Origin of the sequence: Leptothrix ochracea, assembly GCF_041083635.1 — a bacterium.
Taxonomy (GTDB): domain Bacteria; phylum Pseudomonadota; class Gammaproteobacteria; order Burkholderiales; family Burkholderiaceae_C; genus Sphaerotilus; species Sphaerotilus ochraceus.
This window is the reverse complement of sequence record NZ_JBFPHB010000003.1, coordinates 112,460-153,892: the sequence shown is the minus strand read 5'-3', so window position 1 is coordinate 153,892 and position 41,433 is coordinate 112,460. Positions and strand designations below refer to the sequence as shown.

Here is a 41,433-nt window from a genome sequence, read left to right as displayed (position 1 = left end):
CAAGCTTATGCAGTCGCGCTAGCAGCGCTACGCAAGCTAGCAGGTTTTCGGCATTTCATAAACCCATCCTCCGCAACTTAAGATGTCCGGCTGTTTGTGTAGCGCTAATGTCAGCTGAACTACATTTAGACATCACCGGCGGGCCTGTGGGATGAGGCCTATCACGCTGGTGATGCTCCCTGAGGCGGCATCGTAAGCCATTGAAAGACCTCTGAAAAGCCCCGAGGGGGCCAACTTTTTGGGGATGGTGTGAGCGTGATAGGTGGCGATTAAAAACCCGTGCGTTTGCTTGACCGGGTGCATCAGGAGATTCGTTTCAAACACGACAGCATTCGGACCGAGGATGCCTATTGTGTGCAATGGATACGGCATCTCATCTTGCCCCATGGAAAACGAGTTACTGTCAGAAATAAATCGATCAACGTCGATATTCATTTCATGTTCCTCCTGATCCACTGCGATTGACTATTAATAACTATCAAAGATAGTAATAACCAACATTCCCAAAGCCACGCACAGAAATAGAAAGGCGAAAGAAACCAGCACAAACCAAAAACGGCTTGCCCTTTAGTGATGAATGAAACTCTTGTTTGTGACTTTTGTCACAGACTACGCCTGAGTGGCGGAGTTGTCGCCCCAGAGAAAACCCTTAGTCGAAATTTACAGTTTGCCGAGCTGCTTCGTAAAAACAAATCGCGGCAGCCGCAGCGACGTTGAGGGATTCTTCGCCGCCGGGTTGGGGGATGGTGACGGTGTGGGCGCAGCGGGCCATGAGGGCGGGGCTGACGCCTTGGCCTTCGTGGCCGAAGACCCAGGCGCAGGGTTGGGGCAGGCGCAGGCGGTGGAGGGGATCGCTGGTGGCGTGCGAGCTGGTGGCCAAGAGGGGCACGGGCAAGGTGGCGAGGTCGTCGGCGCTCAGGCCTTCGTGCAGGCTCAGGGCAAAGTGCGCCCCCATGCCGGCGCGCAAGACTTTGGGCGACCAAAGTGCGGCGGTGCCTTTGAGGGCCAACACCTGGCGCACGCCCAAGGCGGCGGCGCTGCGCAAAATAGTGCCAACGTTGCCGGCGTCTTGCAGGCGATCAAGCACCACCGTGGCGACGGTTTGGAACGTCATCATGGAGCGGGGTGCATGCCCAGGCTCTTGGCCGGGCACGTCGATCAAGAAACCCAGCGGCGGCGGCGATTCAAGGGTGCTGCATTGGGCCATCAACACGTCGCTCAAGACCACGACGTCGGGCACATTCAGGGCCAAGGCGCGCAGGTTCGGGTCATCCCAAGCGCTGCGGCTGAAAACGGCGGTGCGTGGCGCCCCACCCCGGGCCAGAAAAGCGCGCGCCAAGTGATCGCCCTCCAGCCAGATGCGCCCCTGACGCCGATAGCCGGTGGGGTCTTGCACCAAGCGGCGCAGTTCCTTGACCCAAGCGTTGGCGGCGGAGTCGATCAAACGGGGGGCAAGCAAGGTCATGACGAAGAGGTCAGCGTGACGGACGAAGAAGACAGGGCAAGGGCCAGCGTGGCGCGGCGCACCGGGGCAAAGGATTGGCGGTGCTGCGGACAAGGGCCGTGCAGCCGCAAGGCTTCTTGGTGAGCGGGCGTGGGGTAGCCCTTGTGGATGGCGAAACCGTACTGCGGCCAGCGCGCGTCCATCTCTAGGCAAAGCCGGTCACGTGTCACTTTGGCAAGGATCGACGCCGCTGAAATGGCTTGCACCTTGGCGTCACCCTTGACGATGGCTTCGGCGGGCATTTTCAGCAGCGGCAGACGGTTGCCATCGACCAGCACCTTGGCGGGCTTGAGGCGCAAGCCTTCGACGGCGCGCTTCATGGCCAGCAAGGTGGCTTGGAGGATGTTGAGCTGATCAATCTCAGCGGCGCTGGCTTCGGCGATGCAAAAGGCCAAGGCCTTGGCGCGAATCTCGTCAAAGAGCAGCTCGCGCCGCCGCTCGGTCAGCACTTTGGAGTCGGCCAAACCAAGGATGGGTTGCAGCTCGTCAAGAATCACTGCGGCGGCCACCACCGGGCCGGCCAGCGGACCGCGCCCCGCTTCGTCCACACCCGCCACCAAACCCATGGTGTCAAAGCTGAACGTGAGTTGAGAGGGCGCTTCAGCGCTGGAGGATTTGCGCGATCGCATCGGTGGCTCGGCGCGCCGTATCTTGGCGCAACAGACGGTGAAGGTCGTCGAAACGGGCCGAAACGCGGGCGCAGGCCGCCGGATCATCCAGCCAGCGCAGCGCCTCACGGGCCAGCGCCTCGGGCGTGGCGGCGTCTTGGATCAGTTCAGGCACCGCAAAGTCGCGCAGCAAGATGTTGGGCAACCCCACCCACGGCTGCAAACGCATGCGCTTCATGAGCTGCCAGCTTAAAAAATGCATGTGATAGGCGATCACCATCGGCCGCTTGAACAAGGCCGCTTCGAGCGTGGCGGTACCGCTGGCGATCAAGGTCAGGTCGCAAGCGGCCAAGGCCTCGTGCGAGCGGCCGTCGAGCACGTCGATGCTCACCCCGGGCGCATGCTCGGTCAGCAGCGCGTCGAACATCGAACGCAAGCCCGGCACCACCGGCAACACAAAGCGCAAGCCGGGGCGCTGCTTGACCAACAAGGCCGCCGCAGCCAACAGGCGCGGTGCTATGTGCCGCATCTCGCCCCGGCGACTGCCGGGCAGCAGCGCGATCACCCGCTCGGACGGGGTGTAGCCCAGCCGCGCCCGGGCCGCGACGCGCGGTGTTTCAAGCGGAATCGCGTCCGCCAGCGGATGGCCAACGTAGGTCGCGGGGATGCCGGCCTTGGCGTAGATCTCGGGCTCGAACGGGAACAGACACAGCACGTGATCGGTCGAGCGGCGCATCTTGTCAATGCGACCGGCGCGCCACGCCCAAAGCGAGGGGCCAACGAAATGGATCGCCGGGATGCCAGCGGCCTTGAGGCGCTCTTCCAGACCGAGGTTGAAATCAGGCGCATCAACACCGATGAACAGATCGGGTTTGTGCACCAACAAACGCTCAGCCAGTTGTCGGCGGATGCCCGCGATCTCGCGGTAATGGCGCAGTGCTTCGGCGTAGCCATGCACCGCCAGCTTGTCGTGCGGCCACCAAGCCTGGAAACCTTGGGCCGCCATCTTCGGCCCGCCGATGCCGACCGCTTCCAGGCCCGCCCAGCGCTGGCGCAAGCCGCCCAGAAGAAGCCCGGCGAGCAAGTCGCCCGAGGTTTCGCCCGCCACCATGGCTAAACGTGGCGCATCTTGCGTCATGGTCATGGTGGCGGGGGGGCGCGGCGGCAGCCGTGACTCAGCCACTCAGCGCACCAAGCCACGCTTGGCTTGGGCGATGAAGTCGAGCATCAAGGTGATATCGGCGTCGATTTGGGCGTCGATCTCAGCTTGCTGCGCAGCAGCATCCCTGCCCGGCCCGCGCAGCGCGCTGATCGCTTCCACCGCTTGCTCCAGCGGCATGCCGGAGCGGAACAACAGCTTGTGCATCTCGCGGATCGGGTGGAGCCGCTCGTTGCTGAAGCCGCGCCGGCGCAAGCCGGTGAGATTGACCGCCCGCACGCTCAAAGGGTTGCCGTCCACCGTCATGTAGGGCGCAACGTCTTGGGCCACATGGCCTTGGAAGCCGATCATGGCGTGCGCACCGATATGCACAAACTGATGCACCCCGGAGAGCCCACCGATGGTCGCCCAGTCGCCCACATGCACATGGCCCGCCAGCGTGGCGTTGTTGGCCAAGACGCAGTGGTCGCCGAGGCGCACGTCGTGCGCCAGATGGACGTACGCCATGATCCAGTTGTCTGAGCCAACCCGGGTGACGCCTTCTTCTTTGAAGGTGCCGGTGTTGAAGGTGCAGAACTCGCGGATCGTGTTGCGGTCGCCGATCACCAGTTCGGTGATCTCGCTGCCGTGGCTCATGTCCTGCGGCAACGCGCCGATGGAGCTGAACTGAAAGATGCGATTGTCGCGGCCGATGGTGGTGCGGCCTTCGATGACGCAGTGCGGTCCGATGGTGGTCCCCGCCCCGATCTTGACCTGCGGCCCGACGATGCTGTACGGGCCCACCGTGACCGACTCGTGCAGCTCAGCCGCCGGGTCCACAAGGGCGGTGGGATGGATCTGCGCCATGACCGACTCCTTCGCTTTTAGGCAATCTTGCGCATGGTGCACATCAGCTCGGCCTCGGTCACCACCTCGCCATCCACCAAGCCCCGAGCGTGATACTTGAAGATGCCTGCCTTGGCGCGCAACAGGGTTGATTCGAGCACCAGCTGATCACCCGGCTCGACCGGACGCTTGAAGCGCGCGCCGTCGATGCCGGCGAAATACACCACCGTGTCGTCGCCCGGATCTTCGCCCATCGAAGCAAAGCTCAGCAGCGCCGAGGCCTGCGCCAGCGCTTCGAGGATCAACACCCCCGGCATCACTGGACGGTGCGGAAAGTGGCCCATGAAGAACGGCTCGTTGATCGTGACGTTCTTGATCGCGCGGATGCTCTTGTTCAGCTCGATCTCCAACACGCGGTCCACCAGCAGAATCGGGTAACGATGCGGCAGCTTCTTCAGGATCTGGTGGATGTTCATGGTCGTCATAGGTCGCTCTTTTTGTCCAAGTTCTTGTCGAAGTTCTTATCGATGTTTTGTTCGAAGTTTTTTTCCAGGGCGCGCAAACGCTCGCGCAAGGTATGCAAGTGGCGCAGGGTGGCGGCGTTCTTTTCCCACGCGCTGTTGTCGTCGATGGGGAAGATCCCGCTGTACTGGCCCGGCTGCTTGATGGAGCGCATCACGGTGCTGGCGGCCGAAATGTGCACACCGTCAGCCAACTCCAAGTGGCCCAAGACCACCGCCCCACCGCCCACGGTGCACCCCTTGCCAATGCGCGCACTGCCCGCCACGCCGGCACAACCGGCCATGGCGCTGTGGTCGCCGATCTGCACGTTGTGACCGATCTGAATCAAGTTATCGAGCTTGACGCCGAGCCCGATCACGGTGTCTTCCAGCGCACCTCGGTCGATGCAGGTGTTGGCACCGATTTCCACGTCGTCACCGATGCGCACGCCGCCGAGCTGCTCGATCTTTTCCCAGCGGCCTTGGGTGGGCGCAAAGCCAAAACCGTCGGCCCCGATCACCACACCGCTGTGCAACAAGCAGCGCGCACCCAACACCGTGCCCGGCATCAAGGTGACACGCGGCGCCAGCCGCGTTTGGGCACCGATGACCACCCCCGCACCAATAAAAGCGTGCGCACCGATCTGTACGCCCTCGGCCAACACCGCGCCGGCTTCAACCACCGCTTGCGGGCCAATCACCACGCCCGCACCCAACTGAGCCTCGGGCGCGACCACCGCGCTGGGGTGCACACCAGGCTCAGCTTGCGGGCGCGTGCGCGCTGCCCACCACTGGGTGAGCCGGGCAAAGTACAGGTACGGGTCCGGCGTGATCAGCGCAGCCCCCCGAGCCACGGCCTCATCGCGCAGCGCCGGGCTGACGATCAGGCAGGCGGCCGAGGTGGTGCGCAGTTGTGCGACGTAGCGCGGGTGCGAGACAAAGCTGATGGCGCAAGCATCGGCCGCCGCAAGGCCAGCGATGCGTGCAATCACCAAGCGGCCATCACCGATCAGCTCACCGCCCAAGGCTTGGTGCAGCTCAGCCAGCGTGGTTGACAACACCCCCGCCATCACTTGACCGTCACAGAAGCCGCGTTGAGCGCCTTGATCACCTTCTCGGTGATGTCCACCCGCGCAGAAGCAAACACCGCCTCTTGGACGATCAGGTCGTATTTGTCCTGCTCGTAGATCTGGCGAATCACGCGATTGGCGCGCTCGACCACCGCCGACAACTCTTCATTGCGCCGCTGGCTCAGATCTTCTTGGAATTCACGGCGCTTGCGTTGCAAGTCGCGATCTTGCTCAAGCAAATCGCGCTGGCGCTTGGTGCGCTCAGCCTCCGACAGGGTTGGCGCGTCTTTGTCGAGCTTTTCTTCAGCAGTCTTGCGGCGTTGCTCTGCATCACGCAGATCACGATCGCGCTTGCCAAACTCGGTTTCAAGCTTGGTTTGGGCCGCCTTGGCGGGGACGGCTTCGCGCAAAACCCGCTCGCTGTTGACGTAACCCAACTTGAGTTCTTGGGCCGAGGCCGAGGTGCCCATCAGCACAAAAGCGGCGCACAAACTTGTAAGCGTGGACTTCATCAAAATGCGGTCCCCATCTGGAATTGGAAGTTTTGGATTTTATCCTGCGGGAAATACCGCACGGGTTTGCCGTAACTGAACTTCAAAGGCCCCACCGGAGACATCCAAGACAGGCCCACGCCCACCGAGGCCCGCAGCGAAGACAACTGAAGGTTCTCAGTTTCGTTCCAGACATTGCCCGCATCGGCATAACCAAAGATGCGCAACGAGCGGTCATGCCCCACCCCAGGGAAGGGCACATACAGCTCAGAGTTCAGGTTCAGACGACGGCTGCCCCCGATGTAGGCCCCGGTCACATCCACCGGCCCGAGGGAGTTCTGATCGAAAGAGCGCACCGTTCCCAACCCACCGGCGTAGAAGTTTTTAAAGACGGGGTAAGGCCGGTTCATCAAACCCACCCCGTAGCCCATTTCTGCGTTCACCCCAAGGGTGACGGTCTTGGTGAACGGCCAGAACTGTTGAATCTGTGCATTGGAGCGGAAATACCGCGTGTCTCCGAAAGCCCCAAGTTCGAGATTGACGCGTTGATAGGTTCCAGAATTCGGCGCCATCGCGTTATCGCGCCCGTCGCGCTGCCAACCCAGGGTCAACGGCACCGTGACGCTGGAGGTACCGTAATCCGCCCGATAGCGGAAGTAATACTCCGGCAGGGCTGACGAGGCCAAGATATCGGTACGCTCAAGGCCCCCACCCAGAAACACCTTGTCCAACTCGGTCACCGGCACCCCAAAACGCACGGAACCCCCAACCGTGACGAGCTTGTATTGCTCCCCCTGACTGTTGATCGGCTTGTTGGTGCGGTAGTACATGTCGAAGGAACGAGAGACGCCGTCTTCGGTGAAGTAAGGATCGACCGAGGAGAAGTTCAACATCCGCGTCGCCGTGGTGGTGTTGAAATCGATGCCGAAGTAATTGCCCGAACCGAAGATATTGTCCTGCCGCACCGAGGCATTGAAGCCCAAATGATCCGCCGTCGAATAGGTGGCCCCGATCATCATGCTGCCGTTGGGCTTTTCTTTGACGGTGAACGTGAGATCGACTTCATCCGGACTGCCCGGAACTTCTTGCTGTTCCACGTCCACTTGGCTGAAATAACCCAAGCGGTCAATACGATCCCGCGAAAGCCGGATGCGGCGACCGTCGTACCACGCCGATTCAAATTGCCGGACTTCACGCCGAATCACTTCATCGCGCGTTCGGGTATTGCCCGAAATCTGAATACGCCGCACATAGGCCCGACGCCCTGGATCGGCGTGCAAAGTCATCACCACCTGCCCTGTCTTGCGATCCACCTGAGGTAAGGCCTCGATGCGTGCAAAGGCATAGCCAAACAAACCAAAGCGTTCATTGAAAGCCCGAATCGTCGCCGCCACATCATCCAATCGATAGGCTTGACCTGGGCGAATCGACACCAGCGCGCCAAACGCCTCGTCTTGCCCCAGATAGTCGCCTGTGAGCTTGACGCCGGTGACCGTGTAGTGCTGGCCTTCCTTGACATTGATCGTGATGCCAATGTCTTGCTTGTCGGGCGAAATAGCCACCTGACTGGAGGCAATATCGAACTCAAGATAGCCGCGGTTCAAATAGAACGAGCGCAGGGTTTCACGATCTGCGTTGAGCTTGGTCTGGGAGTAGCGATCCGACTTGGTGTACCAAGTCATCAAGCCGCCCGGCGTCAGATCCAGCTGATCGATCAGCTCAACTTCACTGAAAGCTTGGTTACCCGTGATGTGGATATCGCGAATACGCGCGACACCCCCTTCGGTGACCGAGAAAGACACATTGACCTGATTTTTCTCGATCGGTGTGATGGTCGTGACCACCTCTGCCCCATACAAACTGCGGGTCAGGTACTGGCGCTTGATTTCTTGTTCAGCGCGGTCCGCTTGAGCGCGATCAAACGGCATCCCATCAGCAACACCAACGTCCTTCAAGGACCGGATCAAGGTGTCGCGGTCAAACTCTTTGGCGCCGACAAAATCGACGTGCGCAATGATCGGCCGCTCTTGCACCACCACCACCACCACGGGGCCTTCGACGTCGATGCGCACATCCTTGAAGTGCCCTGAGGCAAACAGCGCTCTCAAGGCCACCACCGCCTTTTCATCGGTGTAGTTGTCACCGGTGCGAAAAGGCAACGCCGAAAAGACGGAACCCGCATCCGTACGTGCGAGCCCCTCAATGCGGATATCGGCAATTTGAAAGGGAGTGACCGCCTGCGCAACCTGAGGTGCGGCACAGCCCAAAGCCAGAGCAAGTGCGACGGGATGGAATCGGCTCAGAAAATTGGAAAGACGCATGCAATCATCATCAGCCCATCAGGCGGGCCACATCGTTGTAGAGCGCGATCGACATCATCGCCAGAATCAGCATCACCCCGCCACGCTGCAAGCGCTCCACCCAATCGGGTGACATGGGCCGACCCATGACAGCTTCGACGACGTAATACACCAGATGACCACCATCCAACACCGGCAAGGGCAAGAGGTTGAGAACGCCCAAGCTGATACTGACAATGGCCAAAAAGTTGAGATAGTAGGCCAAACCGAGCTGGGCCGATTGGCCGGCGTAGTCAGCGATGGTCAGCGGGCCACTCAAGTTACGCACCGATGCCTGCCCAATCAGCATGCGCCCGAGCATGCGCAAGGACATGAAGGCGTTTTCCCACGTGTGCGCAAAAGCCTGCGTCACGCCATCGATCAAGCCATAACGCACCCGCACCAACTCGGGAGGCGCACCCACCACAGCCTCAATGCGCCCGATGCGCTGACCATGGTCATCCACCGTTTTGGGGGTGACGCGGAGCATCAACTGCTGCGAAGTCCGTTGAACCTGCCAGATCTGTGGCTGGACATCCCCTTGGCTCGACACCGAGGCCCGAATCAAGGCCCGCAAGGCCCCGGCATCGGCCACCGCTTGACCTTGCACTTGAAGCACCCGATCCCCTTGCCGCAGTCCCGCATGGTCCGCCGGGCCATCCGGGGTGACCCGGCCAATCAGCGGCTCGCTGTACGGGGCGCCCAAACCCACCTGACGCATGACGTTGGCTTCGGCATCGTGGAGCGTCAAGCCGGATAAGGCCAGACGCAAGGTTCGGTGATCGGTGGTTTGTACCCAAAGATCTCGCCCATCCATCACCGCTTGCATCATTTGCCAACGCACTTGGGTCATCGACTCGACATCGTCCCATCGCTGCTGATCGGTCGATACCGCCAACAGACGATCTCCGGCTCGCAACCCGGCACGTTCAGCCAAACTCCCGACCATGGGTGAGCCGACTTGGGCCACAGGCTCATCGGTGCCAATCCATCCGGCCAGCATATAGAGCGCCACCGCCAAGATCAGATTGGCCAGCGGTCCTGCCGCAACGATGGCGGCACGCTGCTTCAAGCTTTTACGGTTGAAAGCGCGATGCAACTCATCGGGAGCAACCTCGCCTTCACGCTCGTCCAGCATGCGGACATATCCACCCAGAGGCAGCGCGGATAACACCCACTCGGTCTCGCCACGCTGCTTGGACCAAATCACCCGGCCAAAGCCGAGCGAAAAGCGCAGCACCTTGACCCCGCAAGCCGTGGCCACCCGGTAGTGACCCCACTCATGCACGAGCACCAAAATGCTCAGCGTCAACAAAAAAGCCAAAAAAGCGGTCATGGCAGGCACTCCATCAAGGGCCGCAAGAACCCTGGGTCAGGTCGGCAACGCGGCGATGTACTGATCAGCATAGCGACGCGCCAGTTCATCCAAGGCCAACAAACCTGCCATCGATTCAGTCGAGGCTGTCGGCACCGACAAGCCCTCAAGCGTAGCGGCATTGACCGCGTGGATTTGGTCAAAGCGCAAGCGGCCCTCCAAGAATGCGGCCACCGCGACTTCGTTGGCAGCATTGAGCACCGCCGTGCTACCCGCTGGGCCTTCCAAGGCTTGCCATGCCAACTGCAACCCGGGGAATCGCCGTGCATCGGCCTCTTCAAAGGTCAGCGCCGACAACGACAGGAAGTCGAGCCTTGAAGCCCCCGATTCGATACGTCCAGGCCACGACAACCCGTAAGCGATGGGTACTTTCATGTCGGGCGTGCCCAACTGCGCCAGCACCGAGGCATCGCGGCACACCACCATCGAATGGATGATGCTTTGTGGATGGATCACCACCCGCACCTGTGAGGGTGTGAGGTTGAACAGCCAGCGTGCCTCAATGACTTCGAGCGCCTTGTTCATCATGGTGGCCGAATCGACCGAGATCTTGCGGCCCATGACCCAATTCGGGTGCGCGCAGGCTTGATCGGGGGTGACCGAGCTCAAGGTGGCCGGGTCACGCTGACGAAACGGCCCACCCGAGGCGGTCAGGATGATGTGGTCGATCAGTCCGGGCCACAGGGCGCGGTCGGTCGGCAGACACTGGAAGATCGCTGAATGCTCGCTGTCGATCGGCAGCAACGTGGCCCCGCCCTCCTCGACCGTGCGCATGAACAGCTCGCCCCCCACCACCAAGGCTTCTTTGTTGGCCAGCAAGAGGCGTTTGCCGGCCCGGGCCGCCGCCAAACAGGGCCGCAGGCCCGCTGCGCCGACGATGGCCGCCATCACGGCGTCCACCTCGGGGTGCGAGGCCACCCAATCCAGCGCATCCGCCCCCACCAGCACCTCGGTGGGGATCTGATGCACCGCCAAACTGCGGCGCAACTCTTGGGCCGCCTCGGGCGTGGGCAGCACGGCAAAACGCGGCTGCCAGCGCAAGCACTGTTGCAGCAGCTCCTCAATGCGGCGATGGCCCGTGAGCGCAAACACCTCGAACCGCTCGGGATGGCGCGCCACCACGTCGAGCGTGCTGGTACCGATGGAGCCGGTCGAGCCGAGGATGCAAAGAGCAGACTTCATACGCTTACCACCCACATGGCGATCGGAAAAACCGGCAGCAAAGCATCGACCCGGTCGAGCACCCCACCGTGACCCGGCAACAACTGGCTGCTGTCTTTGGCCCCAGCACTGCGCTTGACCAACGATTCAAACAAATCGCCCACCACGCTGAACACCGTCAAAAACACACTGCACGCCACCAGTCCCAACCAGCCATAACGCTGCATCAGGAGGCCAAAGAGGCTCGGATGGGCAGCGCCGAGCGGCCCTTCCACCGCCTGCCAGACGCCGGCCATGACCAACACCGCCAAGGCGCCGGTATAAGCCCCCGCCCAGCTTTTGCCCGGACTGATCGTCGGGGCCAACTTGCGCCGACCCCAAGCGCGCCCGCCAAAATAGGCCGCACTGTCGGCCATCCAAACGAGGCAAAAAATCGAAAACAGGAAGTTCAGTCCCTTGGCCCGCGCCGCCATGATCGCCAGCCACGCCAAGACCAGCAACACCATGCCAAGCAACCAGCGCAGCACACGCGGCACCAAAGGCCAAGCGCCCACGCCGCCATAAAGCGCCGCCGAGCCACCGATCACCCACAACAAGGTGCCAACCCACCACAGACGCAACAAGTTCTCAGCCGGGGAGCCTTGAGAAAACACCGCTTGCAGGGCGGCCACACACAGGGCCATCACCGCAGCACCCATCAGGTGGGCACCGAAACCCGGCAGGCCATTCAGACGCGCCCACTCCCAACCCGCCGCGCCGATCATCAGCAGACTCAGCAAAGCGAAAGGGGCTGGTGCATCGACCCAGAGCGCGGGGATCAGCACGGCAAGCAAGACGATGGCGGTGAGGATGCGCTGTTTGAGCATGCTGAAAAAGCGTCAAAACGCTTTAAAAGGAGGGAAGAAACAGACCAGCCCGCAAATCACGGGGCTTTGACCTGACCAAAACGCCGGTCGCGGCGTGCATAGGCGGCCAGCGCCTCATCAAGCGCTTTGGCATCGAAATCCGGCCAGAGACAATCGGAGAAAACCAGCTCAGCGTAAGCGATTTGCCAGAGCAGGAAATTGGAAATCCGCACCTCACCCCCGGTGCGGATAAAAAGATCAGGATCCGGTGCGTAGGCCTGCGACATGAAGCCCGACAACATCGCCTCATCCAAGGCCTCGGGCTGAACACCCGCCGCAAGAGCTTGGCGACACGCCTGAACCACATCCCAGCGCCCGCCGTAGTTGAAGGCCACCGAAACAGTGATGCGGGTGTTGTGCGCCGTGCGCGCCTCGGCGTCATCCCAAGCGGCCAAGATGCGCTCGGGCACACCCTTGCGGTCCCCAATGATGCGGATGCGCACGCCGTCGTTGACCATCTTGAGCAGGTACTTCGACACCGCCACGACGATCAGACTCATCAAACCAGAAACTTCGTCCTCGGGACGTTTCCAGTTCTCCGACGAAAACGCGAAAACGGTGAGAAATTCGATGCCCCGCTCAGCGCAGGCATCGATGACTTTGACCAAGGTATCGACACCAAACTTATGCCCCACCACCCGGGGCATCAAGCGCCGCTTGGCCCAGCGACCATTGCCATCCATCACGATGGCCACGTGACACGGAACCGGCACAGCACCCGCCAGTGAAGAAGAAGTCTTGGTTGCCACAGCCAAAGCCCGAAAAAGACGCGTCGAGGCCCAGCGGCCTCAAACGGCCATGATGTCGGCTTCTTTGGCTTGGATCAGCTTGTCCAATTCAGTGATGGTGCGATCGGTCAGCTTTTGAACTTCATCGATCGAACGACGTTCTTCGTCTTCCGTGATGAGCTTGTCCTTGAGCAGCTTTTTGGCGTGATCGTTGGCATCACGGCGCACATTGCGCACCGCCACTTTGGCGTCTTCGCCGGCGTGACGCACCACCTTGGTCAGATCGCGACGACGCTCTTCGGTCAAAGCCGGCATCGGTACGCGGATCAAATCACCCATGGCGGACGGATTCAACCCGAGATCAGACTCACGAATGGCCTTTTCGATCGGCTTGGCCATGGTTTTTTCCCACGGCTGCACGCTGATGGTGCGCGCATCCACCAACGTCACATTGGCCACTTGGCTGATCGGCAACATCGAGCCGTAGTAATCAACCTGCACCTGATCCAAGATGCCCGGGTGAGCCCGGCCGGTACGGATTTTTTGCAATTCGTTCTTGAAGGCTTCGATGGACTTGGCCATCTTGGCTTCAGCGTTTTTCTTGATTTCGGCAATGCTCATGAAAGACTCCAGCAACGGCTCACAACAAGCTCAAACATGCACCAAGGTGCCTTCATCGGCACCTTCAACCACGCGCCGCAGGGCTCCCGGCTTGAAGATCGAGAACACCCGGATCGGCAAATTCTGGTCCCGACACACCGCAAAAGCTGCCGCGTCAAGCACGCGCAAATTGCGCTGAATGGCTTCATCAAAAGTCAACGAAGGGTAACGGGTCGCCGAAGGATCTGTCTTCGGATCGGCGGTGTAGACCCCATCGACCTTGGTGGCCTTCAACACAATCTGGGCGCCAATTTCCGCACCCCGCAAAGCCGCAGCCGTGTCGGTGGTGAAGAACGGGTTGCCCGTGCCCGCAGCAAAAACCACGACCTTACCCTCTTCGAGGTACTGCAACGCCTTGGGCCGGACATACGACTCCACCACTTGCTCAATCGCAATGGCAGACATCACCCGGGCCACCAAGCCTTCTTGACGCATCGTGTCGGCCAAGGCCAGCGCGTTCATCACCGTGGCCAGCATGCCCATGTAATCGGCGGTGGCGCGATCCATACCGACCGCGCCGCCAGCCACCCCTCGAAAAATGTTGCCCCCGCCGATCACCACCGCAACCTCGCACCCCATGCGGGTGACCTCTTGAATCTCACGCACGATGCGCACGATGGTGGCGCGATTGATGCCATAAGCATCGTCCCCCATGAGTGCCTCACCGGAGAGCTTCAAGAGAATGCGTTTGTAGGCCGACATGGAAAAGGTCCTTCGAAAAAAGACGGGGGCAGCAAGTTTAAGGGGTTAAACGCAGATCAAAGGCCCTTGGCAGCCGCCACTTGGGCAGCCACTTCAGCAGCGAAGTCGTCTTGCTTTTTCTCGATGCCTTCGCCAACGATGAACATCGTGAACGACGTGACCGTGGTGCCCACGCTCTTCAGATATTGGCCCACGGTTTGCTTGCCGTCCGCCGCCTTCACGAAGACTTGGTCCAGCAAGGAGACTTCCTTCAGGTACTTCTGCACCGAGCCTTCAACCATCTTGGCGACGATCTCAGCCGGCTTGCCGGACTCAGCGGCCTTCTCGGCAGCCACGCGGCGCTCTTTTTCGATCAGGTCAGCGGGAACATCGGCCGACGACACCGACACCGGCTTCATGGCGGCGATGTGCATCGCCGCATCCTTGGCTGCCGTGGCGTCGCCGGTGTATTCCACCATCACACCAATACGCACACCGTGCAGGTAATGCGCCAAGGAGCCGCCATCGGCGTAACGCTTGAAGCGGCGGATGGTCATGTTTTCGCCGATCTTGCCGATCAAGCCCTTGCGCACGTCTTCCACGGTCGGACCGAAATCAGCCAGAGTCAACGGCAAAGCGGACAAGGCAGCCACGTCGGCCGGATTTTGCTCAGCAGCCAACTTGGCGCAGGCTTGCACGAAGGCGACAAAGTGATCGTTCTTCGAGACGAAGTCGGTTTCGCAGTTCACTTCCACCAGCGCGCCGATCGAACCGGAGACAGCTGCGGCGATCACGCCTTCAGCGGTCACGCGGGTCGCGGCCTTGCTGGCTTTGCTGCCGAGCTTGACACGCAGGATTTCTTCGGCACGGACCATGTCGCCTTCAGCTTCGGTCAGTGCTTTCTTGCACTCCATCATCGGCGCGTCGGTCTTAGCGCGCAGTTCAGCCACCATGCTTGCGGTGATCGCAGCCATGTTTTCTCTCCTAGTGAACTTGGAAAATCTTGGAAAAAAGGGGCTTTTCAGCCCCCGAAGTCATGCGCCCTTGCGAGCACCTTGGGAAACGGTTTAAGCCGCTTCGTTGACTTCCACGAATTCGTCCGACGAGGTCGTCGAAACAGCTTCCACCACGTCAGCCACCGCATTGGCACGGCCTTCGAGCACGGCGTCAGCAAAAGCGCGGGCATACAGCGCCACAGCCTTGGCCGAGTCGTCGTTACCCGGAATCACGTAGTTGATGCCTTCCGGGCTGTGGTTGGTATCAACCACGCCGATGATGGGAATGCCCAGCTTTTGAGCTTCAGCAATCGCAATCTTGTGGAAGCCCACGTCGATCACGAACAGCGCATCCGGCAAGCCACCCATGTCTTGGATACCGCCGATGTCTTTTTCCAGCTTGGCCAGTTCGCGCTGGAACAACAAGCCTTCTTTCTTGCTCATCGACTCCAAGCCCGCTTCAGTCTGAGCTTGCATGTCCTTGAGCTTCTTCAACGAACCCTTGACGGTCTTGAAGTTGGTCAGCATGCCGCCGAGCCAACGCTGATCGACGTAAGGCATACCAGCGCGTGCAGCTTCTTCAGCCACCACTTCGCGTGCTTGACGCTTGGTGCCGACGAACAAGATGGTGCCGCGACGTGCTGCCAGTTGACGAGCAAACTTGGTCGCCTCTTCGAAAAGCGGAACCGTCTTTTCGAGGTTGATGATGTGGATCTTGTTGCGATGGCCGAAGATATACGGGGCCATCTTGGGGTTCCAGAAGCGGGTTTGGTGTCCGAAGTGGACGCCGGCTTCCAGCATTTCGCGCATAGAGTAGGGCATATTTGCTCCAAAGGTTGGGTCTAGAATCCGGCACGAATCGCGTCAAGCGACACCTTTAGGTGACCGGGTTCGGGCTTATTGATCTGTTCCCTGCCTTATCTGCTCGTTCCACCTTGACCCACACCGAACTGGCAGCACGGAGCTTGCAAGGACGGATGGGCGGCACTTGGTGGCGTTTTGCCGCTTTTAAGGCGGGTTCACACGGCTTTGGGTTCAGGGCCCGGATAAACCCGCAGATTGTACATGGGTTCAGCAGGATGCATATTGCCATCATGGGTGCCGGCATCACCGGCATCACCACCGCTTACGAGCTGGCCATCGACGGCCACCGGGTCACCGTCTTTGATCGCAACGACATGGTGGCCTCCGAGGGCAGCTTCGCCAACGCCGGCTTGGTTTCCCCTGGATGCGTCTCCCCGGCCGCTGCGCCCGGGTTACGACGCTGGCTGTTGCGCGGCCTGTTTACCCATGAGTCAGCTTTGCGCTGGCGGCCCAACCTCAATCGCAGCCAATGGAGCTGGCTGAGGCAGTGGTGGCAAGCATGCGAAGCCCCCCAAGCTGAAGACGTTCGCGCCATGGTGGAGCTCGCCCGACTCAGCCGCGAACGCTTGGCAGGCATCACCGAACGCTATCGACTTGACTACGAACGCAGCGATGGCGTGCTGCTGCTGCTGCGCAGTGGGCGTGAATTTGCAGCCACCCATCGACATATGACGATGCTGGGTGAGCTTGGCGTTGATGCACAAGAACTCACGCCTGAACGCTGCCGCGAAATCGAACCCAGTTTGCGCGAGAAGGTTCGGTTGGCGGGGGGCCTTCTTTTGGCCGATGACGGCGTGGGCAACTGCCGCCAATTCGCCCAAATGCTGCGTGACATCGCCACTGAAAAATACGGCGTGCTCTTTCGCTTCGGTACGGAGGTCCTGGCGTTGGATTGCACACAAGGTCGCCCCTTGGTGCATTTTGAGCAACGGGCCTTGCGCTCACCCGGCACTCAAGACCGCTTGCCTGAGTTGCGTATTGAGCCCTACGACGCCGTCGTGATCTGCGGTGGCGCCAGTGCCAAACCAGTGCTGCGCAGTGCCGGCCTAGAACTGCCCATCCTCCCGGTGTACGGCTACTCCGTCACCTTGCGCCTGCGCACCGATGGTCATGCCCCACGCTCGGCGATCGTCGATGCGCGAACAGGCATTGCCATCACCCGCATGGGGGATCGTGTCCGCGTCACCGGTGGATTTGAAATCTTCCAAGATCGCCAACCGCTGCAACAAAGTGGCGCGCTCATGCCGCTCTACAAAGCTCTGCACCGCTGGTACCCCTTCGCGGCGGACATGTCTCAACCCCAAATCTGGAAAGGCGCTCGCCCCATGCTGCCGCACGGCCCACCCGTGGTCGGTCCGGCCCCATCCAGCGGGGTGTGGCTCAACGTCGGCCACGGTGCGCACGGTTGGTCACTGGCTTGTGGCAGTGCCCGCTTGCTGGCCGACCAGATTGCCGGACGCGAGCCCAGCCTCAATCCCCAACCATTCAGCGTGCGCCCATGGCTGAGATAAGCCGTGAATTGATTCTCGATACCAACGTCGCTTTGGCTTGGCTGCTGTTCGATGATCCGGAAATGCGCCCGATTCATCACGCGCTGCAAGCCCAGCGCTGGCATTGGTCTGCGACACCCATCATGCGCGAGGAATTCATGCACGTTTTGGGCTACCCCACGCTGAGCCAGCACTTTGATGCAACGCACAACGCCGAAACCCTGATTACCGCTTGGGATCGCTGGGTACGCCTTCTGCCTCACACCCCAGAAAACCCACCCCATCCACGCTTACGCTGCACCGATCCCGATGATCAGTGCTTCATTGATCTGGCCATCACGCGTCAAGCCACGCTCATCACCCGCGACAAGGCCTTGCTGGCCTTGGCCCGACGAGCCCACCGAGATCATCACACCCAAGTCATGACCCCTGCGGCTTGGCCCCAAACATGCGCCGACGCGCTCGCAGCATCATGAATCGCCATCCTCTTGGGCTTTGCCGGGTCTTGGGCCCAAACAGTCAACGCGCAACCCACTGGCCGCTCTACGATACAGCCGGCAATCGGGCCCTCGAATCACTGGGGAGCGCCTCTTGGCCGGAAGAATCCTCCTTGATGCAACGCGCTGGCATGGCCGTGGCACGACTGGCCCGCGCCGTGGCGCCGCATGCTCAGCAGGTGTGGGTCCTTGCTGGACCCGGCAACAATGGCGGCGATGGCTTTGAAGCCGCGCGACAGCTTCGACTGCACGCCGGGCTGAACGTGCACGTCAGTTGGCTGGGCACCGAAGATCCGCTCCCCCCCGATGCCCGTGCAGCCTTGCACCGCGCCCAAGCAAGTGGCGTCTCCATCGACAACCGATGCATGCCCCCCAACGGTTTTTCGCAACGAGATCTCAGCATCGACGCTTTGCTGGGTCGCGGCCTGAATCGAACACCTGACGGCATGCTCGCGCATGGCATCACCGCCTTCAATGCGGCGCCCGCACCGATCTTGGCCGTGGACTTGCCCTCTGGATTGAGAGCAGACTCCGGCACGCTCACCGAATCGGGCCTGGGTATTCAAGCCCGCTGGACACTGGCCCTTTTAGGATTGGCCCCAGGCCTCTTCACGGCTCATGGACGCGATTTGTGCGGCGAGATATGGTGGGACAGCTTGGGCATGGATGTCGAACAGATTGCACCCACCGCTTGGCTGGCCAGCACAGCCCAATTGCGTCAGCGCTGGCCCGTGCGCTGCCATGCCCAGCACAAAGGCAGCTTTGGCGATGTCTGGGTGGTAGGCGGTGCCCCCGGTATGTCGGGGGCGGCACACCTCGCCGGCTTGGCGGCCCTGCAAGGTGGCGCAGGTCGGGTTCATCTCACATCGCTGGCCGAAACTGCGGTGAAGGAACTCATGACCCGGCCGCTTGAACACTTGCTCAAAAATCCGCGCCTGCTCCACCATGCCACCGTGGTCGCCGGCTGCGGTGGCGGCGACGACATCGAGCACGTGCTCCCGGTCCTGCTTGAAACCGCGCCCAGACTGGTCTTGGATGCCGATGCTCTGAACGCCGTTGCACGCGATGCGAGCCTGCGTCACGCGCTCAAGGAGCGCCATCAGCACGATATGGCCACCATCCTGACACCCCATCCGCTCGAAGCAGCACGCTTGCTCGGCGGCTGGGAAACCCATGAAGTCCAAGCCGATCGCATCAATGCCGCCACACACCTTGCCCACGCCCTGAACTGCGTCGTGGTGCTCAAGGGCTCAGGCAGCATCGTCACCACGCCAGGCCACTTGGCCATGCTGCATCCCGTGGGTAACGTTTCACTGGCCACGCCGGGCAGTGGCGATGTCTTGGCCGGTTTTCTCGGCGGGCTCTGGAGCCAACTGGCCCACCTTGAGCCCCAAGCCGCACACATTGACTCAGCCCGGCAAGCTGCACATACGGCGGTGCACTGGCATGGTCTGAGCGCCGAACGGCTCAGCCCACGAGGCGAAGTGCTGCGCGCCGAAACACTGGCGCGTCAGCTCATCGTGCCCCCTTTCGACCTGGACGAGCCTTTTCCCGTCCAGCGCCATCGGTACGGGCATGTCGAGCTGTAGGCTTTTTCTTGTCCCTCGCCGCTTGACGCAACACCCGATCTGCATCTTTGACCGCCGCCAAAGTGGCTTCTGAAGCCGTCAAACGCTCACGACCAAGACCCGCGCCGGACGCTGGGTTCGATCCAGCACTGGGGCTGTCCGTCATCAAGCGGAAATCAATCCGGCGACCATCGAGATCCACGCGACTGACCTGAACCCGCACACGCGCCCCGATGCCGTAACGGACCCCCGTGCGCTCCCCCCGCAGTTCTTGTCGTGCGTCATCCAAGCGGAAGTATTCGCCGCCCAATTCGGTGATGTGAATCAAGCCTTCGACAAACAAGGCATCGAGTTGCACGAATAAACCGAAACTCGTGACCGCGCTCACCGTGCCGGCATAGACCTCGCCCAAGCGATCGCGCATGAACTTGCATTTGAGCCAAGCTTCCACATCGCGCGACGCCTCATCGGCGCGACGCTCGTTGGCACTGCAATGCGCCCCGGCCACGTCCCAGGCATCCGCTGCCGTCGCCATCGCGGTGTCGCCAAGCTGCGGCAAGGGAATCTCTAACTTGTAGCGTTTGGCTTGCAACAGCGCCTTGATGACCCGATGCACCAGCAAATCTGGGTAGCGCCGAATCGGGCTGGTGAAATGGGTATAGGCCGTGTACGCCAGCCCAAAATGCCCGCTGTTGTGCGGCGTGTAGATCGCCTGCTGCATGGAGCGCAGCAGCATGGTGTGGATCTGCACCGCATCGGGCCGATCGCGGGTTTGCAGCGCAATGGCTTGCAACTCAGCCGGCTTCGGGTCTTCGCTCAACTCAGCCGTCACCCCCATGCTGCGCAGGTAATTGATCAAGGTCTGGCGCTTCTCGGGGGTCGGCCCTTCGTGGACACGGAACAGGGCCGGATGTTTGGCCCGCTCAATGAAGTCGGCCGCACAGACGTTGGCCGCCAGCATGGCTTCTTCGATCAAACGATGCGCTTCGGTCCGAACACGGGGCACGATCTTCTCGATCCGGCCGTTGTCATCGCAAACGATCTGGGTTTCAGTGGTCTCAAAATCGACCGCGCCCCGCACGCTGCGCGCCTTCAGCAGCGCCCGATAAACCTCGTGCAGATGGATCAATTGCGGCACAAGATCGGCATGCATCTGCGCCTCCGGCCCCCGGGTGTTGGCCAACAAAGCCGCCACCGTGGTGTAGGTCAACCGAGCATGTGAGCAAATCACCGCCGGGTAAAACTGATAGGCCTGCACGTCCCCCTGCGCTGTGACCAGCATGTCACAGACCATGCTGAGTCGATCCTCATCGGGGTTGAGGGAGCACAGCCCGTTGGAGAGCTTCTCCGGCAACATCGGGATGACTCGGCGCGGGAAATAGACCGAGGTCGAACGCTCGAAAGCATCGTCATCCAGCGGCTGTCCTGGTTTGACGTAGTGACTCACGTCCGCAATCGCCACCAACAAACGCCAACCTTTGCCCCGATCGACCCGACACGGCTCGCAATAGACCGCGTCATCAAAATCACGGGCATCCTCACCGTCAATGGTGACCAGCGGCACATCGGTCAGATCGATACGTTGCTGGCGATCCACCGCCCGCAGCCGTGAGGGCAACTTGCCGGCCTGCGCCAATGTTTCGGGTGAAAAGCGGTGCGGAACCTCAAATTTACGCACGGCAATCTCGATCTCCATGCCGGGGTCATCGATATCACCCAGCACTTCCGCAATCCGCCCCACCGGCTGGGTATGCAACGAGGCCACCTCGGTCAACTCGACCGCCACCACCTGCCCCACTTGGGCCTCGGCCACGTTGTGGCGTGGGATAAGGATGTCTTGACCAAAGCGCCGATCTTCGGGCGCAACAATCCACTGCCCCCCCTCATGCAGCAAACGACCCATGATCGGTGTCTTACGCCGCTCAATGATTTCCAGAATCCGCCCTTCAGGCCGCCCTTTGCGATCTTGGCGAATCACGCGTACCCGAACACGATCACGATGAAGCACCGCACGCATTTCTTGGGGGGAAAGATAAATGTCAGGCTCATCGGTCCCGGTGATCAGAAAGCCATGACCATCACGATGCCCCTGAACGGTGCCCTCAATTTCGCTCATCAACGAAAACTTTTGACTAGGGTATTGCATTTCAGATTGATCCCGATATAGAATTCAATTCCCAGCTTGAGACGAAGTTAAAAGAACGTTTCAAAGCAAAGCCCAGGTGGCGGAATTGGTAGACGCACTAGTTTCAGGTACTAGCGGGTAACTCCGTGGAGGTTCGAGTCCTCTCCTGGGCACCAGATACAGAGCACGATCAGCGCAAGTTGATCGTGCTTTTTTCTTGGCTTCACACCCCAAAAACCACCCCGAAAGGTGGCCTTGGTTCTGGGTTTTTCGAGCGTCAAACCGATCGACGATCGGCCAGATCCGCAGGACGCAGTCGATCATAGTCTTCAAAAGGCTGATGAATCCACGGATTGGTCGGCAACTTTTCGACAAAGTAGTCCGGCTCGTAGGTCGAAATACCTTTGACCCACAACACGGCCGAGCGCAACTCTTGGATAGCCGGCATGCTCCGCAGCCGATCCACCACCGCTTGCAGCGTCACGCCCGAATCGGCCAAGTCGTCCACCAAAAGCACCCGTCCAGCCAACTCACCCTTGGGCATGGTGATGTAAGTCGCCATATCCAAGCGCCCTTGGATCGTGCCGGCTTCAGCGCGATACGAACTGGTGGCCATGATGGCCAAAGGTTTGTCAAAAATGCGCGAGATCACATCCCCCGGTCGCAGGCCACCTCGGGCCAAGCAAAGGATCTGATCAAACGCCCAGCCAGACTCATGCACTTGGCGCGCCAAGCGTTCGATCATCTGGTGGTAATCGTCCCAAGAAACGTAGAGATGTTTACCGTCATCGGTCAGCATGATCACTCCCTCAACCCTTGTAGGGGTGACGCAACAAGATCGTGTGATCGCGATCCGGACCGGTCGAAACCATGTCGATCGGTGCGCCGATGAACGCCTGCACCCGCTCCAGATAGCGGCGCGCGTTCAAAGGCAGCTTGTCCCACTCGGTCACGCCAAACGTGGTTTCCGTCCAGCCTGGAAAAGTTTCGTAGACCGGCACGCAATTGACGATTTCATCGGCGTCGAGCGGCAGGATGTCGATGCGCTCACCATGCAAGTCGTAGCCGACGCACATCTTGATCTCGGACAGACCATCCAAAACATCAAGCTTGGTCAGGCACAGCCCCGAAATACCGTTGATCAGGATGGAGCGCTTCATCGCCGCCGCATCCAGCCAACCACAGCGGCGTGCACGACCCGTCACGGTGCCGCGCTCTTGCCCGACCGTCGAGAGGTGATGCCCCACGGTACCGGCCTCATCCATCGGCAACTCGGTCGGGAACGGCCCGGAGCCCACGCGCGTGGTGTAGGCCTTGGTGATGCCCAAGATGTAATGCAACATGCCCGGGCCGACGCCGGAGCCAGCCGCCGCGTTGCCCGCCACGCAGTTGCTGGAAGTAACGAATGGATAGGTGCCGTGATCGATGTCCAGCAACGTGCCTTGGGCACCTTCAAACAGGATCGAGCCGCACGCACGGTTGGCAGCGTCGATGCGCACGCCCACGTCCGCCATCATGGGCTTGAGCTGTTCGGCCTGTTGCATGGCCAGATCAAAAATCGGCTGGAATTCAAGCGCCGTGCTCTTCAGATAGCCTGACAACGCAAAGTTATGCAGATCCAGCAATTCGCGCAGTTTCTTCTCGAAACGCGCCGGATGCTTCAGATCTTGAACGCGCAGCGCACGGCGGGCGACCTTGTCTTCATACGCCGGGCCAATCCCCTTGCCGGTGGTGCCGATCTTGCCGGCGCCGGAGTTCTCACGCAGGGCTTCACGCGCTTTGTCCACTTCCACATGGAAGGGCAAGATCAAGGGACACGACTCGCTGATGAACAAGCGCGAGCGCACTTCCAGACCCGCAGCTTCCAAGCGCCCGATTTCAAGCAGCAAATGGGTGGGATCCACCACCACACCGTTGCCGATGTAGCAGGCCACGCCGGGACGCATGATCCCGGAAGGAATGATCTGCAGCGCGGTTTTCTTGCCATTGATCACCAAGGTGTGACCGGCGTTATGTCCGCCTTGGAAACGCACCACACCCACAGCGTGATCCGTCAACCAATCCACCACCTTGCCCTTGCCTTCGTCACCCCATTGGGTACCGACGACAACCACATTGCGACCGCGTGCGGCAGCCGCCGCCTCACTGCGTGTATCTGTCTGAGACATCTGGAATATTCCGCTCGAAGTGTTTTTCAGGCCGTCTGACACCGCTCAGCGCGTGCAGACCACCCACTGTCCATTGACCTCGACCAGCTCGCGGTCGCAGTCAAATTCATCTGCTTCATGCTCGTGCCCAGGAAGCACGCACGTCACGGTTTCACCTTGAACGCGCAAACGCCGAATCGCTGCGCGCAAAGCGGCATCTTCGTTCCAAGGGGCTCGGATCGCCGCGCGACGGCCATCCAAGCTGATGTGAGCCACCACCGATTTGAGATCCAAGCTGAAGCCGACGGCGGGTCGGCTGCGGCCAAAAATCTGGCCCACGGCGTCATAACGCCCCCCACGCAGCAGCGCTTCACGGCTACCGTTGCCATAGAGCGCAAAACGCGGGCCGGTGTAGTAGGCGTACCCCGAAAGATCCGCCAAATCGAAACCGATCACCAAGTCCGGGTGCGAGGCCTGAAGGTGCCCGGCCAACCAAGCCAGATCACGCAAGGCGGCGTCGATGGCCGGCAACGCTGGCAGTTGCTGGCGAGCCCGATCCAGCACAGACAAGTCGCCGTACAACTCGGGCAACGCCAACAGGGCCTGAGTCAACACTGGGTCTGTCGCTTGGGCCAGCGTGGTGGCGATCAGACGCAGCAACTCGGGCCGATCCTTGGCCACCATGGCAGCCACCCAAGCCGAACGATCCCGCGCAGCCACGCCAGTCGCGTCAAGCAAGGCAGTGACGATGCGCGCGTCCCCCAAGTCCATGGTCAAGCCCGCCAAGCCAGCGCGGCCCAAACAATCGATGGCCAGATCTTGGATTTCCAAATCCGCTTCCAGCCCAGCGTGACCGTAGGTTTCGGCGCCAAACTGCAAGGGCTCGCGGGTGGCGTAGGCCCCAGCCGGCAAGGCATGCAACACCGGGCCGCAATAACAAAGCCGGGTCACACCAGCTCGGTTGAGCAAATGCGCATCGATGCGTGCGACTTGCGGCGTGGTGTCAGCGCGCACCCCCAAGGTGCGGCCACTCAACTGATCGACCAACTTGAAGGTCATCAAATCAAGCGATTCACCACTGCCGCTCAACAGGGAGTCGAGATGCTCGGCCAAGGGCGGCATGACCAACTCGTGCCCAAAAGATCGGGCGGCATCAAGCAGAGTCCGGCGCAGCTCTTCGAGGCGACGAGCCTCGTGGGGCAAGACATCAGCAAGATGCTCGGGCAACAGCCAGGCAGAAGACATAGGAGCGCGGTAGATGAAACGTGCGATTGTACCGGGCGCGGCACAGCCCCTCAGCTGCGCGGCGTCAGCGCCACAGCGCCGCCGTCAACAGCAGGCCCGCGAGCACAGAACACAGCCCGATGAAACGAAGCTGACCGTCAGAGAGCTGCAAAGCCTGCTCGAAGACCTGCCGCCACTGGCGCGGGCGCAAGAGCGGCAACAGCCCTTCCAAGATCAGCACCAAGGCACCAGCCAGCCACAGGGCATCGAGCATGCCAAATCGCTCACTTGCGAGCTGGCGCAGCCGCACCGCCCGAACCGCCGCCATTGCGCATGACTTTGAAGAACTCGGTGCTCGGGTCCACCACGATCACATCGCTCTTGCTGCGGAAACTGGCTTTGTAGGCATCAAGGCTGCGCAAAAACTGCGCGAACTGCGGATCGCGGCCAAACGATTCAGCGTACAAGACAGCCGCCTTGGCATCGCCCTCGCCTTTGACCTTTTGCGCCTCACGATAGGCCTCGGCCAAGATCACTTCGCGCTGACGATCGGCATCAGCGCGGATTTTTTCGCCTTCAGCAGAACCTTCAGAACGCAGCTCATTGGCCACGCGCTTGCGCTCCGACTCCATACGGCGATAGACCGATTCCGTGATCGTGGCGGCGAAATCGACCCGCTTGATCCGCACATCGACAATCTCGATACCAAAGTTTTTGGCGTCATCGCTCAAGCGCTGCATCACGCCTTGCATGATCTTTTCGCGGTCGGTCGAAAGCACGGCACGCACGCTGCGCTTGGTGACTTCTTCGTTCAAGGCCGCCTGAACAATGGGCGAAAGGCGTGCCTCGGCGTTGCGCAGATCCAAGCCGGTGTTGCGGATGAATTGACGCGCTTCCTTGACACGCCACTTCACCAGCCAGTCGATGACCAAGCTCTGCTTTTCGGCCGTAAAAATCGGACGGGTTTCGGGGCTGTCAAGGGTGTAGGTGCGCCGATCGATGAAAACCACGTTCTGTAGCGGCGGCGGCAACTTGAACTTCAACCCCGGTTCGGTGATCACTTCGCGGATTTCACCCAGCGAATAGACCACCGCAAAGTTGCGCTGATCGACGACAAACAACGTCGACATGGCCAACACCAAGACCAGCAACAGCGAAACAACAGTGACAACGAAACGATTCATGCGTGCATCTCCCCTCAACGCCCTTCGCGGTCACGACCGCGTGTGCCTTCCCGCGAACGAGGATCAGCCGCAGGTGGTGGCAAACCCACCGCAGCCACGGCGGGAGCCGCCGCTGTCGACGACAGAGCCTCCGGTGCCGAGGCACCGCCGGCCGCAGCCACAGCCGCGCCACCCGTCGAGGCTTGCAACAATTTATCCAGCGGCAGATAGAGCAAATTGCCACCACCCCGCGAATCCACCATCACCTTGGTCACATTCGAGTAAATCTGCGACATCGCATCGATGTAGAGCCGGTCGCGCATCACAGCCGGGGCTTTCTGATACTCAGGCAGCACACTGCGAAAACGCTGTGCATCCCCTTCGGCTTGAGCAACGACCCGAGCTTTATAGCCCTCGGACTCTTCACGCAACCGCGCCGCCATACCACGCGCCTTCGGGATCACGTCGTTGGCGTAGGCTTGGCCTTCGTTCTTGAGTCGCTCTCGGTCGGCACCGGCTTTGAAGGCATCGTCAAAGGCCGCCTGAACTTGCTCGGGCGGTTGCACACTTTGCACATTCACATTGGCCACCAAGATGCCGGCTTTGAGTCGATCAAGCTGACTTTGAATCGACTTCACCAAGTCCGTCGCAATGGCATCGCGCTGCTCATAGAGCACCGAATCCATGCTGCTGCGGCCAACAATCTCGCGCACGGCCGTCTCGGCGGCTTGCATCACCGCCTCTTCGACGTTGCGGTTTTCAAACATGAAATCCTTGGCATCTTTCAGACGCCATTGCACCGTGAAGCGAATGTCAACGATGTTTTCGTCCTGCGTGATCATGGACGAATCGCGCAAGCCCGTTGCCTGCACCACCGCGTTGCGCCCCACTTCGGTGGAACGGGTCTGCGTCACCGCCACCGTCTCATGTGCTTGGAAGGGGTACGGCCAACGGAAATGAATCCCGGCATCCGCTGTGGTGTGGTTGTAGGCACCAAAGGTGGTGACCACCGCTTGATACCCTTCTGGGACGATGAAAAAACCACTCCCGAGCCAAACCAGCACGGCGCCACCGATGACAGCAAGCCCACCCCAGCCAGCGTTCTTCAAACCCATGGGTGGTGGCGAACTACCGCCCCCTTCGGGGGGCGGATGGTTGTCACGCTTGGCCCCAAAAAGTCCGCCAAGCTTTTGGTTGAAATCACGCCAGAGATCATCCAGATCAGGCGGACCTTCCGGGCGACCTTGATTCAAGATGAGGACGGACTTGACGCGCTGCCAGACCAACGATAAGGTGGGCAGTTTTGGCGAAGAAGATCGCGGGGAAGAGTCTGTACTCATGTCGGTTTTCATGGGATCACAGGCTGATCATCTGATTCGGAATAGGGCTGCGTTGTGAAGGCATCGTTGTTCATCAAGCCAGCATCGCTTTCGGCCTCGCGGCAATCAGCGATCGCCTGACGCAAGCGTGGCAAGCCGTAGCCCGTCATCGCACTCACAAACAGTCGGGGAACACTGCGGCCCGGTTCGAGTTCAAAAAAGTCCTCGTCCGCCCGGGGCAGCAGCGATTCATCCATCAAATCTTGTTTGTTGAACACCAAGATTTGTGGCACCTCGGCCGCCCCGATCTCAGCCAACACCCGCTGAACTTCGCGGACTTGATCAAACCATGTCGGGCTGGCCGCATCGACCACATGCAACAAGACATCGGCTTCGATGGCCTCTTGCAACGTGGCTTGGAAAGCATTGACCAAAGCGTGAGGCAGATCGCGGATAAAACCCACGGTATCGGAGAGCGACACCCGAGCCTGCGCTTCCTCAAGATAGAGCTGCCGCGTGGTGGTATCGAGCGTGGCGAAAAGCTGATCAGCGGCGTAGACCTGCGCCTTCACCAAGGCATTGAACAAGGTGCTCTTGCCGGCGTTGGTGTAGCCCACCAACGAGACCCGCAACACCCCGCTGCGTTCACGCGCCTTGCGCTGAGTGCCGCGCTGGCGTTTGACCTTGATCAACCGCTCTTTGACGGCCTTGATGCGCTCGGCAATCATGCGGCGATCGAGCTCAATCTGGGTTTCCCCGGGACCACCGCGCAAACCAACACCGCCACGCTGACGTTCCAGATGACTCCAACGCCGCACAAGACGGGTGGAAAGATACTGCAACTTGGCCAGCTCGACTTGCAACTTGCCTTCGTGGCTGCGCGCCCGGGCCGCGAAGATCTCAAGGATCAACATGGTCCGGTCGAGCACCTCCACACCGAGGTGTTTTTCCAAATTGCGCTGCTGCGCCGGCCCAAGGAGCTGATCAAAGATCACACATTGCGCGGCGTGCAGTTGCACCAAAGCTTTGATTTCATCGGCCTTGCCTGAACCGACAAAAAGAGCGGCATCGACACTGCGCCGCTTGGCGGTCAACTTCGCCACCGGCAGATCACCGGCAGACTCGGCCAGCAAAGCCAACTCGTCCAGGGACGGATCGAAGAAAGCCTTACCGCCAAAGTCAACCCCCACGAGCACAGCCCGTGGCAAATCAGCGGCAGAAACAACCGGTGCAGTCAAGCGTGCGTCAACCCGAAAAGGCCGTCAGCGGGCTGGCTCAAAGCAAGTCCGCTGGCTGATCACCGACGTGGAAATTGACCACGGGACGACCGGGCACGACCGTCGAGATCGCGTGCTTGTAAACCATCTGGGTCACGGTATTGCGCAACAGAACCACGTACTGATCAAAGGATTCGATATGCCCTTGCAGCTTGATGCCGTTGACAAGGTAGATCGACACCGGCACATGCTCCTTGCGAAGCAGGTTCAGAAACGGGTCTTGTAAAAGTTGCCCTTTGTTATTGCTCACGATGGTGCTCCGTCTAGGTGGAGTTGTTGCGTTGGAGAAAGGAGCGCGCACGTTAACACACGTGCCCACTCCCCCGAGGGGGCTTCAGGATTCTTTGGTGTCGAAGGGGTTATGCGAAGCCCGGAACTCAATGCGCAGCGGCGTACCCGCCAAGCTGAAATGCGCCCGGATTCGGCTTTCCAAATAGCGCTTATAGACATCCGTGACTTGATCCACCGCATTACCGTGGATCACCACCAGCGGCGGATTCTGCCCGCCTTGGTGGGCGTAGCGTAGCTTGGGCCGGGTCGAGCCCACCCGCTTGGGTTGCTGGAACTGCACCGCTTCTTGGAGCAAACGCGTCAGCACCGGCGTGGGCATCTTGGCCATCGCCGCCGCCCACGCGCCGGTGATCGCTTGCCACAAAGGCCCCAAGCCCTGGCGACGTGTGGCCGAGATCTGGAGGATCGGGGCAAACTTCAAAAACGGCAGACGCAGCTCGATGGAACGATCGAGCCGTTCGCGCTGATAGCGGTCGATGGCATCCCATTTGTTGATCGCCACCACCACGGCACGACCCGCCTCCAAGATGTAGCCCGCGATGTGCGCATCTTGATCGGACACCCCTTCGGTGGCATCGACCACCAACAGCACCACGTTAGCGTCGGCAATCGCTTGGAGGGTTTTGACGACCGAAAACTTCTCGATCGCTTCAAAGACCTTGCCCTTGCGACGCAAACCGGCGGTATCGATCAACTCAAAATGCTGACCGTTGCGCTCAAAAGGCACATGGATGGTGTCGCGCGTGGTTCCGGGAAGATCGAACGCCACCAAACGCTCTTCACCCAACCACGCATTGATCAGGGTGGATTTGCCGGCATTGGGTCGCCCCGCCACCGCCAGTCGAATGGGCCGTGCTGCGCCACCGATCGGACCGCTGGCCTCATCGTCATCGTCGGGAAGCTCCACGCCTTCCAGCGCCAACTCCACCAAGCTGCGGATACCTTGGCCGTGCGCCGAGGAAATCGCCACCGGCTGACCGATGCCCAACTCGTAGAACTCGGCCAATTGCGGCGCGTTGATCATGCCTTCGGCCTTGTTGGCCGCAAGGACCACGCGCTTGTTGGCGCTACGCAGGTACTTGGCAATGTCATGGTCCTGCGCCGACAAACCGGCCCGCAAATCCACCACAAACACCACCGCATCGGCTTCAGCCACCGCTTGACGGGTTTGGCGAGCCATCTCCTTGAAGATGCCTTCGGTGCAATCGGGCTCGAAACCCCCGGTATCGATGACGATGAAGGCGTGGCCGGCCAACTTGCCGTCTCCATAGTGACGATCACGCGTCAGGCCGGGATAGTCCGCCACGATCGCATCACGACTGCCCGTGAGTCGGTTGAAAAGCGTGGATTTGCCCACATTGGGGCGCCCCACCAAAGCGATCACAGGTTTCATCAGAACGTCAATTCAATCGGTCATTCGACCCGCAGGCCATAGGCGTTGCCCGCACGGGTCAACACCAGCACATTCTTGGCCGCCCGCACAGGCGGCGCCATCACACCACTCGCATCGGTGAACCAGCGAAACAGCGTTTCGCCCTTGTCCCGAGAGAGAAAATGAATCCATCCTTGGGCATCCCCCAAGACCACCGTGCGATCAAACAGCAACGGTGCGCTCAACCCCCGATAACGGAAGCGCTCGGTGCTCCAGACCACATCCCCGGTGGGTTGCCGCCAAGCGGTCAGCCGATCGGTGGTGGTCGCCCCAAAGACAAAATCACTGTCGGCTGCCAGTCCTTGGAAGCCAGCATGGGCGCGCGACCACAGCAGATTTGACCGTGCCATGTCCACACAACCGACGCTGGATTGGAACGCACGGACGCACACCACATCCCCGGAACGTCCCGCTGGGCCGACCAAGTCGGCCAGTCGCTCCACCTCATTGGTGCCGCGTGGCGTAGCCATCACATGCTCAGCACGCACCGACCCCAGCAAGGGATCCAAGGCCACCAAACGCGGCCCCACGCCCACCAACAAGGTGTTTTGGTAGGCCGTCAACACACCGGTTTGGGCCAAGGCCAAGGCGTCAGTGGCTGGACGCTGGAAGGACCACAGCTTGCGGCCGTCTTGGGCATCGAAGGCTTCGACGGTGCGCTGCACCCCTTGCACGAACACCCGCTCACCCGCGACCAAGGGCGGCGTGACCACCCGCATGTTGAGCCGGGTCTTCCAGCGAATGGCACCGGCTGCCACCACCACCAATTCGTTATCGCGTGTCACCACCGCGCTGTACACGCCGTCGCTGCCAACCCCCGCAGCGATCGGTGCTCCCACGCGCACCCGCTCGCGCTGCAAGCCGGTGGTGGCATCCAGCGTGATCAGATCCCCCGCCAAGGTGGCCAGCACAAATCGCTCACCCACCACCGCCACGGTCTGACCGGGCACCAACGGCCCGAGGGAACTGGACCACATCTGTTGGCCCGTCATGCGGGGCTTGAAAGGCTCCAAAGCCGTTGGCTCAGGCGGCGGCGCAGAACCACAGGCCACCAATCCAACGCCAGCGCATGCCGCCCAGCCCAACAAGCCCAACAAGGCTGCCGCACGGGTCAAGACAGCCTTGGCATTGGCGAAACACGTCATCGAGAGGCTCCCGAGGCGGCAGCGATCGGCGCTGCGGCAGACACCATCGCGTCCGCCTTGCCCAAGGCGATCAACTTCGCTTCCACCGCCCGGCGGTAATCGAGGGTATCGGGCATGGCTTGCCACGCTGCCGCATACGCTTTGACAGCCTCATCGACCTTGCCCTGCAACTGCAAGACATCGCCACGTCGGTCATCGACCAAAGCGACCATGGCCTTGGGGGGCTCAGCGGCCAAGAGCTTGAGCGCTTCGTCGAACTTTTTGTCTTCTGCCCAAAGTGCGGCCAAACGCAATGCTGCCAAGGTGCGATATTCCGGCTCAGAAGCCTCGTCGATCACCCAAGTCAAGCTGGTGCGAGCCGCTTCTTTCTGGCCCCGTTCCCATTGCAGACGAGCCGCCATCAAGCCCGCTTGGCCGGCATAGGCGGTCCCGGGGTAGCGGCTTTTCAAATCCGCAAAAACTTGATTGACACGCGCCACATCGCCCGCCGACACGCCTTGCTCCAAGGCGTCAAACATGCCCGCTGCCTTGGCGGCTTGGTCGCGTTGCCACCACTGCCAGCCATTCCAGCCCGACCACGCCAGCAGCACCGCCACCAGCGACCAGCTGATCACGTTGCCCCAACGCCGCCAGAAGTGCTTCAGTTGTTCGAGCTGTTCCTGCTCTTCAAGATCTAAATTGCTCATGCGCAAGTCGTGCCCGTGCTAGCCCGCGACCATCCTCGGTCGGCGGAAAATTCGCGATTATGCGGCCCCAGCCCTCTCAGGCGGCACCACCCACCAAGTCTTGCCCCCAAGCCGCCACATCCGCCAGAGGCTTCAAGCACTGCTCGCCCCCACCAGCGCGCAGCGGCTTGAGCGCCACCATGCCTTGCGCAAGTTCATCGCCACCGAACACCAAGGCAAAACGTGCGCCGCTGGCATCGGCTTTCTTGAACTGCGATTTCATGCTGCCTTGGCCATCTTTGCCACCGGCGTGCTGCATCACTTTGACGCCCGCAGCGCGCAGCTGTTCGATCACCGCCGTGACTTGCGGCAAGGCTTGCGCATCCGGCACCACCGCGTAAGCGTCAGGCCCCTGCGCTGGTGGCGTCACACCGCCCTCTTCCAGCAACGCGAGCACACGCTCGACACCCAAGCCCCAACCCACCGCCGGGGCCGACTTGCCGCCAATCTGTTCGATCAAGCCGTCGTAGCGCCCACCGCCGCACACCGTGCCTTGCGCGCCAAGGCGATCGGTGACCCACTCGAACACCGTCAGGTTGTAGTAGTCCATGCCGCGCACCAAGCGCGGGTTGATGCGATAGGGCTGGCCGACGGCATCAAGCACCGCACGCACCGCGTTCAGATGCTTGATCGACGCTTCACCCAAGAAATCCATCAACTGCGGCGCCGCTTCGACCAAGGCTTGCATGGCCGGGTTTTTGGTGTCGAGGATGCGCAGCGGGTTGCTATGCAAACGCCGTTTGGCTTCTTCATCGAGCTGATCAAGATGGGCTTCGAAGTACGTGATCAACGCCGCACGGTGCGCTTGGCGCTCTGGCGGTTGGCCAAGGCTATTGAGTTCGAGGCGCACATCGCTCAAGCCCAGATCACGCCATAGGCTGCGCGCCATCAAGATCACTTCGGCGTCCACGTCCGGGCCGGCAAAGCCCATGGCCTCGACACCGACTTGGTGGAACTGGCGATAGCGCCCCTTTTGCGGCCGCTCGTGGCGAAACATCGGACCGATGTAGAACAGCCGCTTGCCGCCGTCGTAGAGCAAGTTGTTTTGCACCACAGCGCGCACCACCCCAGCGGTGCCTTCAGGACGCAGCGTCAACGCGTCGCCGTTCATCTTGTCTTCGAAGGAATACATCTCCTTCTCGACGATGTCGGTCACTTCGCCCAAACCGCGCACAAACAGCGGCGTCGGCTCGACGATGGGGGTGCGGATGTTGGCGTAGCCGTAGCGACGCATCAACGCGCGCACCGTCTCTTCCAACCATTCCCAGCGTGCCGAATCGGGTGGCAGCAGGTCGTTCATGCCTTTGACGGCTTGGAGTTTTTCGCTCATCAGGAAGTGCCGGAAGTGCCAAAACGGCGTTCAATGTATTGCTCAACCAAGGCTTGAAATTCGGTGGCGATGCCTTCGCCACGCAGGGTCAGCGCCTTCTCACCGTCGATGAAAACGGGCGCAGCTGGCGCTTCGCCGGTGCCGGGCAAGCTGATACCGATGTCAGCGTGCTTGCTCTCACCGGGACCGTTGACGATGCAGCCCATCACGGCCACCTTGAGGTGCTCCACGCCCGGATACTTGGCACGCCAAAGCGGCATGCTGGCGCGCAAATAATCGTCGATGCCCTTGGCAAGCTCTTGGAAGGTGGTGCTGGTGGTGCGCCCACAACCGGGGCACGCGGTGACGCTCGGCACAAAGGTGCGTAGGCCCAAAGCCTGAAGGATCTCCAGCGCCACCACCACCTCTTGGGTGCGGGCTTCGCCCGGCTGGGGCGTGAGTGAAACGCGGATCGTGTCGCCAATGCCTTGTTGCAGCAGCACAGCCAGCGCCGCACTCGAAGCCACCGTACCCTTGGTCGCCATGCCCGCTTCGGTCAAGCCCAGATGCAGCGGGTAATCACAACGCTTGGCCAGTTCACGATAGACCGCGATCAGATCCTGCACGCCCGAGACCTTGCAGCTGATCAGCACCTGCGCTGGGTTCATGCCGAGCTCCACCGCGTAGGCAGCGGAATCCAGCGCCGACTGAATCAGCGCCTCGTACATCACCTGTCGGGCTTCCCACGGCTGCGCGCGTTGGGCGTTTTGGTCCATCAACTGCGCCAGCAAGTCTTGATCCAAGCTACCCCAGTTCACGCCGATACGCACCGGTTTGTCGTGACGCAGGGCCGCTTCGATCATTAAGCCGAACTGGCGATCTCGCTTGTCACCCTTGCCGACGTTGCCGGGGTTGATACGGTACTTGGACAGCGCTTGCGCCATCTCGGGGAAGTCCGTCAGCAGGCGATGCCCGTTGTAGTGAAAGTCGCCGATCAAGGGCACGTCGATCTGCATGCGGTCAAGCTGGGCACGGATCTCAGGCACGGCTGCGGCCGCTTCCGGCGTGTTGACGGTGATGCGCACCATCTCCGAGCCGGCCAACGCCAGCTCTTTCACCTGGATTGCGGTGCCGATGACATCGACCGTGTCGGTGTTGGTCATCGACTGCACGCGCACCGGCGCGTCGCCGCCGACGGTCACGACCCGATCCCCCCAAACCACGCGGGCCTGAAGGCTGCGGCGCGGGGCCGGTTCGCCCAAAGGGATGGGGGCCAAGGTCATGTCAGACGCACTCATTTCAACTCCACGCGCGCCACGTTGTCGCGCGCAAAAGGGGCCAAATCGACCGCTTGACCACGAAAGGTCAAGGTCGTGCCCGACACATTGCCAATCTTGACCCGCACGGGCATCGCGCCATCCAAGCCCACCACCTCGCCCGGCATCAACATACGCGCCAGCAAAGACTGCCCGGCCGCATCGCGGGCCTCCACCCATGATTCAGCCGAGGTACGCAGCACCACTTGGCCGGCCACATGAGGCGGCGGATTGGATGCGGTCGGCGCCTCATTGGGCACCAGATGCACCGTCTCGGTCACCACCGTTTCGGTGATCGAGGCCGAAGCGGCCACCAAGGGCAACGGCCCCACCACCCCTCCTGCTGAAGCCGCACCCGGCGCGCTGGCCGTGGAGGCCGCAGCAGGCGTCAAGAGGGAGGACGACGATGTTGTCACCAAGCCCGTCGAGGCCGCAGGGACGGTCACCGAAGGCATGCTGGCACCCATATCGGCATCGGCCGCCGTCACCGCAGAACGCCCCGGGGCCAACCAAAAACCAAGGGCGATCAAAAGGAGCAAGGCAGGCCCCAACACCGTGGGTCGTAACCACTCCGGCCAACGGGTCGGATCGGTCCGTGTCAGCGGCTCACGGAACGGCTCCGCCAAACCTCGGCTCACGGTTTCCAACGAGTCTGGCGTCATGGCCGTACTCGGCAACAACGCCATCACGGGCCGAGCATCGACATGCAACTGGCGGCACATGGACTGCGTCAGCGAACGCACAAACGCCATGCCCGGCAACTCTTGGAATCGATTGGCCTCCAACATTTCGAGCTTGTGAACCGAAACCTTCAAGGCGCTGGCCAAGGCGGATAACTCGACACCTTGGGCTTCGCGCAGGCTACGCAGCATCTCACCCGCCGACGTGGTGGCCGTGGTGGCTTCATCGGTGGCAGGATCGGCAGCGGCAACACCCTGTGCCACACCGACCGCGTCCTCATTACTCATCGAACTGTCCCCGTTCATACGCTATCGCTTGTCGTGTCCCCGGAAAGCGGCTGCGCAGTTGCTGCCCCAATTCATCCATGGCGGACCGATGACCACGTTTTTTCTCGATACGCAGCGCCAGCCAGAGCGTTTCTGGATTGGCCTTCTCCGGCACCGCATTGACCCGCTGGATGTAGAAAAAAGCCCGTTCCAAATCACCCCGACGGAACAACACTTCCGACAGATTGAGCGCCGTCGTCATGTTGGCCGCATCCAACTCGTAGCTTTGCACCAAGGTTGTTTCAGCCGAGGCCAAATCGCCAGACCGGGCTTGGCAAACGCCTTGCGCCAGCAAGGTTTTGGCGGGTTCACGCCACTGCGGCAAAGCCAGCACAGCATTGAATTGCACCGCCGCCTCGGGATAGCGTTTCAAGCCACACAGCGTCCAGCCGTAGTTCTGCAAGGTGTCGCCATCTTGTGGGCTGATCTGCAAAGCACGGCGGAAGCTCTCATCAGCCAGTCCAGGCTCGCCCAAACTGGCGTAGATCAGTCCCCGCAGGTTGTAGGCCGGGACGTTGTTGGGATTGGCTTGCAAGGCGCGCTTGACTTCGTCGAGCGCGGTGCCCGTCTGCCCTTGGGAAAAGTAGGCCGAGGCCAATTCCAGCCGCAGGCGCGAGCGCTTATCGACATCCGTCTCGTCCGACGATGTGACCAAATCAGCATGCTGACCGCCATTGCCATCCGCCGAGGAGCCGGAACCCGAGGACGAACCCGAGCTGGCACAGCCGGACATCACACCGAGCCAGAGCATCACCGCCATCCACAGCCCAAGGCTGGCAAACCGCCTCATGGCTGATCGCTCCGCTGCGCCGCAAGCACCGGGCCTCGCGTCATACGCACCACCGCACGGGTGCGGTCTTGAACTTCTCCCGCCAGCTGACCACAGGCGGCGTCGATGTCATCGCCGCGCGTCTTGCGCACCGTGGTGACCAAGCCGCCTTCGATCAACACGCGGGCAAAGGCTTCGACCTGTTCACGCTTGGAACGCAGCAGGCCTGAGGCGGGGAACGGATTGAAAGGAATCAGATTGAACTTGCACGGCACGCGGCCCACCGGCCCCTGCGATCCGACCAAGGCGAGCAAGGCCCGCGCATGGGCCTCGGTGTCGTTGACACCGTCCAGCATGCAATATTCGAAGGTGATGAAGTCGCGCGGCGCGGTCTTCAAGTAGCGCTGGCAAGCCCCCAGCAACTCGGCCAACGGGTACTTGCGATTGATCGGCACGAGGGGATCACGCAGCGCATCGTCGGGCGCATGCAGCGACACGGCAAGAGCCACCGGCAGATCAGCACCCAGCCGATCCATCATCGGCACCACCCCGGAGGTCGAGACCGTGACGCGCCGCCGCGACAGGCCGTAGCCGTGGTCATCAAGCATCACGCGCAGCGCAGGCAACACCGCTGCGTAGTTTTGCAGCGGCTCGCCCATGCCCATCATCACGACGTTGGTGATGACGCGCTCCACGGGCTGCGTTCCTTGGAGCCCTTGGGGGCCCAAGCGATGCGGAGTGCGGGTGGCGGCATGGCGCCGCAAACTGTGTTCGGCGTACCAGAGCTGCGCCAAGATCTCGCCCGTGGAGAGATTGCGCGAAAAGCCCTGATGCCCTGTAGAACAAAAGCGACAACCGACCGCACAACCGGCTTGAGAGGACACACACAACGTGCCCCGGTCGTCTTCGGGGATGAACACCGCCTCCACCGCATTGCCGGCGCCAACGTCAAACAACCATTTGACGGTGCCGTCGGTGGAAGCGTGTTCAGAAATAACGGGCAGCGGTTGAATCACCGCCACCCCAGACAGCTTGGACCTGAGCGACTTGGCCAGATCCGTCATCTGCTCGAAATCAGTGGCCCCACGTTGATGGATCCAGCGAAAGAGCTGGACCGCCCGGAAGCGTTTCTCGCCGAGCCGTTCGCAATAAGCTGCCAGCGCGTCGAGGTCGAAATCAAGCAGATTGACTGCGGTCATTGAAAGCGACGATCAGCGGCTGTAAACGTTCAGGCCGGGGAAGAAGAACGCCACTTCAACAGCAGCGGTTTCCGGGGCGTCCGAGCCGTGCACGGCGTTGGCGTCGATCGAATCAGCGAAGTCAGCGCGGATGGTGCCCTTCTCAGCCTTCTTCGGGTCGGTTGCGCCCATCAGTTCGCGATTTTTCAGAATGGCGTTTTCGCCTTCCAGCACTTGGATCATGACCGGGCCGGAGATCATGAACGTCACCAGATCGTTGAAGAACGGGCGAGCCTTGTGCACCGCGTAGAAAGCTTCGGCTTCAGCGCGTGACAGATGCACCAACTTGGCAGCGGCGATCTTCAGGCCAGCGCCTTCAAAGCGGCTGTAGATCTGGCCGATCACGTTCTTGGCAACGGCGTCGGGCTTGATGATGGAAAGGGCGCGTTCGATAGCCATGGGTCAATACTCCTGCAAATCAGTGATGTGAAAAACCGGGCATTCTAGCGCCGACCGCCTCGGCGACCACCCCCACCGGGCTTCGTAAAGTAGGCATCTGCACCGATATAACCCACCGACGTCTGCATCGGGTCCGGTTGCTTCGGCCCTTGACCCTTGCCACGACCTTGACGACCCGCCTCTTGGCGGATCGGCTCTTCGGTCGGTCGGCCAAAGCCAGAACTGATGCGCTTGGAGCCGGTGGCGAAGCGCCGGTCAAAGGTTTGTTCCAGCGGATTGGGGATGTGCATCGGACCGTCATCCGGCAAGTCATCGGCCACCACTTGGCGACGCGGCTCGGCGCGCTGTTCGTTCGGATACGGGTTCGTGTTCGGACGACGGCCTTGGAAACCGTTGCCTTGGCGCTCACCTTGGCGATCCGACGGCGGCTGACGATCACCACCGCGATCATTCGGCCGCCCCCCACGCTGCGGCTGCCCACCTTGGCCCTTGCCACCAGGACGACCTGACGCCGCTTGACCACCGCGCTGCGGCTCATGGCGCTCATTGCGCTCAACTTGGCCTTGCGGTGCTTGGCCCATCACACCGGTCGGACCCCCTTGACGCCCGCCTCGGCCCGACCCACGGCCCGCACCGTCTTGTCCGGACTGCTGACGCACCGGCGCCGCAGAGCGCTCACGGCGCTGCGGGACTTGGTCAGGATCGATGCCGGCCATGCGAGAGATTTGGCGCACATCAGCCTCACCCAACTCGACCCAGATGCCACGCTTGAGCCCACGAGGCAGCACGACCGAGGCGTAACGGATCCGGATCAGTCGGCTGACCGTCAGACCCACCGCGTCGAACAGCTTGCGCACTTCACGGTTACGACCTTCGGTGATCACCACCCGGTACCAGTGATTGATGCCTTCGCCGCCACCATTTTCAATCGACTTGAAGGACGCCTTCTGGCCTTCGATATCGACACCCGTCAGCAGGCGATCACGCCCGACGTCATCCAAAGTACCGAGCACGCGCACCGCGTATTCACGCTCCACGCCAAAGCGCGGATGCATCAACTGATTGGCCAATTCACCCGAGTTGGTGAACAGCAGCAGCCCTTCCGTGTTCAGATCCAAACGCCCCACCGAGAGCCACTTGCCGTGACCCAAGCGCGGCAAACGGCGAAACACCGTCGGACGGCCTTCGGGGTCGTTGTGGGTCACCACTTCGCCCACCGGCTTGTGATAGGCCAAGATGCGCGGCACGGGCGGAGCGATCCGCACCTTGACCACACGTCCCGCTACCTTGATCTCATCGCCGTAGGTGATGCGCATCCCCAAATGGGCTGGCTCGCCGTTGACCGAAACACGCCCATCCATGATGAGTTGTTCCATGTCGCGACGTGACCCGACACCCACTTGTGCCAGCACTTTGTGCAGCTTGGGTGCATCCGCATCGGCGCTTAAAACGCGCTTGGTCGGTTCAGTCGATGCCACGGCCTCAGAAGCAGCGCTGTCTTCGGCGTCATAGGCACCCGACACCACGTCGGCAAAGGCAAAGCCTTCCACGGGGGTCGGCGCAACCTCGGCAGATTCGTCAACCGCCGCCGGAGTCACCCCCTCTTGGGGAGGGGCGTCTTCGGAGCTTTGAGCGTCTTGGGCGATCACCGGGGTTTGCCCTGCGACCGGCACATCGGATGGCACATCGGACGGCACATTGGACAGAACCGGCTCGGCCGCCACCACGGGCTTGCGCAAGCGACGACGCTTGACCGGCTCAGCGGGGGCCTCAACGGCAGCTTCAACCTCAGAAACCATCGACGGCGCGGCGTCCATCGGTGCCGCAACGTCGGCCGCTGTCGGCGCAACCTCGGCAGGTGCGGCATCAACCACCACCTTGCGGCGAGGGCTGCGACGCTTCACCACGGGCTTCTCAGCGGTCTCGGCAAGATCGGCTGACGGAAGGGAGGAAGACGCGTTGTCTTGAGGATCGTTCATGGTGTGGCCTCGGGCCTGGAAAACTGAAATTCAACCGAGCGCGACAGAAATCGCGTCAGCCACGGTGTCGGCCACGGTGTCAGGCCCGGCCGGCTGGAGAGGTTGCGGCAGTTGCCGCAGGGATTGGAGACCAAGATCGTCCAGAAAATGGCGCGTGGTGGCATACAAAGCAGGTCGCCCCGGGCCCTCACGATGGCCGATCACTTCGATCCAACCCCGATCTTCAAGTTGCCGCACGATGGGCGTACTCACACCCACCCCACGAATTTGTTCAATGTCGCCCCGGGTCACAGGCTGGCGATAGGCAATGATGGCCAAGGTCTCCAGCACTGCCCGGGAATAGCGCGGCGGTTTCTCCGGATGCAAACGGTCCAAATAGACCTGCACATCGGGTTGACTCTGAAACCGCCACCCCGTAGCCACCTGCACCAAACACAGGCCACGCGACGACCCCCAGTCGCGCTCAAGCTCAGTCAAGACGTCCCGCAGGCAGTCAGGACTCAACTCATCGGCAAACAGGGTCTGCATATCACGCATCGACAACGCCTGATCCGCGCAGATAAGAGCGGCCTCAAGAACGCGCTTTGCATCTTGGGTGTTCATGACTTCATCTAAAAATCCGTACTGCGCTTTTCACAGTGTCGGAGCAGGGCAGGACAAGGCGTCCTGGCGCACGGGCAGCAACTGGCCGCACATCTTCGCGTTTATCGTCCTTGATCGCCCCTCAGCATCAAGCATCGATCAAGAACTTGGCGGCTTGGCTCTGGCCGGTTGAAAGGTCAAACGACTCAGGCGGCGCGATTGTACCCAATCACCGATTTCTGCCCAGTCACACCTTGCCAAGCTGCGCGCAAATCGTCTGGCGGGTCCGATTCAAAAGCCAAGGGCTGGCCATGAATCGGATGATCAAAGGCCAAACGCAAGGCATGCAAGGCCTGCCGGCTCAACCCCAGCGCGACACGTCCGCCATAGACCTCATCCGCCACCAAGGGGTGCCCGCGACTGGCCATGTGGACTCGGATCTGATGGGTACGCCCGGTATGCAAGCGGCACAGGATCGCGCTGATGGTCCCCGCTTCGACGCAGCGCACATCCGTTCGCGAAGGCCGCCCCCCCGCCACGACGGCCATGCGGACCCGAGAAATCGG

The 41,433-nt window shown here is 61.2% G+C and carries 41 protein-coding genes, 1 tRNA gene and 1 pseudogene (1 of these 43 running past the window's edge); 5 read left to right on the top strand and 38 right to left on the bottom strand.

Annotated features, from left to right (window positions below):
- Positions 1-132: 132 nt before the first annotated feature.
- The 17 genes from AB3X39_RS01515 to rpsB form a co-directional block, all read right to left on the bottom strand.
- Positions 133-435, bottom strand: coding sequence for a hypothetical protein (locus AB3X39_RS01515; RefSeq protein ID WP_369415584.1), 303 nt, complete (start codon positions 433-435; stop codon positions 133-135).
- Between the two features lie 214 nt (positions 436-649).
- Positions 650-1,465 (bottom strand): TrmH family RNA methyltransferase, encoded by an 816-nt coding sequence (locus tag AB3X39_RS01510; RefSeq protein WP_369415583.1) that lies wholly within the window; start codon positions 1,463-1,465, stop codon positions 650-652.
- Entirely contained in the window at positions 1,462-2,133 is a 672-nt protein-coding gene (rnhB, locus tag AB3X39_RS01505; protein ID WP_473964877.1) for a ribonuclease HII, read from the bottom strand. Before rnhB ends, AB3X39_RS01510 begins: the two co-directional genes overlap by 4 nt.
- Positions 2,105-3,250, bottom strand: coding sequence for a lipid-A-disaccharide synthase (gene lpxB, locus AB3X39_RS01500; protein ID WP_369415591.1), 1,146 nt, complete (start codon positions 3,248-3,250; stop codon positions 2,105-2,107). Before lpxB ends, rnhB begins: the two co-directional genes overlap by 29 nt.
- Positions 3,251-3,295: 45 nt before the next feature.
- On the bottom strand, positions 3,296-4,117 hold the full coding sequence (lpxA, locus tag AB3X39_RS01495; RefSeq protein WP_369415582.1) for an acyl-ACP--UDP-N-acetylglucosamine O-acyltransferase: 822 nt from the start codon (positions 4,115-4,117) through the stop codon (positions 3,296-3,298).
- 17 nt (positions 4,118-4,134) lie between these two features.
- A complete protein-coding gene (gene fabZ, locus AB3X39_RS01490) occupies positions 4,135-4,581 on the bottom strand; it encodes a 3-hydroxyacyl-ACP dehydratase FabZ (RefSeq protein WP_369415581.1) in 447 nt (148 codons plus the stop codon).
- On the bottom strand, positions 4,578-5,654 hold the full coding sequence (gene lpxD, locus AB3X39_RS01485; protein WP_369415590.1) for a UDP-3-O-(3-hydroxymyristoyl)glucosamine N-acyltransferase: 1,077 nt from the start codon (positions 5,652-5,654) through the stop codon (positions 4,578-4,580). The genes fabZ and lpxD overlap by 4 nt, the downstream gene beginning before the upstream one ends.
- Before the next feature lie 11 nt (positions 5,655-5,665).
- Complete coding sequence (locus AB3X39_RS01480) at positions 5,666-6,178, bottom strand: OmpH/Skp family outer membrane protein (RefSeq protein ID WP_369415580.1); 513 nt, start codon at positions 6,176-6,178, stop codon at positions 5,666-5,668.
- Positions 6,178-8,478: an outer membrane protein assembly factor BamA gene (gene bamA, locus AB3X39_RS01475; RefSeq protein WP_369415579.1), complete on the bottom strand. Its 2,301-nt coding sequence runs from the start codon at positions 8,476-8,478 to the stop codon at positions 6,178-6,180. Before bamA ends, AB3X39_RS01480 begins: the two co-directional genes overlap by 1 nt.
- 10 nt (positions 8,479-8,488) lie before the next feature.
- Positions 8,489-9,832, bottom strand: a complete 1,344-nt coding sequence (gene rseP, locus AB3X39_RS01470; RefSeq protein WP_369415578.1) for an RIP metalloprotease RseP — start codon at positions 9,830-9,832, stop codon at positions 8,489-8,491.
- A 36-nt stretch (positions 9,833-9,868) separates the two neighbouring features.
- Entirely contained in the window at positions 9,869-11,053 is a 1,185-nt protein-coding gene (gene ispC, locus AB3X39_RS01465; RefSeq protein WP_369415577.1) for a 1-deoxy-D-xylulose-5-phosphate reductoisomerase, read from the bottom strand.
- A complete protein-coding gene (locus tag AB3X39_RS01460) occupies positions 11,050-11,898 on the bottom strand; it encodes a phosphatidate cytidylyltransferase (protein ID WP_369415576.1) in 849 nt (282 codons plus the stop codon). The genes ispC and AB3X39_RS01460 overlap by 4 nt, the downstream gene beginning before the upstream one ends.
- A gap of 56 nt (positions 11,899-11,954) precedes the next feature.
- A complete protein-coding gene (uppS, locus tag AB3X39_RS01455; protein WP_369415575.1) occupies positions 11,955-12,686 on the bottom strand; it encodes a polyprenyl diphosphate synthase in 732 nt (243 codons plus the stop codon).
- A gap of 39 nt (positions 12,687-12,725) precedes the next feature.
- Positions 12,726-13,286 carry a ribosome recycling factor gene (gene frr, locus AB3X39_RS01450; RefSeq protein WP_369415574.1) on the bottom strand — a complete coding sequence of 187 codons (561 nt, stop codon included), beginning with the start codon at positions 13,284-13,286 and terminating at the stop codon, positions 12,726-12,728.
- Positions 13,287-13,316: 30 nt separating this feature from the next.
- Complete coding sequence (gene pyrH / locus AB3X39_RS01445) at positions 13,317-14,027, bottom strand: UMP kinase (protein WP_369415573.1); 711 nt, start codon at positions 14,025-14,027, stop codon at positions 13,317-13,319.
- Positions 14,028-14,083: 56 nt separating this feature from the next.
- Positions 14,084-14,980 carry a translation elongation factor Ts gene (tsf, locus tag AB3X39_RS01440; protein WP_369415572.1) on the bottom strand — a complete coding sequence of 299 codons (897 nt, stop codon included), beginning with the start codon at positions 14,978-14,980 and terminating at the stop codon, positions 14,084-14,086.
- A 93-nt stretch (positions 14,981-15,073) separates the two neighbouring features.
- Positions 15,074-15,823 carry a 30S ribosomal protein S2 gene (rpsB, locus tag AB3X39_RS01435; RefSeq protein WP_369415571.1) on the bottom strand — a complete coding sequence of 250 codons (750 nt, stop codon included), beginning with the start codon at positions 15,821-15,823 and terminating at the stop codon, positions 15,074-15,076.
- A 257-nt stretch (positions 15,824-16,080) separates the two neighbouring features.
- Here rpsB and AB3X39_RS01430 point away from each other — a divergent pair, with 257 nt between their 5' ends.
- The 3 genes from AB3X39_RS01430 (at position 16,081) to AB3X39_RS01420 (ending at position 19,441) form a co-directional block, all read left to right on the top strand.
- The gene (locus tag AB3X39_RS01430; protein ID WP_369415570.1) at positions 16,081-17,376 is read left to right on the top strand and encodes an FAD-dependent oxidoreductase; all 1,296 of its coding nucleotides are present in this window, start codon (positions 16,081-16,083) and stop codon (positions 17,374-17,376) included.
- Entirely contained in the window at positions 17,364-17,831 is a 468-nt protein-coding gene (locus AB3X39_RS01425; protein WP_369415569.1) for a putative toxin-antitoxin system toxin component, PIN family, read from the top strand. Before AB3X39_RS01430 ends, AB3X39_RS01425 begins: the two co-directional genes overlap by 13 nt.
- A 137-nt stretch (positions 17,832-17,968) precedes the next feature.
- On the top strand, positions 17,969-19,441 hold the full coding sequence (locus AB3X39_RS01420; protein WP_369415568.1) for an NAD(P)H-hydrate dehydratase: 1,473 nt from the start codon (positions 17,969-17,971) through the stop codon (positions 19,439-19,441).
- Here AB3X39_RS01420 and rnr read toward each other — a convergent pair.
- Positions 19,368-21,536 carry a ribonuclease R gene (rnr, locus tag AB3X39_RS01415; RefSeq protein WP_407069715.1) on the bottom strand — a complete coding sequence of 723 codons (2,169 nt, stop codon included), beginning with the start codon at positions 21,534-21,536 and terminating at the stop codon, positions 19,368-19,370. The genes AB3X39_RS01420 and rnr overlap by 74 nt on opposite strands.
- A gap of 100 nt (positions 21,537-21,636) precedes the next feature.
- Here rnr and AB3X39_RS01410 point away from each other — a divergent pair.
- Positions 21,637-21,721: transfer RNA gene (locus AB3X39_RS01410), tRNA-Leu, on the top strand.
- A gap of 101 nt (positions 21,722-21,822) precedes the next feature.
- On the opposite strand, the gene AB3X39_RS01405 is transcribed toward AB3X39_RS01410, so the two are convergent.
- The 19 genes and pseudogenes from AB3X39_RS01405 to scpB form a co-directional block, all read right to left on the bottom strand.
- Positions 21,823-22,344, bottom strand: a complete 522-nt coding sequence (locus tag AB3X39_RS01405) for a phosphoribosyltransferase (protein WP_369415566.1) — start codon at positions 22,342-22,344, stop codon at positions 21,823-21,825.
- Positions 22,345-22,354: 10 nt separating this feature from the next.
- Positions 22,355-23,713, bottom strand: a complete 1,359-nt coding sequence (locus AB3X39_RS01400) for an adenylosuccinate synthase (protein WP_369415565.1) — start codon at positions 23,711-23,713, stop codon at positions 22,355-22,357.
- Between the two features lie 45 nt (positions 23,714-23,758).
- A complete protein-coding gene (locus AB3X39_RS01395; protein WP_369415564.1) occupies positions 23,759-24,937 on the bottom strand; it encodes an ATP phosphoribosyltransferase regulatory subunit in 1,179 nt (392 codons plus the stop codon).
- 64 nt (positions 24,938-25,001) lie between these two features.
- On the bottom strand, positions 25,002-25,190 hold the full coding sequence (locus tag AB3X39_RS01390; protein ID WP_369415563.1) for a DUF2065 family protein: 189 nt from the start codon (positions 25,188-25,190) through the stop codon (positions 25,002-25,004).
- A 10-nt stretch (positions 25,191-25,200) separates the two neighbouring features.
- Positions 25,201-26,100, bottom strand: a complete 900-nt coding sequence (gene hflC, locus AB3X39_RS01385) for a protease modulator HflC (RefSeq protein ID WP_369415562.1) — start codon at positions 26,098-26,100, stop codon at positions 25,201-25,203.
- A gap of 14 nt (positions 26,101-26,114) precedes the next feature.
- Entirely contained in the window at positions 26,115-27,419 is a 1,305-nt protein-coding gene (hflK, locus tag AB3X39_RS01380) for an FtsH protease activity modulator HflK (RefSeq protein ID WP_369415561.1), read from the bottom strand.
- An 8-nt stretch (positions 27,420-27,427) separates the two neighbouring features.
- Positions 27,428-28,606, bottom strand: a complete 1,179-nt coding sequence (gene hflX, locus AB3X39_RS01375; protein WP_369415589.1) for a GTPase HflX — start codon at positions 28,604-28,606, stop codon at positions 27,428-27,430.
- A 67-nt stretch (positions 28,607-28,673) separates the two neighbouring features.
- A complete protein-coding gene (gene hfq / locus AB3X39_RS01370; RefSeq protein ID WP_009453400.1) occupies positions 28,674-28,925 on the bottom strand; it encodes an RNA chaperone Hfq in 252 nt (83 codons plus the stop codon).
- Positions 28,926-29,009: 84 nt separating this feature from the next.
- Positions 29,010-30,359, bottom strand: a complete 1,350-nt coding sequence (der, locus tag AB3X39_RS01365) for a ribosome biogenesis GTPase Der (RefSeq protein ID WP_009453401.1) — start codon at positions 30,357-30,359, stop codon at positions 29,010-29,012.
- Between the two features lie 20 nt (positions 30,360-30,379).
- Positions 30,380-31,543 carry an outer membrane protein assembly factor BamB gene (locus AB3X39_RS01360; protein ID WP_369415560.1) on the bottom strand — a complete coding sequence of 388 codons (1,164 nt, stop codon included), beginning with the start codon at positions 31,541-31,543 and terminating at the stop codon, positions 30,380-30,382.
- Positions 31,540-32,229, bottom strand: coding sequence for a YfgM family protein (locus AB3X39_RS01355; RefSeq protein ID WP_369415559.1), 690 nt, complete (start codon positions 32,227-32,229; stop codon positions 31,540-31,542). The genes AB3X39_RS01360 and AB3X39_RS01355 overlap by 4 nt, the downstream gene beginning before the upstream one ends.
- Before the next feature lie 76 nt (positions 32,230-32,305).
- Positions 32,306-33,598, bottom strand: coding sequence for a histidine--tRNA ligase (hisS, locus tag AB3X39_RS01350; RefSeq protein WP_369415558.1), 1,293 nt, complete (start codon positions 33,596-33,598; stop codon positions 32,306-32,308).
- Entirely contained in the window at positions 33,598-34,875 is a 1,278-nt protein-coding gene (gene ispG / locus AB3X39_RS01345; protein WP_369415557.1) for a flavodoxin-dependent (E)-4-hydroxy-3-methylbut-2-enyl-diphosphate synthase, read from the bottom strand. The genes hisS and ispG overlap by 1 nt, the downstream gene beginning before the upstream one ends.
- Positions 34,872-35,861 (bottom strand): helix-turn-helix domain-containing protein, encoded by a 990-nt coding sequence (locus AB3X39_RS01340; RefSeq protein WP_369415556.1) that lies wholly within the window; start codon positions 35,859-35,861, stop codon positions 34,872-34,874. The genes ispG and AB3X39_RS01340 overlap by 4 nt, the downstream gene beginning before the upstream one ends.
- Positions 35,854-36,690 carry a type IV pilus biogenesis/stability protein PilW gene (gene pilW, locus AB3X39_RS01335; RefSeq protein ID WP_369415555.1) on the bottom strand — a complete coding sequence of 279 codons (837 nt, stop codon included), beginning with the start codon at positions 36,688-36,690 and terminating at the stop codon, positions 35,854-35,856. Before pilW ends, AB3X39_RS01340 begins: the two co-directional genes overlap by 8 nt.
- On the bottom strand, positions 36,687-37,868 hold the full coding sequence (rlmN, locus tag AB3X39_RS01330; protein WP_369415554.1) for a dual-specificity RNA methyltransferase RlmN: 1,182 nt from the start codon (positions 37,866-37,868) through the stop codon (positions 36,687-36,689). The genes pilW and rlmN overlap by 4 nt, the downstream gene beginning before the upstream one ends.
- Positions 37,869-37,880: 12 nt before the next feature.
- On the bottom strand, positions 37,881-38,306 hold the full coding sequence (ndk, locus tag AB3X39_RS01325) for a nucleoside-diphosphate kinase (protein ID WP_369415553.1): 426 nt from the start codon (positions 38,304-38,306) through the stop codon (positions 37,881-37,883).
- A 44-nt stretch (positions 38,307-38,350) separates the two neighbouring features.
- On the bottom strand, positions 38,351-40,285 hold the full coding sequence (gene rluB, locus AB3X39_RS01320) for a 23S rRNA pseudouridine(2605) synthase RluB (protein WP_369415552.1): 1,935 nt from the start codon (positions 40,283-40,285) through the stop codon (positions 38,351-38,353).
- A 90-nt stretch (positions 40,286-40,375) separates the two neighbouring features.
- Positions 40,376-40,888, bottom strand: a pseudogene (gene scpB / locus AB3X39_RS01315) (SMC-Scp complex subunit ScpB); the annotation flags it as partial.
- On the opposite strand from scpB, the gene AB3X39_RS01310 reads away from it, so the two are divergent.
- Positions 40,887-41,060 (top strand): hypothetical protein, encoded by a 174-nt coding sequence (locus AB3X39_RS01310; protein ID WP_369415551.1) that lies wholly within the window; start codon positions 40,887-40,889, stop codon positions 41,058-41,060. The pseudogene scpB and the gene AB3X39_RS01310 sit on opposite strands and share 2 nt — an antisense overlap.
- 13 nt (positions 41,061-41,073) lie before the next feature.
- Here AB3X39_RS01310 and AB3X39_RS01305 read toward each other — a convergent pair whose 3' ends face one another.
- Positions 41,074-41,433, bottom strand: the end of a protein-coding gene (locus AB3X39_RS01305; protein ID WP_369415550.1) for an RluA family pseudouridine synthase. Its footprint extends 639 nt past the window's final position; 360 of the gene's 999 nt are visible here — the last part of the coding sequence; its start codon lies off the right edge, out of view; its stop codon occupies positions 41,074-41,076.

Excerpts from the sequence above, each read along its gene's own strand:
- ispG (WP_369415557.1), bottom strand. The coding sequence starts at position 34,875 with ATGAGTGCGTCTGACATGACCTTGGCCCCCATCCCTTTGGGCGAACCG.
- hflK (WP_369415561.1), bottom strand. The coding sequence starts at position 27,419 with ATGAGTACAGACTCTTCCCCGCGATCTTCTTCGCCAAAACTGCCCACC.
- AB3X39_RS01480 (WP_369415580.1), bottom strand. The coding sequence starts at position 6,178 with ATGAAGTCCACGCTTACAAGTTTGTGCGCCGCTTTTGTGCTGATGGGC.
- frr (WP_369415574.1), bottom strand. The coding sequence starts at position 13,286 with ATGAGCATTGCCGAAATCAAGAAAAACGCTGAAGCCAAGATGGCCAAG.
- rlmN (WP_369415554.1), bottom strand. The coding sequence starts at position 37,868 with ATGACCGCAGTCAATCTGCTTGATTTCGACCTCGACGCGCTGGCAGCT.
- ispC (WP_369415577.1), bottom strand. The coding sequence starts at position 11,053 with ATGAAGTCTGCTCTTTGCATCCTCGGCTCGACCGGCTCCATCGGTACC.
- AB3X39_RS01405 (WP_369415566.1), bottom strand. The coding sequence starts at position 22,344 with ATGCTGACCGATGACGGTAAACATCTCTACGTTTCTTGGGACGATTAC.
- hflC (WP_369415562.1), bottom strand. The coding sequence starts at position 26,100 with ATGAATCGTTTCGTTGTCACTGTTGTTTCGCTGTTGCTGGTCTTGGTG.
- rpsB (WP_369415571.1), bottom strand. The coding sequence starts at position 15,823 with ATGCCCTACTCTATGCGCGAAATGCTGGAAGCCGGCGTCCACTTCGGA.
- fabZ (WP_369415581.1), bottom strand. The coding sequence starts at position 4,581 with ATGACGACCATGAACATCCACCAGATCCTGAAGAAGCTGCCGCATCGT.
- rseP (WP_369415578.1), bottom strand. The coding sequence starts at position 9,832 with ATGACCGCTTTTTTGGCTTTTTTGTTGACGCTGAGCATTTTGGTGCTC.
- AB3X39_RS01360 (WP_369415560.1), bottom strand. The coding sequence starts at position 31,543 with ATGACGTGTTTCGCCAATGCCAAGGCTGTCTTGACCCGTGCGGCAGCC.
- AB3X39_RS01425 (WP_369415569.1), top strand. The coding sequence starts at position 17,364 with ATGGCTGAGATAAGCCGTGAATTGATTCTCGATACCAACGTCGCTTTG.
- AB3X39_RS01430 (WP_369415570.1), top strand. The coding sequence starts at position 16,081 with ATGCATATTGCCATCATGGGTGCCGGCATCACCGGCATCACCACCGCT.
- AB3X39_RS01310 (WP_369415551.1), top strand. The coding sequence starts at position 40,887 with ATGACTTCATCTAAAAATCCGTACTGCGCTTTTCACAGTGTCGGAGCA.
- AB3X39_RS01510 (WP_369415583.1), bottom strand. The coding sequence starts at position 1,465 with ATGACCTTGCTTGCCCCCCGTTTGATCGACTCCGCCGCCAACGCTTGG.
- AB3X39_RS01395 (WP_369415564.1), bottom strand. The coding sequence starts at position 24,937 with ATGTCTTCTGCCTGGCTGTTGCCCGAGCATCTTGCTGATGTCTTGCCC.
- AB3X39_RS01340 (WP_369415556.1), bottom strand. The coding sequence starts at position 35,861 with ATGAGTAATGAGGACGCGGTCGGTGTGGCACAGGGTGTTGCCGCTGCC.
- AB3X39_RS01355 (WP_369415559.1), bottom strand. The coding sequence starts at position 32,229 with ATGAGCAATTTAGATCTTGAAGAGCAGGAACAGCTCGAACAACTGAAG.
- pyrH (WP_369415573.1), bottom strand. The coding sequence starts at position 14,027 with ATGTCGGCCTACAAACGCATTCTCTTGAAGCTCTCCGGTGAGGCACTC.
- hisS (WP_369415558.1), bottom strand. The coding sequence starts at position 33,598 with ATGAGCGAAAAACTCCAAGCCGTCAAAGGCATGAACGACCTGCTGCCA.
- AB3X39_RS01390 (WP_369415563.1), bottom strand. The coding sequence starts at position 25,190 with ATGCTCGATGCCCTGTGGCTGGCTGGTGCCTTGGTGCTGATCTTGGAA.
- AB3X39_RS01515 (WP_369415584.1), bottom strand. The coding sequence starts at position 435 with ATGAATATCGACGTTGATCGATTTATTTCTGACAGTAACTCGTTTTCC.
- rluB (WP_369415552.1), bottom strand. The coding sequence starts at position 40,285 with ATGAACGATCCTCAAGACAACGCGTCTTCCTCCCTTCCGTCAGCCGAT.
- AB3X39_RS01460 (WP_369415576.1), bottom strand. The coding sequence starts at position 11,898 with ATGCTCAAACAGCGCATCCTCACCGCCATCGTCTTGCTTGCCGTGCTG.
- der (WP_009453401.1), bottom strand. The coding sequence starts at position 30,359 with ATGAAACCTGTGATCGCTTTGGTGGGGCGCCCCAATGTGGGCAAATCC.
- rnr (WP_407069715.1), bottom strand. The coding sequence starts at position 21,536 with ATGAGCGAAATTGAGGGCACCGTTCAGGGGCATCGTGATGGTCATGGC.
- ndk (WP_369415553.1), bottom strand. The coding sequence starts at position 38,306 with ATGGCTATCGAACGCGCCCTTTCCATCATCAAGCCCGACGCCGTTGCC.
- bamA (WP_369415579.1), bottom strand. The coding sequence starts at position 8,478 with ATGCGTCTTTCCAATTTTCTGAGCCGATTCCATCCCGTCGCACTTGCT.
- AB3X39_RS01420 (WP_369415568.1), top strand. The coding sequence starts at position 17,969 with ATGCAACGCGCTGGCATGGCCGTGGCACGACTGGCCCGCGCCGTGGCG.
- lpxB (WP_369415591.1), bottom strand. The coding sequence starts at position 3,250 with ATGACGCAAGATGCGCCACGTTTAGCCATGGTGGCGGGCGAAACCTCG.
- pilW (WP_369415555.1), bottom strand. The coding sequence starts at position 36,690 with ATGAGGCGGTTTGCCAGCCTTGGGCTGTGGATGGCGGTGATGCTCTGG.
- rnhB (WP_473964877.1), bottom strand. The coding sequence starts at position 2,133 with ATGCGATCGCGCAAATCCTCCAGCGCTGAAGCGCCCTCTCAACTCACG.
- AB3X39_RS01400 (WP_369415565.1), bottom strand. The coding sequence starts at position 23,713 with ATGTCTCAGACAGATACACGCAGTGAGGCGGCGGCTGCCGCACGCGGT.
- lpxA (WP_369415582.1), bottom strand. The coding sequence starts at position 4,117 with ATGGCGCAGATCCATCCCACCGCCCTTGTGGACCCGGCGGCTGAGCTG.
- tsf (WP_369415572.1), bottom strand. The coding sequence starts at position 14,980 with ATGGCTGCGATCACCGCAAGCATGGTGGCTGAACTGCGCGCTAAGACC.